This is a genomic window from Xenorhabdus sp. PR6a (genome assembly GCF_028599065.1).
GTDB lineage: Bacteria > Pseudomonadota > Gammaproteobacteria > Enterobacterales > Enterobacteriaceae > Xenorhabdus > Xenorhabdus doucetiae.
The window spans coordinates 1-43,151 of the sequence record NZ_JAQRFJ010000032.1 but is presented as its reverse complement, the minus strand read 5'-3'; the positions used below and the strand labels follow the sequence as shown (position 1 = coordinate 43,151).

The 43,151-nt window shown below is 45.6% G+C and carries 34 protein-coding genes, 1 tRNA gene and 1 pseudogene; 17 read left to right on the top strand and 19 right to left on the bottom strand.

Going from position 1 to position 43,151, the window contains the following annotated elements:
* Positions 1–159: 159 nt before the first annotated feature.
* The 8 genes from PSI15_RS10405 to dppA form a co-directional block, all read right to left on the bottom strand.
* Positions 160–2,307: a phosphocholine-specific phospholipase C gene (locus tag PSI15_RS10405; RefSeq protein ID WP_273583479.1), complete on the bottom strand. Its 2,148-nt coding sequence runs from the start codon at positions 2,305–2,307 to the stop codon at positions 160–162.
* A 121-nt stretch (positions 2,308–2,428) separates the two neighbouring features.
* Positions 2,429–3,898: an insulinase family protein gene (locus PSI15_RS10400; RefSeq protein ID WP_273583478.1), complete on the bottom strand. Its 1,470-nt coding sequence runs from the start codon at positions 3,896–3,898 to the stop codon at positions 2,429–2,431.
* A gap of 106 nt (positions 3,899–4,004) precedes the next feature.
* Positions 4,005–4,712 carry a HAMP domain-containing protein gene (locus tag PSI15_RS10395; protein WP_273583477.1) on the bottom strand — a complete coding sequence of 236 codons (708 nt, stop codon included), beginning with the start codon at positions 4,710–4,712 and terminating at the stop codon, positions 4,005–4,007.
* Positions 4,713–4,880: 168 nt separating this feature from the next.
* A complete protein-coding gene (gene dppF / locus PSI15_RS10390) occupies positions 4,881–5,918 on the bottom strand; it encodes a dipeptide ABC transporter ATP-binding subunit DppF (RefSeq protein WP_273583476.1) in 1,038 nt (345 codons plus the stop codon).
* Positions 5,915–6,895, bottom strand: coding sequence for a dipeptide ABC transporter ATP-binding protein (gene dppD / locus PSI15_RS10385; RefSeq protein WP_273583475.1), 981 nt, complete (start codon positions 6,893–6,895; stop codon positions 5,915–5,917). Before dppD ends, dppF begins: the two co-directional genes overlap by 4 nt.
* 12 nt (positions 6,896–6,907) lie before the next feature.
* Positions 6,908–7,810, bottom strand: a complete 903-nt coding sequence (dppC, locus tag PSI15_RS10380; RefSeq protein WP_273583482.1) for a dipeptide ABC transporter permease DppC — start codon at positions 7,808–7,810, stop codon at positions 6,908–6,910.
* Between the two features lie 10 nt (positions 7,811–7,820).
* Entirely contained in the window at positions 7,821–8,840 is a 1,020-nt protein-coding gene (dppB, locus tag PSI15_RS10375; RefSeq protein ID WP_045973124.1) for a dipeptide ABC transporter permease DppB, read from the bottom strand.
* A 144-nt stretch (positions 8,841–8,984) separates the two neighbouring features.
* Complete coding sequence (dppA, locus tag PSI15_RS10370) at positions 8,985–10,595, bottom strand: dipeptide ABC transporter periplasmic-binding protein DppA (RefSeq protein WP_273583474.1); 1,611 nt, start codon at positions 10,593–10,595, stop codon at positions 8,985–8,987.
* 843 nt (positions 10,596–11,438) lie between these two features.
* On the opposite strand from dppA, the gene PSI15_RS10365 reads away from it, so the two are divergent.
* The 6 genes from PSI15_RS10365 to PSI15_RS10340 are packed head-to-tail and all read left to right on the top strand — an operon-like array spanning position 11,439 to position 16,970.
* Positions 11,439–11,825, top strand: coding sequence for a hypothetical protein (locus PSI15_RS10365; protein ID WP_273583473.1), 387 nt, complete (start codon positions 11,439–11,441; stop codon positions 11,823–11,825).
* 58 nt (positions 11,826–11,883) lie between these two features.
* Complete coding sequence (locus tag PSI15_RS10360) at positions 11,884–12,357, top strand: fatty acid desaturase (protein ID WP_337928650.1); 474 nt, start codon at positions 11,884–11,886, stop codon at positions 12,355–12,357.
* A 29-nt stretch (positions 12,358–12,386) separates the two neighbouring features.
* The gene (locus PSI15_RS10355) at positions 12,387–13,358 is read left to right on the top strand and encodes a proline dehydrogenase family protein (RefSeq protein WP_273583472.1); all 972 of its coding nucleotides are present in this window, start codon (positions 12,387–12,389) and stop codon (positions 13,356–13,358) included.
* A 28-nt stretch (positions 13,359–13,386) separates the two neighbouring features.
* Positions 13,387–14,643 carry an ATP-grasp domain-containing protein gene (locus PSI15_RS10350; protein ID WP_273583471.1) on the top strand — a complete coding sequence of 419 codons (1,257 nt, stop codon included), beginning with the start codon at positions 13,387–13,389 and terminating at the stop codon, positions 14,641–14,643.
* Positions 14,636–15,856: an MFS transporter gene (locus PSI15_RS10345; RefSeq protein WP_273583470.1), complete on the top strand. Its 1,221-nt coding sequence runs from the start codon at positions 14,636–14,638 to the stop codon at positions 15,854–15,856. Before PSI15_RS10350 ends, PSI15_RS10345 begins: the two co-directional genes overlap by 8 nt.
* Positions 15,857–15,869: 13 nt before the next feature.
* Entirely contained in the window at positions 15,870–16,970 is a 1,101-nt protein-coding gene (locus PSI15_RS10340; protein WP_273583469.1) for an aminotransferase class V-fold PLP-dependent enzyme, read from the top strand.
* An 88-nt stretch (positions 16,971–17,058) separates the two neighbouring features.
* On the opposite strand, the gene PSI15_RS10335 is transcribed toward PSI15_RS10340, so the two are convergent.
* The 3 genes from PSI15_RS10335 to glyQ form a co-directional block, all read right to left on the bottom strand.
* Positions 17,059–17,135 (bottom strand) — tRNA-Pro (locus tag PSI15_RS10335).
* A gap of 168 nt (positions 17,136–17,303) precedes the next feature.
* Entirely contained in the window at positions 17,304–19,373 is a 2,070-nt protein-coding gene (gene glyS / locus PSI15_RS10330) for a glycine--tRNA ligase subunit beta (protein ID WP_273583468.1), read from the bottom strand.
* Between the two features lie 9 nt (positions 19,374–19,382).
* Complete coding sequence (gene glyQ / locus PSI15_RS10325; RefSeq protein ID WP_273583467.1) at positions 19,383–20,321, bottom strand: glycine--tRNA ligase subunit alpha; 939 nt, start codon at positions 20,319–20,321, stop codon at positions 19,383–19,385.
* Positions 20,322–20,516: 195 nt separating this feature from the next.
* Here glyQ and PSI15_RS10320 point away from each other — a divergent pair, with 195 nt between their 5' ends.
* The 3 genes from PSI15_RS10320 to PSI15_RS10310 all read left to right on the top strand — a co-directional run bounded on the left by PSI15_RS10320 (position 20,517) and on the right by PSI15_RS10310 (position 23,720).
* Complete coding sequence (locus tag PSI15_RS10320) at positions 20,517–21,080, top strand: DNA-3-methyladenine glycosylase I (RefSeq protein WP_273583466.1); 564 nt, start codon at positions 20,517–20,519, stop codon at positions 21,078–21,080.
* 115 nt (positions 21,081–21,195) lie between these two features.
* Entirely contained in the window at positions 21,196–22,452 is a 1,257-nt protein-coding gene (locus PSI15_RS10315) for a valine--pyruvate transaminase (RefSeq protein WP_273583465.1), read from the top strand.
* A gap of 917 nt (positions 22,453–23,369) precedes the next feature.
* Positions 23,370–23,720, top strand: coding sequence for a YceK/YidQ family lipoprotein (locus tag PSI15_RS10310; protein WP_273583480.1), 351 nt, complete (start codon positions 23,370–23,372; stop codon positions 23,718–23,720).
* 115 nt (positions 23,721–23,835) lie between these two features.
* Here PSI15_RS10310 and PSI15_RS10305 read toward each other — a convergent pair whose 3' ends face one another.
* The gene (locus PSI15_RS10305; protein ID WP_273583464.1) at positions 23,836–25,125 is read right to left on the bottom strand and encodes a DUF3748 domain-containing protein; all 1,290 of its coding nucleotides are present in this window, start codon (positions 25,123–25,125) and stop codon (positions 23,836–23,838) included.
* Between the two features lie 136 nt (positions 25,126–25,261).
* Here PSI15_RS10305 and PSI15_RS10300 point away from each other — a divergent pair, with 136 nt between their 5' ends.
* Entirely contained in the window at positions 25,262–25,879 is a 618-nt protein-coding gene (locus PSI15_RS10300; protein ID WP_273583463.1) for a trimeric intracellular cation channel family protein, read from the top strand.
* A gap of 66 nt (positions 25,880–25,945) precedes the next feature.
* On the opposite strand, the gene ligB is transcribed toward PSI15_RS10300, so the two are convergent.
* On the bottom strand, positions 25,946–27,658 hold the full coding sequence (gene ligB, locus PSI15_RS10295) for an NAD-dependent DNA ligase LigB (protein WP_273583462.1): 1,713 nt from the start codon (positions 27,656–27,658) through the stop codon (positions 25,946–25,948).
* A 339-nt stretch (positions 27,659–27,997) separates the two neighbouring features.
* Between ligB and gmk the strand changes: the two genes are divergently transcribed.
* Genes gmk through recG form a run of 4 tightly spaced genes read left to right on the top strand, consistent with a single transcriptional unit; the run spans position 27,998 to position 33,170 of the window.
* Entirely contained in the window at positions 27,998–28,621 is a 624-nt protein-coding gene (gene gmk, locus PSI15_RS10290) for a guanylate kinase (RefSeq protein WP_273583461.1), read from the top strand.
* Between the two features lie 54 nt (positions 28,622–28,675).
* On the top strand, positions 28,676–28,951 hold the full coding sequence (rpoZ, locus tag PSI15_RS10285; RefSeq protein WP_045973136.1) for a DNA-directed RNA polymerase subunit omega: 276 nt from the start codon (positions 28,676–28,678) through the stop codon (positions 28,949–28,951).
* Between the two features lie 18 nt (positions 28,952–28,969).
* Positions 28,970–31,084 (top strand): bifunctional GTP diphosphokinase/guanosine-3',5'-bis pyrophosphate 3'-pyrophosphohydrolase, encoded by a 2,115-nt coding sequence (gene spoT, locus PSI15_RS10280; RefSeq protein WP_273583460.1) that lies wholly within the window; start codon positions 28,970–28,972, stop codon positions 31,082–31,084.
* Positions 31,085–31,088: 4 nt separating this feature from the next.
* On the top strand, positions 31,089–33,170 hold the full coding sequence (gene recG, locus PSI15_RS10275) for an ATP-dependent DNA helicase RecG (RefSeq protein ID WP_273583459.1): 2,082 nt from the start codon (positions 31,089–31,091) through the stop codon (positions 33,168–33,170).
* A gap of 109 nt (positions 33,171–33,279) precedes the next feature.
* On the opposite strand, the gene gltS is transcribed toward recG, so the two are convergent.
* Positions 33,280–34,494 (bottom strand): sodium/glutamate symporter, encoded by a 1,215-nt coding sequence (gltS, locus tag PSI15_RS10270; RefSeq protein WP_273583458.1) that lies wholly within the window; start codon positions 34,492–34,494, stop codon positions 33,280–33,282.
* 241 nt (positions 34,495–34,735) lie between these two features.
* Here gltS and PSI15_RS10265 point away from each other — a divergent pair, with 241 nt between their 5' ends.
* Together PSI15_RS10265 and PSI15_RS10260 are read left to right on the top strand one after the other, a co-directional pair.
* A complete protein-coding gene (locus tag PSI15_RS10265; protein ID WP_273583457.1) occupies positions 34,736–36,121 on the top strand; it encodes a nucleobase:cation symporter-2 family protein in 1,386 nt (461 codons plus the stop codon).
* 142 nt (positions 36,122–36,263) lie between these two features.
* Positions 36,264–38,063, top strand: coding sequence for an AsmA family protein (locus PSI15_RS10260; protein ID WP_273583456.1), 1,800 nt, complete (start codon positions 36,264–36,266; stop codon positions 38,061–38,063).
* Here the strand turns inward: PSI15_RS10260 and fabY are convergent.
* The 3 genes from fabY to yihX form a co-directional block, all read right to left on the bottom strand.
* On the bottom strand, positions 38,053–38,970 hold the full coding sequence (gene fabY / locus PSI15_RS10255) for a fatty acid biosynthesis protein FabY (RefSeq protein ID WP_273583455.1): 918 nt from the start codon (positions 38,968–38,970) through the stop codon (positions 38,053–38,055). The genes PSI15_RS10260 and fabY overlap by 11 nt on opposite strands.
* A 39-nt stretch (positions 38,971–39,009) precedes the next feature.
* Positions 39,010–39,447: a D-aminoacyl-tRNA deacylase gene (gene dtd, locus PSI15_RS10250; protein ID WP_273583454.1), complete on the bottom strand. Its 438-nt coding sequence runs from the start codon at positions 39,445–39,447 to the stop codon at positions 39,010–39,012.
* 181 nt (positions 39,448–39,628) lie between these two features.
* Positions 39,629–40,246 carry a glucose-1-phosphatase gene (gene yihX / locus PSI15_RS10245; RefSeq protein ID WP_273583453.1) on the bottom strand — a complete coding sequence of 206 codons (618 nt, stop codon included), beginning with the start codon at positions 40,244–40,246 and terminating at the stop codon, positions 39,629–39,631.
* Positions 40,247–40,343: 97 nt separating this feature from the next.
* On the opposite strand from yihX, the pseudogene PSI15_RS10240 reads away from it, so the two are divergent.
* Positions 40,344–40,532 (top strand): annotated as a pseudogene (locus PSI15_RS10240) (type II toxin-antitoxin system RelB/DinJ family antitoxin); the annotation flags it as partial.
* Between the two features lie 44 nt (positions 40,533–40,576).
* On the opposite strand, the gene typA reads toward PSI15_RS10240, so the two are convergent.
* Both typA and PSI15_RS10230 read right to left on the bottom strand, forming a co-directional pair.
* A complete protein-coding gene (gene typA / locus PSI15_RS10235) occupies positions 40,577–42,400 on the bottom strand; it encodes a ribosome-dependent GTPase TypA (RefSeq protein ID WP_273583452.1) in 1,824 nt (607 codons plus the stop codon).
* Positions 42,401–42,651: 251 nt separating this feature from the next.
* A partial coding sequence (locus PSI15_RS10230) for a hypothetical protein (protein WP_273583451.1) occupies positions 42,652–43,151 on the bottom strand: 500 nt, incomplete at its 5' end.

The following is a 43,151-nucleotide window of genomic DNA, read 5'->3' as shown; positions in this document are numbered from 1 at the left end:
TAATAAATCATACATTTATTAACATCATAAAATAGGTATATTGGATAGGCACAAGCTTTATGGGCTAAAGAAGGGGTTATTCAGATTATTGACGATTGTGAATTACATGGTCAAAAAATCACGATAAAGCCCTCCGAAGTGAAGCAATAATCAATTTTCTCACACTTTCCCCATCAGCGGATCGCTGACGCTGTGCCCACCATTTTCCAGCCTGCCAGCTAAGCGGTGGTGCCAGCCGTGCGATCCTTTTAGTGAGATATCGTACCAGCCACCGCTGGGGCGGGTATCAAAAGTCTGGCTGTGATAGCTTCCCGCCGGCAGTTCAATGTGCCACGGCCCCCGCAACGTATAAGGACAGCGCGTTATGGTGATCTTCACCGTTCTGTCACCCGGATTGCTCACTACCAGTTGCAGACAGGTATCATTCATGATTTGTCTGACTTCGGGCTGCCACTGTGCCAGTGAACCGCTTAACGCTCGGTGAAAACCGTTGGGAGCCAGCAGCCAGAGGTCATAGTGATCTGCCGTCTGCCAGTCATCGCTGAGCGACTTACCTGCTTCGACAGTGTAACGCCGCGGGATCTGATCCAGATGCAGCTTGTCGTAAACGTGGAAGACCACACCCTGTTCACCCGTGTTATGAAAGCGCAGTGTCAACAAACGTTTATCGGGATGAGCCGAGGCTTCAACATTAAGCCGGTAAGGCAACGCGCGGGAAGGACGAGCCAGCCGCCGTTGATGCGGCAAGTGCTGGTGTCCGGTCTCCGGCAAGGGTACGGGAGGTAACTTTTCCTGACTCCGGCGCAAGCCGTCTGCTGTATGGCGCGTGATGGCAGGCAGGCGAGGAAGTATTTCATGGTTGGGATTGACAAAATTGAATGCTGAAGTGAGATCGCCACACACTGCACGCCGCCAGGCGCTAATGTTCGGTTCGCGTACCCGAAAGCGCTTTTCCAGAAATTGTAGCACCGAGGTGTGGTCGAACACCTGTGAGTTGACCCAACCTCCGCGGCTCCAGGGCGACAGAACCAGCATCGGTACTCGCGGTCCGGGACCATAAATGCGCCCGTCTGGTGACGGTTGATACTGCGATCCCTGTGGGGCAACGTGCTGGAAGATCTCGGTATCGAACGGTACTGTGGACTTGCCGGCAAAACTGCCATCTTCCCGTAGTGACGGCGCAGAGGGTGAAGGCATGTGATCGAAAAAGCCATCATTCTCGTCGTAATTCACCAGCAATACCGTCTTGCTCCACACTTGCGGGTCGTCTGTCAGCGCATTGAGGATCTCTTGGGTGAACCAGCCACCCTGTACCGGGCAGGAAGGTCCCGGATGCTCACTATAAGCCGCCGGCGCGACAATCCAGCTTACCTGCGGCAACTTGCCCTGCTGCACGTCGGCGCGAAAACCGGCCAGTATCGTCTCCAGATCGTCACCGCTGGCCGCCGGCAGTGTGTTGCCGTTGCCCTTATACAGCGGGATCTTCTCATTTAGTTCATCACTATAGGGCACAAAGTCGCTGAAACCTTCCGGCGGCTGTGCCGGATTACCGGCCATGACACTGGCAGCACGGTACTGGCGAAAACCCGCCAGCGGGTTATCGCCGAAGTTATCCGGCAGGTATTGATAAATTTTCCAGCTAATGCCGCTCTCTTCCAATCGTTCAGGATAGGTTTTCCACGTATATCCTACTTCCGCAGAGCCCGGGCCATCCCACTCATTGACCACGGCGGCAACATTAGCGGCGCTGGGACCATTGGTACCCGTCCAGAGAAACAGACGGTTGGGATCGGTGCCTGCATGAATCGAACAGTGGTATGCATCACATAGGGTAAAAGTGTTAGCCAGAGCAAATTGGTACGGCAGCTCGGTTTGGCGGTAATACCCCATTGAAGTCGTGGTCTTATAGGTTGGCCAGTCACTCATACGGCCACTGCCCCAGGCTAAGTGTTCATCAATCCAGGAGTGAGGCGTCCCCCCAGCCCGCTGTGCATTGCCGCGCCGGCTATCCAGATGATAAGGCAAGACCAGCCGTCCTTTTCCTTGTTGTTGCCAGATATTGCGACCATCAAGGAGTGGAAGAGTAATGCGGTCGCTGAAGCCACGTACGCCAGGCAACGTACCAAAATAATGGTCGAAGGAGCGGTTTTCCTGCATCAAAATGACCACATGTTCCACATCATCAAGGGTGCCGGTACGGTTGTTCGCGGGTATGGCCAGCGCCTTACGAATCGAAGCCGGCAGTAATGAATACGCAACGCCGATGGTGACAGCCCGCAACATTTCTCTTCGTGAAAAACCAGACATGCGTGATTAATTTCCTGAGACGAGTTCTGAAAATAACGCCAAGGGTAATACCTGAATATGACAGGGAGATTACACCAAGAGAAAATTGTTCACAAATTGGCCTCAGCCCCTGTCTGCTCTCTTACTCCCCACCGTTCACTGTTTCGGGTTCTTGCGACTTTTCCGGCAGTGGCCCTGGTCTCATAATCTGGTTAAAGCTATTTTTGATTTGATTAACATCAACCGCTGCCTCACCTTTTGGCTGCACCAGAATAAAAGAGATTTCTTGAGACAGTATCTCTTTTAGTTTTTTATCCAAAAGTTGTGGCGTCAGGGCGGACAAAAATGCCTGCCTTAGCCGCTGGAATTGCTCAGGCGCGATATCGATCACATTATTTTGCTGTGACAATAGACGTTGGTTAATCAAAACTTCGGTATCGGTGCGGGCATACATGGCAAATAGCTGCTGGAGTTGATTGCGCTTCTGAGCATAGAGTTCATCAAATTGTGCCTGCGGCAAGCCATTTTCCCGCAAGGATGACAGTTGAGAAGCCAGATACAACGTGGATTCCATCAGCTTATCCGTCGGCGCATCCAGATTTAATGAGCAGTTCGCCTGTTGGTATAGCACACGGCAATCCAGACCCAATTGCATGTCACCCTGCTTATCCTTAAGCCCCAATTGCAGGTAACGATAAAGCGCTTCACGCGTCAGGTCACTCAACCAATACTGGGTCAAGGCTTGTGAATTATTCATTGGCGACCAATTCAGGTTCCAGGTTAAGGACAGGCGATCTTGTTTGGCTTTATCACTCTCTACGCCAATCGTTGCTGCTTTCAGCGGCAGCAAAGTCGGGACAGGAGCTGGTGTCTGCCGTTTTCCCGCCAATGATGCAAATACCTGATTAACCCGCTCGGACAGCGATCGGTTGTCAACATGCCCCGCGATATACAGGGTCATCACATCCGGCGTGTACCATTGATGATAAAAATTTTCGACTTTTTTCGCATCCACAGGCACGGATACCGGCATCCCCGGATCATGATCGATAAGTGTCGAGCCTTGCAGCCACATACGCCACACCGGATCTTGAATATCGGATGGAAATGTTGTCACAGAATGTTCATCTGTTTTCATGGCCAGTGCCAGTGTTTGCGGGGTAAATACCGCGCCACCCGCAATGTCGGACAACCATATCAATGCATCTTGCAACAGTTCGGGACGATTATTCGGCAGGCTCAGGCTATACAGGGTGAAATCATAGGAAACAATGGCAGGGGGAAAAGGGTTTTTAGTCTCTATCGCATTGCGCCACAGGTTTTCCAATTGTTGTGATGATAAATCTTTACTGCTGGATAAGACGATTTTCGGAATAAGGTAGGTGTAGCCCCGTTGCAGGTTTTTCTCGGTCAATGAGCCAGTCTTGACCAGTAACCGCAACTGTATTCTGTCATTAGGCCGTTGTGGTGTTTGCAGGATTTGCCAGCTAAATCCATTTTCAAGTTTACCTTGTTGCCAGGCTGGATCAGGCTGCAAAGTCTCAGCCTGTGCCAGACAAGTCGTAGCGAGGATCGCACCACCAATAAGATACCCGATTTTGTTGCCCAGCATGCTCACTTACCCCTACCTGTTTAATTTTATCCGGCAAAACCTAAGATAATCAGCTATACCCAGAGATTATCATCCCGGATTAGACCGTTATTCATCTTGTAAGGTTTCATTTTGATGGTGTTTTCTGCTTATTAACCTGACGATTATAGCCTTTTACCAGCAATCCCAGTTCATCATCCTGATGGCTTTTAGGGCAAGACATCGGTTCTGGCGGCTGTTCTCCATTCAGTTCCCGCGCAACATCGCGCAATGGATGGATGATAATGCGATTTACGCACCAGCTTATCGACACCGTGAGAATAAGCGCAAGTAATAAATAAGTGGTTAACATTAATGCAAGTGTATTCAAGGCAAAACGATACACCCGATTGGAATCAACCTGCAAAATAAGGTGCCCCTGCGACTCTGCGGTTTTTGGCGCAACACCATAAACATAGAGAGGAATATTGACCTCAACGGGAATACCAAAAACCTGCTTTGCCAGTTCAGGTATGGGACGATGAGTGGCAAAATCCAAACTCATTACCCGCATGTTATTCGGTAATAGTACATCGGCTCGCCCCAGAATGCCGGAGGTCTTCAATCCAATCAACAGGGTTTTTGCTTTATTGAGATCTGAACTCAACAACGCTTCAGCCAAAGGCGTCTGGATCTGTACAGCTGCATTGTTAAGTTGACTGATATAATCCTCTTTCCGCTGCTGCAATAAGTGAAATAATTGGATGGTGATGAAAATGGCAATGGTAACCAAAGTGACACCTGTCACTGCGGCCATTTGTTTAATGGTTAACGAACGTTTGACACGCAATTTCATCTTATCCAAACCAATACCAAACCCATACCAAATCAATAATAGTGAAAATACTGACCTGCACATCTTAACAATGTGAGTGAGTATACTTGATTTTACTTGCGACCGTCTTATTTTGATGAATGCAATGGAGAAAAATGACCGGGCTATAACACCACGGTCAAGATAGGATTAGGCGGCTGAATTTTCATCCTGTTCGACCGCGAAGCACGCAATCTGTTGTCCGCCATATTGCTTCAATTTAGGTTGAAATTGAGTACATTGACTCAATGCCCGACGACAACGGGCAGCAAAAGCACACCCCGGAGGCGGATTCATCGGGCTTGGCAATTCTCCCGTTAGCTTAATGCGCTCACGACGCAGTTCAGGGTTCAAGCGAGGCGTCGCCGACAACAGCGCCTGGGTGTAAGGATGACGCGGATGGTTGAAAATCATCTCCCGACTGCCTTTTTCAACACAACGCCCCAGATACATCACCATCACTTCATCCGCAATATGCTCAACAACCGAAAGATCATGGGAGATAAAAACGTAAGATAATCCCAGATCCTGCTGCAAATCCATCATCAGGTTCAAAACCTGCGCTCGCACCGAAACATCCAATGCCGAAACGGGTTCATCGGCAATCACCACGTCTGGGTTTAACATCAACCCCCGAGCAATGGCGATACGCTGACGCTGTCCTCCCGAAAACATATGTGGATAACGTGAGTAATGTTCCGGCTTTAATCCCACTTTCGCCATCATCTGCAAGACCTTTTCCCTGCGTTCGGCCGCCGTCAATGACGTATTAATCAACAACGGCTCTTCCAAAATCTGCCCCACTTTTTTACGGGGATTTAAGGAAGCGTAAGGATTTTGAAATACGATCTGGATTTTCTGCCGACGCAATTTTTCTGCTTCTTTATTTGGCACCAAGAGATCTTGCCCCAGATAATAAAGTTCTCCATCCGTCGGTTTTTCAATCATGGTCAACAGGCGACCTAATGTGGATTTTCCACAACCCGATTCGCCAACAACCGCCAGCGTTTTGCCTTTTTCCAATTCAAATGAGACACCATCCAACGCCTTGACCATACGTTCAGGCGAGAATAAGCCGGTTTTTACCGGATAATATTTCTTCAATTCGGTGGCTTTTAGTAAAGGGGCGCTGCCCCTTAAAGAAGATGATGTGGACTTTTCCTGTTCTCTGTTTTGCTGAACACTCATACTGTTGGCCTCCCCTCATCATCCAGCGGCATATGACATTTAACCTGACGATCTCTCACCGTTTGCAAGGGTGGTTCTTCCTGACGGCAATGCGCATTGGCATAAGGGCAGCGAGGGTTAAGCAGACACCCTGCCGGGCGGTCATATTTTCCGGGAACGACACCGGACAACGATGCCAGACGGGATTTGTCTACCGCAAATTCCGGCAATGCCCGCAATAATGCCTGTGTATAAGGATGGCGTGGTGCGCGGAAGATTTCCGTCGCTTTACCCATTTCCACCACCTGCCCGGCATACATCACAATAATATGGTGAGCCGCCTCTGCCACCAACGCCAAGTCATGGGTTATCAAAAGTAATGCCATGTTTTCCTTCTGCTGCAATTCCAGCAACAGTTCGATGATTTGTGCCTGAATGGTGACATCCAGCGCCGTCGTCGGTTCATCGGCAATCAAAAGTTTCGGCCGACATGCGATCGCCATCGCAATCATGACGCGCTGACTCATCCCCCCCGATAATTGATGCGGATAAACCTCCAGGCGAGAGGCCGGATCGGGAATACCCACCAGAGTCAATAAGTCGATTGCCCGCTGGTGTCGCGTTTTCCGATTGCCACCCTGATGGACTTTTAAGGCTTCCATAATCTGATAACCGACGGTGTAGCACGGATTCAGACTGGTCATGGGATCTTGGAAAATCATCGCCACTTCCGCCCCCACCAACTGACGGCGCTGTTTTTCTGAAATTTTGGTCAGGTCACGACCATCAAACTCCAGTTTTTCGGCCATGACTTTGCCCGGATAATCAATCAGCCCCATAATCGCCAGTGAACTGACTGACTTACCTGAACCGGATTCCCCCACAATGCCGACAACCTCTCCCTGCTCAATACGATAGCTGATACGGTCAACGGCGCGGAATGGTGCACCTTCATCCCCGAAGTGCACCGATAATTGGTCTACATTCAATAATGCCATATCACAATACCCCTACTGCTTGAGCTTGGGATCAAGTGCATCGCGCAGCCCGTCCCCCATCAGGTTAAACGCCAATACGGTCAGCAGGATCGCCAGCCCTGGAAAGGTCACCACCCACCACGCACTCTGGGCAAATTGCAAAACATCGGCCAGCATGGTGCCCCATTCTGGGGTTGGTGGCTGTGCCCCCATGCCCAGAAACCCTAAGGCAGCCATATCGAGAATGGCGTTTGAAAACCCTAATGACGCCTGCACAATCAACGGCGCAAGGCAGTTTGGCAGGATATTGATAAACATCTGGCGTATGGCTCCCGCCCCCGCCACTTGGGAAGCCGTCACATAATCGCGGTTGACTTCCACCAGTACCGCCGCCCTTGTCAGGCGGATATAGTGCGGCAAGGCGACGAAAGTCAGTGCCAATGACGCATTGACAATTGACGGGCCAAAGATCGCCACCAGCACCAGTGCCAACAGCAGGCTTGGCAAAGCCAACATGATATCGACGATGCGCATGATCATGGTATCCACCACGCCGCCGAAATACCCCGCCAATAGCCCCAGAATGACGCCCATGATGAGTGACATCACCACCACCAGACAGCCCACCAGCAAGGAAAGACGAGCGCCATACATCAGGCGGGACAGAATATCGCGCCCCACATCGTCCGTGCCGAGGAGAAATTGCCAGCTTCCGCCTTCCTGCCATACCGGCGGCATCAGCAAGGAATCACGAAACTGTTCTGCCGGACCGTGCGGCGCCAATATCCCGGCCAATAATGCAATCAGCAGCATCAGGACAATATAGACAAGGCCAATGACAGCGCCTTTATTACGTTTAAAGTAGTGCCAAAATTCCTGTATCGGCGTCATTAATTTCGGCGCACCCGATACGACCGGCTCAGTTGTTTGAGTCATCATGTGTTCCTTATTTCTTATGACGAATGCGCGGATTGACGATGCCATACAACAAATCAACCACCAGATTGACCAGAATAATCATGGTTGCGACCAGTAATACGCCCCCCTGTACGACCGGATAGTCACGGCGTTGCAGGGCATCAATCAGCCAACGCCCCAATCCCGGCCATGAAAAAATCGTTTCGGTCAGAATGGCACCCGCCAACATGATGCCCACTTGCAGGCCAATCACCGTGACGACCGGTAACAACGCATTACGCAGCGCATGGACAATAATGACACGCAGGCGGCTCAGCCCTTTTGCACGGGCAGTCCGAATATAATCTTCGCCCAACACTTCCAGCATGGCGGAGCGAGTCATACGCACAATCACGGCTAACGGGATCGTTCCCAACACAATCGCGGGCAGGACCATGTGCATGACCGCATCAGTGAAATCCCCTTCCTCCCCCCAAATCAGCGTATCAATCAGCATAAAACCCGTCAGGGGATAGCTGTCATCAAGGAATACGCTATCGCTGATCCGGCCGGAAACGGGCGTTAAGTTCCACTGGACGGAAACCAGCATAATCAGCATGATCCCCCACCAGAAAATCGGCATGGAATAGCCGGTTAATGACAGGCCAATCGCGGTGTGATCGAAGACCGAACCCCGTTTGACGGCCGCCAATACCCCGACCGGGATCCCGACGGAGATGGCAAACAGCATGGCACAGATGCCCAATTCAAACGTTGCTTTAAAGCGCGGGACAAACTCATCCCAGACAGGGATGCGGCTTTTTAACGAGATCCCCAAATCCCCATGCAGTACGCCATTGATGTAATGAAGATATTGCTCCCAGAGAGGCTTATCCAGCCCCATTGCCGCCATTAACTCGGCATGACGCTCGGCAGAAATACCCCGTTCTCCCGCCATAATCAGTACGGGATCGCCGGGGATCATATGCACAAACGCAAAAGTCAGCAGCGTAATACCAATAAACGTTGGGATGACTAACCCCAGACGTCGGAGGATAAATTGCAGCATATCCTGATTTCTCTTTTTAGATACCAGTTACGGCTCTTTGGGCCGCTTGGTGTGATACAAAGTCGACTTGCCCATCAGAGAAGCGAAACCATCCCCACAGAAAAATCCGGGGGATGGTTAATCACAACAGTTCAATAGCAAGAATTATTTGAGATCAACTTGGTAGAAAAGGTGTCTGCCAAGGGGATCAACCAAATAGCCTTTTACTTCTTTACGGACGGGTTCATAAGCCGTGGAGTGAGCAATGATCAATGCGGGGACTTGTTCATGCATGACAACCTGTGCCTGTTTATACAGTTCCGTGCGCTTATTGACATCCGCAGTTTCACGTGCTGGCTGGATAATGTCCTCAAAGGGTTTGTAACACCATTTAGAATAGTTGGAGCCTCTTTCTTTGGCAGCACAGCTAAACAGGGTGCCGAAGAAGTTATCAGGATCGCCGTTATCCCCTGTCCATCCCATCATGACCGTTTTCGGTTCACCATCTTTGGCACGTTTCAGGTATTCACCCCACTCATAACTGACAATCTTGGCCTTCACGCCAATTTTCGCCCAATCAGCCTGAATCATTTCCGCCATGCGACGGGCATTCGGGTTATACGGGCGCTGTACCGGCATCGCCCACAGATCGGTTTCGAAACCATCCGATAAACCCGCTTCCTTCAACAGCGCCTTGGCCTTAGCGGGATCATAGCTGTAATCTTTGATATCGTCGTTATAACCCCACATGGTAGGAGGGATCAGGTTTTTCGCTTTCTGCCCTGCGCCCTGATACACCGCCTCAAGAATAGCGTCTTTGTTCACTGCCATTGCCAGTGCCTGACGCACTTTCACGTTATCCAGTGGCGGCTTGGTCACATTGAAAGAGAGGTAACCCACGTTCAAACCCGCCTCTTCCATCAAGACAATATTTTTATCTTGTTTCATCCGGGCGATATCCGCCGGGTTTGGATACGGCATCACCTGACATTCATTTTTCTGTAATTTGGCATAGCGGACAGAAGCATCAGGCGTAATGGAGAAGACTAAGCGGTCAATTTTCGCTGGCCCTTCCCAATAATCCTTAAATGCCTTATAGAGAATGCGGGAGTCTTTTTGGTATTGCACGAGCTGGAATGGGCCGGTACCAATCGGATTGAGGTCAACTTTCTCTGGTGTGCCCGCTTTCATCATCACATCGGCATACTCTTTGGACAGGATCGAAGCAAAATCCATCGCCAGATTGGCGATAAAAGGTGCCTCAGAGCGTGACAGTTCAAAGCGAACGGTATAGTCATCCACTTTTTCTATTTTGTTGATGATATTCCCCATATCCATGCCAATGAAATATTCGTAGCTGCCGCCTGAGACATTATGGTACGGATGATTTTTATCTTTCTGACGCATAAAAGTAAAAATCACATCATCCGCATTAAAATCACGGGTAGGTTTGAATTCCTTACTGCTGTGCCATTTCACCCCTTTGCGCAAATGGAAGGTATAAACCTTACCCTCATCACTCACATCCCAGCTTTCGGCCAGGCTTGGAATAATACTCGTTGTGCCTACTTTAAAATCCACCAGACGGTTATAGATCGGTCTGGAAGTGGCATCATAAGTTGTACCAGAAGTGAATAGCTGCGGGTTGAAGCCTTCAGGAGAACCTTCAGAGCAATAAACCAGCGTCTTGGCCTGAATACTGGCTGTCACAGCCAATGCAACAAGACCGACCCCCAGCTTTAACAAACTGGACTGTTTTTTCTTGAAAATCGTCATTACTTGCACCCCGTTTGTGATGTTGCTTGTTTTGTTATCTTTTCGCTTGTCAATTAATCAATTGTTATGCCTGCCGTCAACATGGTCACACATAAAGCGAGAAACATCAGAAGAACATAAAAGCAAAAAATTATTAACAAAATTGGTTGAAAAACATGACAAGAAGCACATGAAATAGACAAATCAACTAGAAATTAATCAAATAGGAAGAATTAAACGCTGGTAATGAGAATTTTTGAATTTGTGACCGATTGCTTAAATAATAATCAATATGATTTATGAAAAAATTAATTGGAATAGAACAATAACCCCGCTAAACGGAGGAAGCGGCTTAAATTTAGACGATTTAAATGAAACAAACCGCATAGCTGGAAAAAAATACTTTTCCATGCAAGATTAAAGCACTTTGGGATAACAAATTTTCATTATTTTAATCACCATATAATATTATATGCTTTTATCACTATAAATATTTTTATTATCTCCAATTTTCTCTTTTAAAGAGTATCGAAAAATGTTAAAAAAATTACAAATAAAGTTATTACATATCTCCTCTTGGCTGTTGCATTTATGTAACCCACTTGTTATTTATATGGGTGAATCATAAATTATATTGCTAAAATATTTAGATGATGACATAAAATTAATATTTCTTATAAAACTATTAATGTGGGGTAATGATCATATGAAATCTAAATAATACTTACTGGTAAAACTGTAACTCTGCGGGTAAGTTTATTGATTAAATTATATGTTTTAGTTAAAGAAGTAACTTTTTGATTTTATCTGATGAAAATACATTATAAATGTTGAGATGTAACTTTTAATTAATAAGGAAAAGTTATGACGCCAGAAAATTTGGAGTTATCTAATAACTATAAGATATCAAAAGATGTAATTAGAGGACTAAAGTCTTTATGTAAACAAGATAATTATCATTGGCTTATCGCTATCTTGAAAGACTATTCCCTCATAGCTATCTCAATATATTTAACACTTGGAGTGAGTTATTGGTTTTATCCCATATCATTGTTTATGATTGGATCAACACAAAGAGCTTTAGCTAATATATTACATGAATCATCTCATCATATATTAGCTAAAAACAAAACACTGAATTATATTGCAGGAACCTATTTATCTGGATATTTAATTTTTCATAAAAAACATCCTATTAATACTATCAGGCTACAGGACTTTAAAATATATACAATATATTATAAAAGATAGAGTAAAGATACAGGAAGGAAAGAAGAAAGAAGGAAAAAAAGAAATAATTCCATTTTTATTGTATTGGATTGTTATTGTATCTGCATGTATCTATTTTGAAATCATATTATATTTTATTGCTTTTTGGTTAGTTCCATTATTTACATTTGCTGTCGCAATAGGGTGGATAGCAGAGCTTTCTGAACATTATCCACTACCTGAATCTGAAGATGAGGTATTATTACTAACGAGAAATCGTAATGGAGCATGGTGGGAGAATTTCTTTTTTGGAAGACATGATGATAATTATCATTTAGTTCATCATTTGCACCCAGGCATCCCTCATTGGAATATGAAAAAAGCACACATGCATCTTATGAATGACCCTAATTATGCCAAGTGGGACAATTTATGGGGAGGAATATTTACACGCAAGAATAAAAATGAAGAAACGCTTCTTAGCTACGCAAAAAAATATAGGAAATATAAAGAATCAAATAATATAAATGATACTAATAAAAGTTTCGCAAAATATATTCTATCTAAAAATTAAACTATTTCATATCAAAAAAGAGGTTATTAATGAATAATTATGAACAGAAAAAAATGACAACCCGTGCACTTAAAATCCTTGCAGGGGACCATTTTTTCAGGGAACTTTTTATTTCATCAAAAATTTTTCAAGATTTTCTAAGGCCTGCGGCAAATAGATATATTGTAGGCGAAAACCATTTTGAACTATTTGAAAAATTAAAAAAATTAGAGTGTATTGGTTATAATACTGGAATAGAGTTTGCTGGAGAAGAAGCCTCCTCTATCTCTGAGATAAATACGGTAGTTAATGAATATATCAATCTAATTGATAATATAGAAGAAGGAGCTTATATCAAGCCCCAATTAGGATTTGACTTATCTAATCTTGGTTCAGGCATATCAAAAGAACTCGCTATTCTAAACTGTGAAAAAATTTGTGAAAAAGCAATAAAAAAAGACATATCAATAATTATCAGTATGGAAAGGTCTAAATGGACTGACATTATCCTTGACATTTTCTTTATCCTCAGAAAAAAATTTAGCAACTTAGGTATAACATTACAAGCGCAATTAAATAGAACTAGTGATGATTTAGCAGACGTTATTAAAACGGGATGCAAAATTAGATTAGTGAAGGGAGTATATGATGAATCTGAAAATATTTCTCTCCCTAGGGGGGAAATACTTGACAAAAGATATTTGACACTTTTAAGAAATATAGCTGATAATAATAATATATTTTCTTATGCTACCCAAGACCCAAAACTGGTAGAGATGATTCGAGAAGAAGGAATACATAAGAAAGGAGAACATGAAATGCTTCATGGTGTAAAGCCTGAACTGATAAAAAGCTCCAGAGAGTTGTTAACAATTAAACCACGGATTTCGTGCGTGTACGGTTACAATTGGTATTTGCATTTTATGCATCGTTTGGCGGAGCACCCAGAAAATATTTATCAAGCGTTTATAGATATTCATTTAAATAATAAAAACAGTGAGTTATATAATCATCAATACTAATATGTGAAAAAACAGATGGAAAGATGCTATGAAAGAATATGTTGCTTTAGTTGACGTTTATTCTAGTGGTAATTTTTTGCCCCGTTTCTTTAAAGAGAACGGGATATCGCTCATTCATATACAAAGTACTCCTGAACTGATGCCATCAATGTTAGGACCTAACTTATCTGAATATGAAATGAACTTAGTTTATATCGGCTCTAACTTAGATAACATTGTAAATTGCTTGAAAGAAAAAAAAGTGATTGCAGTTATTGCTGGGCAAGAACCTGGCGTAACTTTAGCTGATTTATTAAGTGAATCACTTAATTTAAAAAATTCGAATGGAACTAAACTGTCAAGTTCCAGGAGAAACAAATATGACATGATTGAAACACTTCGTAGAAGTGATATTAAAACAGCACATCAAATTAAATCATCCAATAAAGAAGATATTATTGATTGGATTAATAAAAAAAGTGGATATCCATGTGTAGTGAAACCATTAAGTTCAGCGTCAACTGACGGTGTAACTATTTGTTTTAATGAGAAGGATGTTAGCAAGGCATGTGATACTGTATTAAAAAACAATGATATCTTTGGTGTTAAGAATAAAGAAATATTGGCTCAATCGTTCCTTGATGGTGACGAATATATCGTTGACACTGTAAGTTGCCATGGAGAAGTTTATATTTGCGGAATCTGGAAGTATGTAAAGAAAATGGTTCCAGGGGGAAAGAAAATATATGATAGAGATGTATTAATTGATGAGGATTCTCATGAGGCAAAGCTGCTTATTGATTACATATATCAGGTATTACCTGCCCTAAACATAATGAATGGACCCGCTCATGCAGAGGTTATATTAACTAACGATGGGCCTGTATTGGTAGAAATAGGCGCTCGTCTAAATGGAAATATGGAGCCTGATTTTCATGATATAGCATTAGGTAATAATCAAGCCAGAATAACTTATATTGCTTATTGTTCACCTGATAGATTCTTAAAAAACTTCTCTGGTAAAAAATATAAAAAATCAAAAGAAGCATGCGTCTTAAATACATCAACAAAACTTCATGGAGTTATTTCAAATATTAATGAAGGTGCAGTAAATGAGATAAAAGACTTAAATACAGTTTTTAAATTAAGCGTAAAATATGGTATAGGTAAAAAGATAACACCTACCATAGATCTTTTATCGAGCCCATTAAGGATATTTGTTTTCTCTGACGATATAACTGCCATAGAAAATGATTATAAAAAAATTGATTCTATTAAAGATGGAGTATATGAATTAAATGTTTGATACAATAGCAACTATTCGTGGATTGAACATAAAGCTTCGATCTTTGTTTTTTGCAACTCTTTCATTCAGAATGGGGACCATGGGGTTCCCATTTTTTGCCGCTTATCTTATACAAGAAAAATCATTAAGTGCAATTCAGGCTGGTATATTAGTTGGTGTTTTTGGTGCTGGAGCCTTACTTTGTGATCTTATCATTGGATATTTCATTAAAAAATTCAGTTCCAGTAAAGTTATTATATCTTCATTATTATTTACATCAATTATATTATTTATGATTCCCTTTTTAGACTCTTATTACACTATAGTTATATTTTCTTTTCTATGGGGAATCAGTTACGAATCTTTCACTCCAGCGGCTTATTCAGAAACTGTTTCATATTCAGATCATGCCACAAGAAAGATTGCATTTTCATGTAATCGACTTGCTATAAATATTGGTATGGCTATTGGTCCACTTGCGGGTGGAGTTATATTCGCTGTCAATCCCATATTTATTTTTTTTATCAATTCAATATTCACTTTCTTTTCTCTTGTTTTTTATTCTCTATCCATTAAATCTAGAAAATACATTAACAATAATTATAATGAATTTGATGAAAATAGTTATGTGAAAAAAGAAAGTGAAATTATAGAGGATAGAAAATATCATTATCCAAGATTAGCTGTTATTCTTTCTTCAGTTTTGCCTGTGCATATAGCATATGCACTCCCGCCAACATTTCTTTCTGCATATATGATAAACTACACATCACTTCCAAGTTATTTTATCGGTGTTATTTTCTTTATTAATGCTTTTTTAGTTATTGCGTTTGAAATCCCTATTAATAAAAAAATGAATAATGTAAACAGTAGAATTTCATTAATTTTCGGACTCTTATTAGCTGGAGGAGGATTCTCGTTAATGATCGCTAACTATAGTATTATTATCCTTATAATCGCCACTATATTATGGTCTTTAGGTGAGATGATAATATTTCCTGCCATCACACACTATATTAGCGGAATATCTTCCATTGAAAATGTGGATAGAAACTTGGGATTCTATTCTGCAGGCGTTAATATAGGTATTATCATAACACCCTCCATTGCTTTTTATATGATGGAAAATAATTTTATTTCTCCATGGTTGTTTGCTGGGGGAATTTTAGTGTTCATTTCTATTTTTTTAATTTGTGTAAAGAAAAACAAACATTTATGGAAGGACAATGCTTAATATGATAGTTCATATGAATACTGCTGGATCAGGAATTATTCACCCCTCAACTCATGAGGTTATGAAAGATTATTTATTATCTGAATTTGAAATAGGAAGTTATGAAACCGAATTAAATAACGATGCTCTGCTAAATCATGAAGTTTATAATAATTGTTCTAAGTTGATAAATTGCGACCCAGAAGAGATAGCGTTATTTACTAGTGCAACAGATGCATGGATTAATCTAGTTAGGATGTTCCACATTCAAGAAAATTCAGAAATATGGATTAGTGATTCAGAATACGCAGCTAATGTAATATACTTCTCATCTTTATCCAGTAAGTACAATTTAAAATTGCGACGAATTCCGTCAACTTCAAATCTTACCCCTGACTTGGAATGGATAAAAAACAATCTGTCTGAAAATGTATCAATGGTTAGTATCACACATATGCCATCTTGTTGTGGTCTCATTAGTCCAATAGAAGAAATTGGAAACATATTAAAAAATAAAAATATTATCTATATAGTCGATGCATGCCAATCGATAGGACAAATACCTATTGATGTAAAAAAAATACAATGTGATCTTCTTACTGGTGCTAGCCGTAAATTTCTTTGCGGCCCCAGAGGGGTAGGATTTGCATTTGTTTCAAAAAAGTTATCCGCTAAACTTAGTAATGATTTTTTTGACCTTCATGCGGGGTATGTTGATAATTTCAACAGATTTTTAACTATAAATACAGCAAAGCGCTTTGAAAGAACAGAAAGGAATCTTGTTTCTATCTGTGGATTTAACAATTCATTAAAAATAAGAAATAATGATAAATGTTACGATAATGAAAACTTCACTTTTTTTCTTGAAGAGCTAAAAAAAATTAAGAGCATTGAAGTGTTGTTTCCTAATTTGGATATAAAAGGTATAGCAGCATTTCAGTTTAAAAACTATTCTGCTGATGATGGAGTGAGAAAATTAAGATCTCAAGGAGTAAATTTATGGACTGGAATTGCTCAACATACACCATTTTTAGCGCCTAACATATTAAATAAGAAATTTGTGCGGGCTTCTTTTGGTGAAAAACTGTCTATTTATGATATTGAAATTGCCTTGGATGCAATAAAGAAAATGTAGAGAACAAAAAACATACAACCTGACCGAATCACACATTATTCCACACATAAGAAAAAACCCTGCTTAAAAAAGCAGGGTTTCAGAATGCTGGTCGGCGAGAGAGGATTCGAACCTCCGACCCACTGGTCCCAAACCAGTTGCGCTACCAAGCTGCGCTACTCGCCGAAAACGAAGCGCATCTTACTGCCAGCGCCGCATACCGTCAATATCTTTTTAAAGATAAGTGCTTGTTTGATGATAAACCATCCAAAATTCACCCTGCGCAACGTATCGCAGGCAACAAAAAGCCCCACCCTAAAAGTGAGGCTTTGCCTTAAACCCATCAATCAGGGATTACTGGAGCAATGAAATATCCGCGACACGCAGGAACAGGTCACGCAGTTCACTTAACAGCGTCAGGCGGTTGATCCTGACTTGGCGGTCTTCATCCATCACCATCACGTTGTCGAAGAACGCATCCACCACTTCACGCAGGGAAGCCAATTCAACCAGTGCATCCTGATAGTTGCTTTCGGCAAACAGAGGCGCCAGTTTTTCTTTCAGCACCACCAGATGTGTCGCCAGTTGGATCTCTTCTGCCGCTTTCAATACCGCAGCCTGAACGCTGCCATTCAACGGCTCTTCGGATTTCGCCAGAATGTTGGAAACACGCTTATTCGCCGCCGCCAGAGATACCGCTGCATCCAGAGTACGGAAGTGAGTCACGGCTTTCATGCGGGCATCAAAGTCTGCGGGTTGGGTCGGACGACGCGCCAGTACCGCCTGAATCGTATCGACGCTATAACCCAGTTCCTGATACCACGCGCGGAAACGGCCGAGCATAAACTCAACCACATCATCCACCGCTTTTGCGTTGGTCAGCTTGTCACCGTACAGACGCACCGCTTCTTCTGCCAACGTCTGGAGGTCGAGCGGCAGTTTTTTCTCAACGATAATACGCAAAACACCCAGTGCCGCACGGCGCAGGGCAAACGGGTCTTTATCGCCTTTCGGATGCTGGCCAATCCCGAAGATCCCTGCCAGCGTATCCATTTTATCGGCTATGGCAACGGCACAGGAAACGCCGGTTGATGGCAGGGCATCGCCGGAGAAACGTGGCTGATATTGCTCGTTCAGTGCCAGTGCCACATCTTCCGCTTCACCATCATGGCGGGCATAGTGCATGCCCATCACGCCCTGCGTATCGGTGAATTCGAATACCATATTGGTCATCAGGTCACATTTGGACAATAACCCCGCGCGCGTCGCATGATTGACATCCGCACCGATTTTTTCCGCAATCCAGCCAGCCAGCGCCTGAATGCGATCGGTTTTGTCACGCAGTGTGCCCAATTGTTTCTGGAACAGGACAGTTTCCAAACGAGGCAGATTGTCTTCTAAGCGCTGTTTACGGTCAGTCTTGAAGAAGAATTCCGCATCCGCCAGACGCGGGCGAACCACTTTTTCGTTACCGGAAATAATTTGCTGAAGATCAGAAGACTCAATATTGGTGACAAAGATAAAGTTTGCCATTAATTTGCCGGATTTATCGTAAACCGGAAAATATTTCTGGTCGCCTTTCATGGTGTAAACCAGTGCTTCAGCAGGAACATCCAAGAATTTTTCTTCGAATTTCGCCGTCAGCACAACCGGCCATTCCACCAGCGAAGTCACTTCTTCCAACAGGCTATCGCTCAGATCCGCCACACCACCCAGTTGCGTCGCGGCGTGTTCGGCATCACGCTTAATGATCGCCTTACGCGCTGCGTAATCCGCGATAACCCGGCCACGCTCCTGCAAAATAGCGGGATACTGTTCTGCGTTCTCAATGTGAAATTCCGCTTCACCCATAAAACGGTGACCACGAATAATGCGATCGGATTGAATACCCAGAATGTTGCCGTCAACCACTTCACTGCCCAACAGCATGGTGACCGTATGCACCGGACGCACAAACTGGGTTTCTTTATCGCCCCAACGCATCAGTTTCGGGATCGGCAATTTGCCCAGAGCACTACTTACCATCTCTGCCAGCAAGGCTTTGGCTTCACGGCCTTTGACCTGAGCGCGATAGAGCAACCATTCCCCTTTGTCCGTGACCATGCGTTCAGCCTGATCAACGGTGATCCCGCAACCACGCGCCCAACCTTCGGCAGCTTTGGTCGGTTTACCTTCTGCATCAAATGCCTGAGCAATCGCCGGGCCACGCTTTTCAACTTCACGATCAGCCTGTGCTGCCGCCAGATTGGCGACTTTCAGTGCCAAACGACGAGGTGCCGCAAACCAGCTAATTTCACCATGACCCAGATTGGCATTATTCAGTTCTGCTGCAAAATTGGCCGCAAAGGATTCAGCTAACGAACGCAGCGCCTTTGGTGGCAGCTCTTCTGTGCCAATTTCCACAAGAAAAGTCTGTTGAATCATGATGGCCTCTTAGTTCTTGTTACAAATGGTCTTGTTAAAAGTAGTCTTATTACACATCGGGAAGCCAAGCGCCTCGCGGGAGGCATAATAGGCCTCCGCAACCGATTTGGTCAGGGTACGGATGCGCAGGATATAGCGCTGACGCTCAGTCACAGAAATCGCTTTGCGGGCATCCAGCAAATTGAACGTATGACCCGCTTTCAGAATGCGCTCATAGGCTGGCAATGGCAGCGGCGTTTCCAGTGCCAGTAATTCCTGCGCCTCTTTTTCGTATTGTTCAAAGCAGGTAAACAGGAAATCGACATCGGCGTGTTCGAAGTTGTAAGTCGATTGTTCAACCTCGTTTTGATGGTAAATATCACCATAGGTGGTTTTACCCAACGGGCCATCGCTCCAGACCAGATCGTAAACGCTGTCCACGCCCTGGATATACATCGCCAGACGTTCCAGACCGTAAGTAATCTCGCCGGTCACTGGCTTACACTCAAGGCCACCCACTTGCTGGAAATAGGTGAACTGGGTCACTTCCATGCCGTTCAGCCAGACTTCCCAGCCCAAGCCCCAAGCACCCAGGGTTGGGTTTTCCCAGTTATCTTCGACAAAGCGGATATCATGAACCGTCGGATCTAGCCCTAACGCTTTCAAGGAACCCAGATAAAGTTCCTGAATGTTATCGGGAGAGGGCTTGATAATCACCTGAAATTGGTAGTAGTGCTGGAGACGGTTTGGGTTTTCGCCGTAACGACCGTCAGTCGGACGACGGGAAGGTTGCACATAAGCTGCGGCAATCGGCTCTGGCCCCAAAGCACGCAAACAGGTAATCGGATGAGAGGTTCCTGCGCCGACTTCCATATCCAGTGGTTGGACAATGGTACAGCCTTGATTCGCCCAGTAATCCTGTAATGTCAGGATGAGCCCTTGAAAGGTTTTGGTATCAAACTTTTGCATATTGAATCCGCACGCGATACATATGAATTTAAACGAAAGAGGCCAGTATACCCTTCGAACGTAAGATATACAGTACCGATCACCTGTCAATTTTGCCGCAGTATAAAAAAATCTTATTCAAGCCGCTTTACTTGTATGTTTATACATCTAATATTGGTGTAATTATCAACCACTTCCTGAGGTGAAATTCGATTTATGAGCAAGGAAACGATTCGCTGCGGTTGGGTCACATCCGACCCTGATTATCTGGCCTACCACGATAATGAATGGGGAAACCCACTGAGAGATAGCCAGCAACTTTTCGAACTGATTTGTCTGGAAGGGCAACAAGCGGGTTTATCATGGCTGACGATCCTGAAAAAACGGCAAGGCTATCGGCAGTATTTCCATCAGTTTGATCCGGTCAAAATCGCCAAAATGGATGAAACCGATGTTGAGCAACTGATGGCAGAACCGGCTATCGTGCGTAATCGCGCCAAAATCAATGCGATTATTCACAATGCCCGCGCCTACCTGAAAATGGCTGAGCAAAGTGAAGATTTCAGCACGTTTATCTGGCATTTCGTTGACGATTCCCCGCAGATTAATCACTGGCAAAACTTGTCAGACGTTCCGGCTCAAACAGCCACTTCTGATGCACTTTCAAAAGCACTGAAACAACGGGGATTTAAATTTATCGGCAGCACCACTTGCTATGCGTTTATGCAGGCAGCGGGTTTGGTCAACGATCACCTCGTCAATTGTTTGTGTCGCAAATAAGCAATATAAAAACACAGTATAGCCGTTTTACTCCATTGCACCCTGATAGTGAGCAGGGTATGGTGTTTTCTTCTCATACAATCTTTTCATACAAAAAACAGACGCAAACGCCACTATGAAATTTTCGCAATTCGGAAACAAATTTACACAAGATTCGGGAATTACCCGTCTGATGACTGATCTCAACCAAGGTTTGAGAACCCCTGGTGCCATTATGTTGGGCGGCGGCAACCCCGCACATATCCCAGAAATGGATGATTATTTCCAGCAGATATTGACTGACATGGCGTTAGACGGTCAATTAAGCGAAACCCTGTGCAACTATGACGGGCCACAAGGAAAAAACACCTTGATAGCGGCTTTGGCCCAAGAGTTAAGGGAAAAGCTCGGCTGGGAAATTCATCCACAAAACATCGCCCTGACCAATGGCAGCCAGAGCGCCTTTTTCTATCTGTTTAATTTACTGGCGGGTCGCGCTGAAGACGGCTCAATGAAACGTGTTTTGTTTCCCCTTGCGCCAGAATATATTGGTTATTCGGATTCCGGTTTGGATGAAGGGTTATTTGTTGCCAATAAACCGAATATTGAATTGCTGCCCAACGGCCAATTCAAATATCACGTCGATTTCGATCACCTGAATATTACCGAAGACATCAACCTGATTTGCGTCTCTCGCCCGACCAATCCAACAGGCAACGTGATCACCGATGAAGAATTACTGCGTTTGGATGGTTTGGCCCAGCAGCACCAGATCCCCTTGCTGATAGACAATGCCTACGGCGTGCCATTCCCCGGTATTATTTTTAGCGAAGCAACCCCGTTGTGGAACCACAATATTATTCTGTGCATGAGCCTGTCCAAATTGGGTCTGCCGGGCTCCCGCTGCGGGATCATTATCGCTAATGAGAAAATCATCAGTGCAGTCAGTAACATGAATGGCATTATCAGCCTGTCCCCTGGGGGCGTTGGGCCGGCTATCGCGCTGGAAATGATTAAACGCAATGACCTGTTCCGCCTGTCACAGAATGTCATTCAGCCGTTTTACAAGCAGCGGGTAGACAACGTAATCGAAATCATTCGTCGCCACATCTCGGAAGAGCGCTGCCTGATCCATAAACCGGAAGGGGCGATATTCCTCTGGCTCTGGTTTAAAAACTTACCCATCACGACAGAAGTGCTTTATCAGCGGTTGAAAAAACGGAAGGTGCTGATGGTGCCGGGGCATTTCTTCTTTCCGGGGCTAGAGCATGATTGGCCGCACGCCCATCAATGTATGCGCATGAACTATGTGCCTGATATTGAAAAGATCGAAGAAGGCATTCGTATTCTGTCTGAAGAGATTGAGATAGCCCATAAAGAAACAGGATGCTGATCTGCATGGCAAGCTGTCTTTAATCAGTTGGCAAAAAATAAAAAAAAGCTCCCTCATTTAGGGGGAGGGAGCAAGATGATAACGAGGACTTTTACCTGCGAACAGGACAGTAGTTATTAGAATCCCAAAAGAATTCCTCACACACATAGGAAAGGAAAACGATCCTTGTTTTTATCCCTTCCCTGAACTACCTATATTTAACCAGAAAAATAATATTATAATGAATTGAATAAGCAGGGATTTTTAACTTTAAATTGCCTCTACTATCTCAAATTGCAGCCAAATTAAGGCAACTGAGCAACATTCTGTGATCTAAAGCACGTTTAATGAATCCCAAAGAATGCAATCCATCTCCTGTCTAATGCCAAAAGTTTGCTGCCTTTCACTTAGCACTCAGGAGAGAATTATGCAGAATGTGTTACGCCACTTATTGCATGCTTTGCATATTTTTATATAAGGCGTTTTATTCAGGGTAACTTTTTATTTTCTGGCAGAAATCTACAGATCAACATTCAACAAATACAAATATCTATACCCTCATCAACTTCAAGTTGCAGGTCGCAAGACGCTGATTATCACAGGCATATGAACCAAACTAATATTAACCTTAATGATCGATGGTTATTATCAATAAATTCAGTCAGGCTATTGCTCTGTTTATTGAGCCCAACTAAATGTTATCTCTATCAAAACAGTGAATCTGAAAAAGAAGTTTAAACTCCCATCACAAAAAAATGATAAAATTTAACGATAAGTGCTATAGCAAACTGAGTATAACATGACTATAGTAAATAGTATTAAAGAGTAAGAATATTAACGGGTGAAGTTTATCCCCGTCATGCATTGGAAAAATGGCGTTAAATAGCGAATACAGTATCTGAACATTGGCAAATTAACTCATTGAGATCACGGAAATGATAAAAAACATTAAAGTATTTCTATTACCAGGCATCGCATTAGGGTGGCTACTCGTAACGGGCTGTTCCAGCATCATGACCCATAACGGCCCCTATCAAGGTTACTATTCCGGAGCAAAGGCCAATATTAGCATGCTGCAAGATGATAAAACGGGGTGGATTATGAAGCCGCTGCTTGTGCTCGACTTGCCGTTTTCTGCCTTCCTGGACACGCTTCTGCTTCCCTACGATTATGCCCGATCCGATCAAAATAACGCAGAACAATCCCCCAAACATCGGATAGAGCAACTGGATAAAAATTCCACTGTTACGCAGCCTGCGCCAGATATCATCATTAATCATGATGCCTAGTTGTCATTCAGCGTCACAATAAACACGATCCAGCATGTCATCGGGCATCGCTAGCCGCGATGCCTGTGTCAACCATACCTATTTCAATTACTCCCTATTTCAACAACAACCTGTTTCAACAACGACCTGTTTCAACAACAAATAGTTGTCGGTAACCGTCAATATCTCGCATAAAAGCGACATAACGATCATCCGGTGATATCACGATGGCATCAGCGCAAGGTGCATCATCGGTACGCGCCGTTAAACGCTGCATTTTCCCAGTCTGGCTATCACAGAGCATAACGCTATTGTCACAGACACAAGCAATAAACCGCCCACGGCTATCCCAGCTAAATGCAGATTGTATGCTGTTTTTGCCGTAAGTTATCTGCATTGGTTCGCCACCATTGGGTGAGATAGACCATAGCTGGACAACCCCCTCTTCATCTCTCATCAGAAAACCGATCTTACAGCCATCTGGCGATGTTCTTAGCCAATGGCGTGGAACATTTACCACGCCCGGCCAGCGTTTATCATGGGTAAACGTTAAACGTTGCTGTTTCACTCCCGCAGGTGGTGCCGGCAACGTGGCTTCTGTACCCGCCAAAGGCTGACAGCTCGCAATGGCATACTCATTGTCGTTCTCAGGCAAATCAACACGGTAAATTTCCGGGATTTTTTCACCACTGACACCGCAGGTATCCCCAATAAAAGCCAGTGCCCAACGCTGCCATTGCCCATTACTTTTGCGATATCCCCGCAGCCCAACCCACCCTTCTTCATAGGCGCGATTGATGTCATCACTTCCGGAGCGCGGATATGCCGTCGTTTCGCTAACTACAACTGAAAAATAGCTGCCACCATATTCCCTCGGATGTTTTTTAACTGGCATCACAGCGCGTAAAGGCACAGCCACCGCGACATTACGTAAATCAAGCGCAGGATCTAACTCATGCATCACATGATCGTTGTAGGTAAAACTTAGACGACTGCCATCGGGGCTGAAAACATGGACATGGGTTCCACCCCGCAAAGCGCCAGCGGTATAAGGTGGAGTAATATCCATTGCATCAATGTTAATTGCTACATTTGGCTGACTATCGGAGACAATGACACCACGGCGATGATGAAAATCATATTGCCATTGTCCATCCGGTTTTTCTGGCCCGTGAATAAAGGCATAACGAACAGGTTCTTGTGGACTTACCGTCACAACACCGACATGAGCCCCCTCCTTTGCCTGATAGATAATTTTAGTTTGCCCATGATTAACATGAATTTTTTCTATCGTTAAACCGGTAAAAGAAGCACCATGAGGGCGAACGTCGTATATCAGCCATTGGCTATCTGGCGTCCAAACATTTATATTAGTTATCTGATGGCTACGGCTATCAAATGTAATCTGACGTTCCTTAAACACCATTTTTCACCCTTACTTTGCGATGTTTCGGATAAGAAAAACTAATTTTATTCAGATCCGGCTAAAAAATTTCAGTCGAGACGTTATTATTTCGACAGTACTCTATTACTTATCCGTTATATTCCATTTAATTAAACTTATGCTACTCAGTGTCCTTTATATCATTGGTATTACGGCTGAAGCCATGACAGGCGCCTTAGCCGCAGGTCGCCGAAAAATGGATGTCTTCGGCGTTATTATTATTGCTTCCGTGACAGCCATCGGTGGCGGCACCGTCCGGGATATTATTTTGGGGCACTACCCCCTCGGTTGGGTAAAAAATCCAGAATATATCGTGACTGTTGCCTGTGCCGCCGTAATCACTATCTGGGTTGCCCCCATGATGAAACACCTACGCCGTCTGTTTCTCATTCTTGATGCCATTGGTTTAATTGTCTTCTCTATTATTGGTGCGCAAATCGCGTTGGATATGCACTACAGCCCGATCATTGCCGCCATTGCAGCCGTTATTACCGGCGTTTTTGGCGGTGTATTGCGCGACATGTTTTGCAATACCATCCCGTTGGTATTCCAAAAAGAGATTTATGCCGGTGTCTCTTTCGCCGCCGCCTGGCTCTATATCGCCTTGCTGCATACACCATTACCGCCGAATAGCGTTATCCTGATTACCCTGGTTGCAGGACTGGCCGCACGACTGATTGCGATTCGTTACCGTCTTGGGCTGCCTATCTTCAATTATGATGGCACAGACCACTGAGACTATTTCCGCTAACACCACGCCGCTGACAGCATAATGATGAATATTCGGGGCAACCTGTTGCCCCTATTCACTCAATTCACTCATATCCCGGCTCTCTGGCTGATTCTTAATTCCCTGTAAAGATAAAACATGAATGACGGCCTTAATCTCAGGGTGCTGTAAAAAAGCTGAGATTTTTTCTCTTTTGGTATGAGGCAGGCCAATGGCTTCGTGCCATCGTGAAAGCGGCTGTAATTTTGCCTGCTGAAATTGGGAAAAGATCAATGCCGCGCGTTTAGTGCCAATCTGGGGCACGGCCTCAAGCTGCGGTTTGTCCAAATCCAACCAATCGGTTAAATTTGCCACCAGCCCATGTTTTACCAACGCTGACCAGGTTCCTTGCCCGACGCCTTTCATTTGCAATTTTTCCCCAAGCCATGTCAGGCGTGCGATGAACTGTTGCCGGCAATAATGTTCGTCGTTGTTCTCATTTTCAGGGTCGAGTGACAGACAGCTAAGGAAATGATAATCCGGCTCATTAGGGGGTTGAATATCAGGACGTTCCGCCATACGCCACACCACTTTATCGAGTTTAGGTATCCCATGCCCCGCCAGTGCCACTGTAATTTTATCGCCGGGATAAACGTTCCACTGCCTCCAACGTTTGATGGAACCGATATTGACCCGGCTCACGTGCCGATCATCCACCTTTACTTTTTCCAGATCTAATACAACGGATATTCTCCCTGTCCGGCCTACGGTGAAATTAACCCCTGTCACAGTGGTCATTTGCTGTCGCAGCGGATATTTCCATGCAATCGCCCAACTGTTTGATCCGCTTCGCCATTGCTGGCCTGTCGGTTCAAGCTCTTGGCGTAAAACCACACCATCCGTCGCAAAAGGGAGCGGCTGAACAAAATAATCTCGCCATCTTTTTTCGGCCTCTTCTGCCGTGGTAATGGGGTGGCTATATTGGCTTGTGAGCGGAAACCCCATGTCAGACAACCGCGCCAGTTTCACCGCCATTTCATTGGGTCCATCCGGCCAGCCCCAAATAAAAATGCCCACCTGTTTCAGTTCCGGGACGGGTGTTTTACGCATCATTAAGCCCGCCACTTTACTGCGCGCGCCCTGACTCCCCGCAATAGACTGTCGGTGATTTTCCTGCTGCCAGAAAAGTTCACCTTGTAACACCAAATGTTCAGGCGCATTTTTAATCCGCTGAGGAATAGTGGGAATAAATGCGCTCTTCTCCATCCAGTCTGTTCCTTCAATACCATCACCACGGCTGATTAACTGCACCAATTGACCTTTTTTATACACCAAGGTTACTGCAACGCCATCAATTTTAGGTTGCAGCCACACCCCGGTTCGCCCCTGTAACCACCGGCGAATTTCCTCTATTCCCTTCAACTTATGCAGACCGGTGTGCTGGACGGGATGGAACTGTTTCCCTTCCTGTCGCGCCGGAATCACAGACGTGTCGGTCGCAGAATTAATTGGATTAACAGAAGTACTAACCGAGGGAAAAGTGCGGTTTGACTGGTGAGTTAAACAACGTTGCCAAATCCCTAAGGTTTCCAATAATTGATCATAGATTTCATCCTCTATTTCACTCATACCTTGCTGACGATAAAGCTGATCCCACTTAGTGACCTGCTGTGTCAGTTGCTCAGTTTCATGCTGAAATTTTTCGGGTGACCACTCAGGGCAATGAGCTTGGTTGGCAAATGCCATGGGTATGCCAAATAGCAGTATCCAGACCGTAATTAAAAAACGAATGAGAAAATTAAGCATCCTTGCTCCATCGGTTCCTAAAAAAATGGGTTCCTAAGACACAGGCAAAGAATAAAAAGCAGAAGAGTTTTTACCAAGAGGCAAAAAGGAAGTTTGCGAGACGTTTCCAAAAATAAAAGTGCAATTTCTGCAAACAATTATTTTTCTTGAAAATGTTTCGCAAAATTTTGCATTAATGCCCGTTTGTTAAGAAAAAAATTTGGTTGAAACGCCCATTGGCATGTATTGTAACGCTGCATGGATTAACGTATCTGTGTATACTATGCAGTGCTCTATATTTGTGGGATTTTATCTTCCTGCGCTTGCATTTATTTATACCCAATCAGTCAAGAAATCATCATGAACCAAGGAACGTTATATATTGTTTCTGCGCCGAGTGGAGCAGGCAAATCAAGCCTTATTCAGGCTTTATTAAAAACTCAGCCTTTGTATGACACTCAGGTTTCTGTTTCGCACACAACGCGCCAAGCTCGTCCAGGCGAAAATCATGGTGAACATTATTTTTTCGTTACCGTGGATGAATTTCAAAATATGATCAGCAATGATGAATTTTTGGAATATGCCTGTGTTTTTGGTAATTATTACGGTACATCCCGAAAAGTCATCGAAGAGACACTCGCCAGTGGCGTTGATGTTTTTCTTGATATTGACTGGCAAGGTGCACAGCAAATCCGCCAGAAAATGCCCGCGGGGCGCAGCATTTTCATCCTGCCACCGTCCAGGGAAGAGTTGCTCCGCCGCCTGCGCGGACGCGGTCAGGATAGCGAAGAGGTCATTGCCAAACGCATGGCACAAGCCGTCGCGGAGATGGAACATTATAACGAATATGATTACGTCATTATCAATGACGATTTCAATACGGCATTGGCCGATTTACAATCTATTATTCGTTCAGAGCGTCTACGATTAGATCGTCAGACTCAGCGGCATGATGCCTTAATCAGCAAATTATTGGCAGACTGAACCAAGTTTCAGTATGATGCCCAGTCATTTATTTACCTGTGGAGTAGCACACATATGGCACGCGTAACTGTTCAAGACGCAGTAGAAAAAATTGGTAACCGTTTTGACCTGGTGTTGGTCGCTGCTCGCCGAGCACGCCAATTGCAAGCAGGTGGCAAAGATCCTCTCGTTCCAGAAGAAAACGATAAGACGACGGTTATCGCTCTGCGTGAAATCGAGCAAGGTCTTATCAACAATAAAATTCTCGATGTTCGTGAACGTCAAGAACAACAAGAGCAAGAAGCCGCAGAAATCAAAGCTGTTTCCGCCATCGCTGAAGGTCGTCGTTAATTTTACGGTAGGTCTGCCTTGTATCTGTTCGAAAGCCTGAAACAACTGGTTCTAAAATATTTGCCTGAAGATCAAATTGATCTGCTTAAACAGGCCTATGTCGTTGCGCGGGATGCCCACGAAGGGCAGACCCGTTCCAGCGGTGAGCCATACATTACTCACCCCGCCGCCGTTTCCTGTATTCTGGCTGAAATGCGCCTTGACCATGAGACACTGATGGCGGCACTTTTGCATGATGTCATTGAAGACACCCCCGCGACATTTCAGGATATAGAACAGCTATTTGGCACGGCCGTGGCCGGTTTGGTGGAAGGTGTATCCAAGCTGGATAAGCTGAACTTCCGGAACAAAAAGGAAGCTCAGGCTGAAAACTTCCGCAAAATGATCATGGCGATGGTGCAGGATATCCGCGTCATTTTGATCAAACTGGCAGACCGTACACACAATATGCGAACCCTTGGCTCCCTGCGCCCCGATAAACGGCGGCGCATTGCCAGGGAAACGCTGGAAATTTATAGTCCGCTGGCTCATCGTCTGGGTATTCATCACCTAAAAACGGAGCTGGAGGAACTTGGGTTTGAAGCCTTGTATCCAAACCGTTACCGCGTGATTAAAGAGGTTGTGAAAGCCGCTCGTGGTAATCGCAAAGAGATGATCCAGAAAATTCTGTCGGAGATTGAAGGCAGGTTAACGGATGCCGGCATCAAATGTACTGTCAGTGGCCGCGAAAAACATCTCTATTCGATCTATCGTAAGATGCGCCTGAAAGAACAGCGTTTCCATTCCATCATGGATATTTACGCCTTTCGGGTCATCGTCAATAATCTTGATACCTGCTACCGCGTATTGGGGCAAATGCACAGTTTGTACAAGCCACGCCCCGGCAGAGTGAAAGATTATATTGCCATCCCCAAAGCCAACGGCTACCAATCCCTCCATACCTCCCTGATAGGCCCGCATGGGGTGCCTGTTGAAGTGCAGATCCGTACCGAAGATATGGATCAAATGGCAGAGATGGGGGTTGCCGCACATTGGGCCTACAAAGAACAAGGGGAATCGGGTACGACTGCGCAAGTTCGTGCTCAACGCTGGATGCAGAGCTTACTGGAACTCCAGCAAAGTGCCGGCAGTTCTTTTGAGTTTATCGAGAGCGTTAAATCTGATTTGTTCCCTGATGAGATTTACGTTTTTACTCCTGAAGGACGCATTGTTGAGTTACCGGCTGGCGCGACGCCTGTCGATTTTGCCTATGCCGTCCATACGGATATCGGCCATGCCTGCGTCGGTGCGCGTGTTGATCGCCTACCTTATCCCCTCTCACAAACGCTCAGCAGTGGGCAAACTGTCGAAATTATCACGGCACCAGGAGCCCGCCCTAACGCGGCATGGCTGAACTTTGTCGTGAGTTCCAAAGCGCGTGCCAAAATTCGCCAGTTACTGAAAAACCTGAAACGGGATGATTCCATTAGTTTGGGGCGTCGTCTGCTTAATCATGCTCTGGGTAATGGCACGAAAATTGCCGATATTCCGCAAGAAAATATCAGCAAAGAGCTGGCAAGAATGAAGCTCGCCACGTTGGATGATTTGTTGGCGGAGATTGGATTAGGCAATGCCATGAGCGTGGTTGTCGCCCGCAATTTATTATTGGGTGCCGCAGAGAAAGTCGCAAACAACAACGGTAATCCATCCCGTAAGCTACCTATCAAGGGCGCTGACGGCATTTTAATTACCTTTGCCAAATGTTGTCGCCCAATTCCAGGTGACCCGATTATTGCCCATATCAGCCCAGGAAAAGGTTTAGTCATCCACCACGAATCCTGTCGCAACATCCGTGGATATCAGAAAGAACCGGAAAAATTCATGCCAGTTGAGTGGGATAAAGATATCAATAGTGATTTTATTGCTGAAATTAAAGTTGATATGTTCAACCATCAAGGGGCTCTGGCAAACCTGACGGCCGCCATTAACGATGTCAACTCCAGCATTCAAAGTATGAATACGGAGGAAAAAGATGGCCGCGTCTATTGTGCTTTCATCAGGCTAACGACCAAAGACCGTATCCAATTGGCGAATATCATGCGTAAGATACGTATCATGCCAGACGTGATGCGGGTCAGTCGTAACCGAAACTGATCACATGAAAGGCCAACTCCTTTCTGCCATCCCCTTAACCACTCTGAGCGGTGTTGGCGCCAGTCAGGTCACTAAACTCGCCAAGTTAGGGTTGGTCAATCTACAGGATTTGCTGTTGCATTTGCCGCTACGCTATGAGGATCAAACCCGCCTGTATGCCATCAATGAATTACTGCCCGGCATTTATGCGACGGTAACTGGTGAAATATTACGCACCACTGTGGTTTTTGGGCGGCGGCGCATCATGACTTGCCAAATCAGCGATGGGACAGGCGTATTGACTCTGCGTTTCTTCAATTTTACTGCCGCCATGAAAAATAATCTGGCCGAAGGAAAGCAGGTTATTGCCTATGGCGAAATCCGGCGCGGAACTCAAGGGGCAGAGATTATTCACCCTGAATATAAAGTCCACCAACATGCCAACCATGTGCAACTGCAAGAGACGTTAACGCCCATCTATCCCACCACCGAGGGGGTACGGCAAACAACGCTGCGCAAGTTAATCGAGCAAGTATTGGAAATCTTGGATACCTGTGCCATTAACGAATTGTTGCCGGAAGAATTCAGCCGCAATATCATCAGCTTGCCCAATGCACTGCATACATTACATCACCCCCCGCCAGAGACATCTCTGACCGATTTGGAAAATGGCAGCCATCCGGCTCAACGCAGGCTGATTCTGGAAGAGCTGCTGGCGCATCATTTAAGTATGTTGGCCGTCAGGGCTGGAGCTCAGCGTTTTCATGCCCATCCCCTCGCGGCAGATGATTCGCTGAAACAGCAACTCCTGGGTCAGTTGCCATTCTCTCCCACAGGCGCACAGGCTCGTGTCGTTGCAGAAATAGAACATGATTTGGAAAAAAATGTTCCCATGATGCGCCTGATACAAGGGGATGTCGGTTCGGGGAAAACACTGGTGGCTGCGCTGGCGGCCGTTCGTGCCATCGTTCACGGCAAGCAAGTGGCATTAATGGCTCCCACTGAATTGCTGGCGGAGCAACATGCCAATACCTTCCGTCAATGGCTTGAACCGCTTGGTATTCAAGTCGGTTGGTTGGCGGGTAAACAGAAAGGTAAGGCACGTCAGGCACAGCAAGAAGCGATCGCAAGCGGCCAAGTGAGCATGGTGGTCGGTACTCATGCCATGTTTCAGGAGCAGGTAAAATTTGCGGGATTGGCACTGGTTATCATTGATGAGCAGCATCGGTTTGGTGTTCATCAGCGTCTGGCCTTGTGGGAAAAGGGGCGTGAACAAGGCTTCCATCCCCATCAGTTGATCATGACAGCGACCCCGATCCCACGCACCCTGGCAATGACCGCTTATGCCGATCTGGATACGTCCATCATTGATGAATTGCCTCCCGGCCGAACGCCGGTTACCACGGTTGCCATTCCGGATATCCGCCGGAACGATATTATCCAGCGGATCAAAAGCGCCTGTCTGGATGAAGGCCGTCAGGCTTACTGGGTCTGTACGCTGATCGAAGATTCGGAAGTGTTGGAAGCGCAGGCCGCGCAAGCGACCAGCGAAGAACTGACACTGGCGTTGCCGGAATTGAAAGTTGGCTTAGTGCATGGGCGGATGAAGCCGGCAGAAAAACAAGCTGTCATGGCGGCGTTCAAACAGGGTGAAATACAGTTGCTGGTTGCCACGACGGTCATCGAAGTCGGGGTGGATGTCCCTAATGCCAGCCTGATGATCATCGACAACCCTGAGCGTCTCGGATTGGCGCAGTTGCATCAGCTTCGTGGGCGTGTCGGGCGTGGTGCGGTTGCTTCCCACTGTGTCCTGCTCTATAAAACCCCGCTGACCCATACGGCTAAAATTCGCCTGCAAGTTTTGCGCGACAGCAACGATGGCTTTGTGATTGCCCAAAAAGATTTGGAGATCCGTGGACCCGGTGAATTACTGGGTACTCGTCAAACGGGTAATGCGGAATTCAGGATCGCGGATTTATTGCGGGATCAAAGTATGCTGCCTGAGGTTCAACGTATTGCCCGCTATCTCCACCAGCACTATCCTGAACATGCCAAAGCGCTGATTGAACGCTGGTTGCCGGATAGCTCGCAGTATAGCAATGCGTAAGTTTCAACGGGGAAACCCTCAGTAAAAACAGGTAAAAAAATGCCGCTGAACAGTTCAGCTCAGCGGCATATTTCACCAAGATATCAGGCCAGGTCAAAAATAAATGAATTTAACTGGCTATAGAGGGAAATACAGGTAGTAACAGATACAGTTTAATAACGGCAGCGTTGACGATATCAATAAAGAATGCCCCCACCATTGGCACAAGTAAGAACGCCACATGTGATGGGCCAAAACGATCAGTGATCGCCTGCATATTCGCAATAGCCGTTGGCGTTGCGCCTAAGCCAAAACCACAGTGGCCGGCGGACAAGACCGCAGCGTCGAAATTCTTGCCCATTATGCGGTAAGTGACAAAAATAGCATACAGCGCCATCACCACGGCCTGTACGGCAAGAATGATTAACATTGGCAGTGCAAGGGATGCCAATTGCCACAGTTTCAGGCTCATCAATGCCATAGCCAAGAACAGCGATAAACTGACGTTACCCAATACCGAAACCGCCCGGTCAAATACCCGATAAAAACCAAGCAAAGACAAGCCATTACTGAGAACGACACCGACAAACAGGACACAGACAAATGTCGGTAATTCAAAGGCCGTGCCTTGCAGCAGTTTTTCAATAAAACGCCCCGCCAATAAGCAAATGGCAATCATGGCGATGGTTTCCAACATGACTAATGGCGTGATAAGCCGACCCGTATAAGGTTTCTCAAATGCGGTCGGAAGTTCAGTATCTTCCGTTTCCAATCCGGGTGTTTTGGCCTTTTTCACCAACACACGGGCAACCGGGCCACCAATCAAACCGCCTAAAACCAGGCCAAATGTTGCACAGGCCATGGCAACTTCCGTTGCATTTTCAAAGCCATAACGTTCTGCGAAGACTTTGCCCCATGCTGCACCCGTTCCGTGTCCGCCAGACAGGGTAATGGAACCCGCCAGCAATCCCATTAATGGGTCAAGGCCAAGCATTTTTGCCAATACGATACCTACGGTGTTTTGCACCAGTAACAGGCCAACCACCACGAAGACAAAAATGACCAGAAATTTTCCACCTGCTTTTAAGCTGGCAAGGTTAGCGTTCAGGCCGATTGTGGCAAAGAACGTCAACATGAGAGGCTCTGTGAGGGATGAATCAAAACTTATTTCCCAACCCGTGGATTGTTTAACCGCCAGCAGAACTAAAGCGACCAATAATCCACCTGCGACCGGTTCAGGGATGGTATATTTTTCGAGGAATGGAACCGATTTTACGAGCTTTCTTCCTAGTAGCAAAACAAGTGTGGCAGCAACGAGCGTGCCATAAATATCCAGATGATACATTTATGTACCTCATCCATTGTTAATATTATGTGAATTTAATGTGACGTTATAATCATCCTATAAAAACGCCAAGAGCAGGTAAGGATTGGATTAAAAAGAAAATTACTCATAAACACAAGTTAAAACATTTAAAAATGTGACGAAATTAAGCTGCATTTCATTATGAAAACTTTACGCAAACGATTGCTTTAATGATGAGAATCATTAAAATGCGTTTTTTGTCTATCTGAAATTTCACAACATGGTCAATTTACCCCGTGAATCCAATTCATCAGAAGTTCCCCATAAATCAAACAATGAACTTATCTATCATCTGGAAGATAAACCGCCTTTGCCACATGCCCTGTTTGCGGCAGGCCAACATTTACTGGCAATGTTTGTGGCGGTGATTACGCCAGCAATGTTGATTTGTCAGGCTCTGGGGCTTCCCGCACAGGATACTCAACGCATTATCAGCATGTCCCTGTTTGCCTCAGGTTTGGCATCACTGATTCAAATGCGCTCCTGGGGACCCGTTGGCTCTGGTTTGCTGTCAATTCAGGGCACCAGTTTTAATTTCGTGGCACCACTGATTATGGGGGGTCTGGCGTTGAAAAATGGCGGTGCGGATATCCCAACCATGATGTCCGCCCTGTTCGGTACACTGATGATCGCCTCAATGACGGAGGTGTTGCTTTCACGGGTGCTGCATTTAGCCAGTAAGATCATTACCCCGCTGGTCTCAGGCATTGTGGTCATGATCATCGGCTTGTCGTTAATTCAGGTCGGATTAACGTCGATTGGCGGCGGCTATGCCGCGATGCAAAACGGGACATTTGGTGCCCCTGATAATCTGCTGTTAGCGGGAGTTGTGCTTGCCGTTATTGTGTTGCTCAATCGGCAAAAGAATCCTTACTTGCGGGTGGCTTCTCTGGTCATTGCCATGACGGTCGGTTATCTGGTGGCGTGGTATAAGGATATGCTTCCCGTTGCAACGCCACAGGCCGATACCCCAATCATCACGGTTCCTTCACCGCTCTATTATGGTCTGTCTTTTGACTGGAATCTGTTGATCCCCCTGATTCTGATTTTTATGGTGACTTCACTGGAAACGATTGGCGATATCACCGCCACCTCCGATGTCTCCGAACAGCCGGTTAGCGGCCCGCTCTATATGAAACGCATCAAGGGTGGTGTGCTGGCAAACGGCCTTAATTCTGTGGTTTCCGCCGTGTTCAATACCTTTCCCAACTCCTGTTTTGGTCAGAACAATGGAGTGATCCAGTTGACCGGCGTCGCCAGCCGCCATGTCGGTTACCTTATCGCGTCCATGCTGGTACTGTTGGGGTTGTTTCCTGCTGTGGCCGGTTTTGTGCAGCATATCCCTGAACCTATTCTGGGTGGGGCGACGATTGTGATGTTTGGGACTATTGCCGCGTCGGGTGTCAGAATCGTTTCCCGTGAACCCCTGAATCGCCGTTCCATGATGATCATCGCACTGTCTCTGGCGGTCGGATTAGGTGTTTCTCAACAACCGCTGATTTTGCAATTTGCCCCTGATTGGGTGAAAAATTTACTTTCTTCAGGTATTGCCGCAGGTGGGCTAACTGCCATTTTGCTTAACCTGATTTTTCCCCAAGAAAAATAGTCAGGCAAGTTTATATAATATTTTGCTTATCTCCCGCCTGATCCGCGGGAGTTTTTGATGTTTTTATCTGTCATCTATTGAGTGGTTATCCATTTTACGGCATAAAAGGGCTTCTATTGGAAGGCTATGTTGAGGTGAAATAATGAGGTGGTTAGGGAAGTTTTTTGTCACTCTTCTATTAATGCTGATTTTGGCAATCATCGTTATCTATGTAGTTGCCCAGACGCATTGGGGAGCCAAACAGTTAAGCCAATGGCTCAACAGGCAAGGACATTATCAAGTCAGCATTGAAGGCATCAGCCATAGCTGGCTGCAACCGGCTACCTTAACGTTCAACCAGGTTGATATTCGCGACAAACAAAGTCCTTTCTCACTCAATGCTGATACCATTAATCTCGATTTCAAATGGCAGCATTTACTGTCCCCCCAAAACCTCCGTCGTCTGACATTGCAAAACGGGACACTAGTATTGTCTGGAAATTCTTTTCCTCTCCCCCTGCAAGCGGATATCTTACAACTGAACCAAATGAATATTCAGTTAAAAAATCCCAACACGCACATTCAGGGGGAAAATATCACGGGCGGTATTGCACCTTGGATTCCGGCTGTGAGTAATCCATTGGGGAATGGAAAGTATCAATTCAGTGCCAATACGCTCCGTTTAAATGACATACCAGTTGAAAATGTCATTATGCAAGGCAGTTTCCAGAATAAAGCGCTGACTATCGACTCTTTTGGCGCAACATTTCTGCACGGTGCCATTTCTGGCGACGGACAGCGATTGCCGGACGGCAGTTGGCATTGGAACAATGTCCTGATCAGTGACATTCGCTGGCAAACCCCGATGACATTGGGCGAGTTGACAGAAAAAATCAGCCACTTTCCTGCCAGTTATGTCAAAGATCTCAATATCACTAATGCCAAGCTGCAAGGGGCGGATTGGTCTGTCGATTATTTGGACAGCACCATCAAAAACTTAGGCCTGGTCAATGGCAGTTGGCGCACCGACGATGGATTGATTGATTTTAACGCGATGAACATGACATGGGATAATGCACAGTTCAACGACACACTTGGAAAATTGCGTTTTTCTGGTGATACCCTTACCATCGCAAACCTGACCACCCATTATCAAAAGGGATTGTTCAATATCCAGTCTCAATGGGATCGCAAAAACCGGCACCTCACCCTTCAAGCAAGCTCGGTCACAGGCCTGCTTTATGTGCTGCCATCAACATGGCTCGACTATTTCAAAAAACCGGCACCACAATGGATTTCAGGGCTAAAACTTAATGATATTACTATCAATAATACGTTGCTGATTGATACCAATCCCAACTTCCCGTTCCAGCTCACCACTTTTGCAGCGCATATCGATAATATGGACATCCTGAAAAATGGCAAGTGGGGATTGTGGAGTGGTCAGGCATCGCTGCAAGCTGCCGCCGGGACATTCAATAAAGTCGAAATAGCCCGTCCTTATCTGCAATTACACGCGACAGAGGGCAACATCATCATGGATAAATTGAACGGCTTTACCGGTGAAGGCCTGTTGCAACTGACCGGTTCGGCTGAACAACAAGCGGCTCACACGCCTTTTAACCTCAATTTCAAAGGCATGAATGCAGATTTGAACATCTTGCCACAATGGGGTTGGGTGCCGCTGAAGGTACAGGGAGAAGGAAATTTCTCGCTCGCCATCACGGGTGATCTCTCCGCAGACGATGTGAAGAGAACCATAAGCGGGACATTGGTTGCGCAAGATAAATCAGCAGACAAAGAGTCACAATCTATTGAGCAAGGATTGATCTCAACGAACCGCTGTACTCCAGCAGCCCCCTCTGCCGTAGAGAACCCCGAAGCCGATCACTCAACAACGGGCAATCCTCCTACGGAGAGTCAAGCCGTGGGCAGCCAAACCTGCGCTAAAATCAAGCTGTAGCAAAACGTTCGGGAGGCAGGACGATATAAGTACCGGTGAACACGCTGCCTATGCCATGTTCACCGCTAACCTGTACCTCTATTTTTACGCGTGCTTTGTTGCCGCGTGCGAGACGAGCAAGGTCACCGCTCAGATTATTAAAATCCGCAATAGCACAGGGACGCCCCGTAATCGGTTGATGATAACGAATATTGGCATCCACCAAAATGATGTCTCCCCCCAATTGGCGCTCCTGTAGCAACAACCAAATCAATCCCCATGCCGTTAACGTGGCCTGAGAAAATAAGCTGCCCGCGAAAATAGTATGATGTGGATTCTGGTTTCCGGCTTCAGGCATCGTCGTGACGAAGCGTTGTCCGGTATATTGCGTGATCCGCAGCCCCATCTTTTCACTCAAAGGGATGTGCTTATGCCAGGCCTGCTGCAATTCTGCGCACCAATCAGGACGGTGCAAAATATCATCAAGGCTCATGATAGGTTTGATCATGAGAAAATGGTTAATCGGTGATGTCCTGGCACCATTGATCAAACCACGATTTTGAAAACCCAATTTGTCGAAGAAATCAACCGCATCTTCCCGTGCGCTGCAAACAACGCGTTTCACCCCTTCCTGCCTGGCGACCGATTCCAGGGCCATCGCAATCAGGGTTCCCAATCCTTTTCGCTGCACATGGGGATTAACGGCCAGAAAACGAATGGCGCCTTCATTATCCGCGTTGATATATAAGCGCCCAACTGCAAGCGGTTTACCCTGTTCATCCACCACCATTTGATGATGAGCCATCGAATCGTAACCATCTTTCTCTGATCCAATGGGCTGGTGAAGCGGTTTACGCAACATCTCCCAACGAAATTGGTAATAAGTTTCCAACTCTTGCTCTGTTTGAGGTACTCTCAGATGGTACATAGAAACAGCCCCCTTCTTTTCTGCGATATTTCATCCACATCATACTTGCAACCAAAAAGTCACTGGTCCGTCATTGGTCAAACTGACTTTCATGTCTGCCGCAAATTTCCCCATTTCTGTTTTTACACCAGTTACGCGACACTGTTCAACAAAATAGCGATAAAGTTCATCTGCTTTTTGTGGATCAGCACCACCAGAAAAGCCAGGCCTTAAGCCTTTCTGCGTATCGGCTGCCAAGGTAAATTGCGATACAACCAACAAACTCCCGCCAGCCTGCTGGACGTTAAGGTTCATTTTTCCCTGTTCATCACTAAATACCCGATACCCCATGACCTTGTCGCATAAACGCTGCGCGTTCTGGGGCGTGTCGTCTTTTTCAACCCCCAACAGCACCAGCAACCCTTGTCCAATTTCGCCAATAGTCTCACCTTCAACAACAACTTTTGCCTGTGTGACACGCTGAATTAATGCGATCATTTCTCTTGCCTGTTATTTCGTATAGTGATTTAGATAGTGAACTCATCGTACTTCATGATGTTGAAGTGCAACGAGTATAGTCAGTCATATGGAGAGAGGATCGTAGCATGTTCTCCTTGCCCGCAAGGGTATACGGGCAAGAAAAAGGGTGGAAAATATCATCGGTAATCAGCTGACCAGGTTAATTTTTTGCGGGAAGCGAGAAATCATGCATCTTAAAATAATCAGGGATCACATGCCTGTCAGCCACATGAATGGCATTGATATTTAAGTTTTTTGCTGCTTCGACGTTTTCTAAAAGATCATCAAAGAAAATGGCTTGATCGGCGGTCACACCTTCTGCGACAAGCACATAGTTAAAAATATCGGGATTGGGTTTACGCATCCCCATATCTTGAGATAAGTAAAGGAAATCCGTTGCAGCTGCAATCTCAGGATAATGTGCTGACCAATAATCAAGATGCAGACGGTTTGTATTCGACAAAACAACAACACGATGCCCTTGGGCACGTAATTTATTCATTAACTCAGTGACGTCCTGCCTGATACCAACAAAAATGGCATTCCAGCCTTCGGCAAATTGCTCAAAACTGAGTGCGATCTCCATTTCATCACATATCCTTTCTGCAAATTCAGTGTCACTGATTTGCCCGCACTCATGTTTTTCAACCGTCTCTCCCAGTGAAAATTTTGCGGTCAATGTTGCCAGCGGTGTCCCACTCAGATTACTCCAGACAGCCAGTACCCTTTTAAAATCAATATCAATAATTACGTTACCCAAATCGAAAATATACAACATATCGCCCCCTGACTGACGCTTATTGTTGGGTACTTTTATCATAATTTTGTTAAGAGATGTGCACTCTGTTTAACAAAGAAACTCAGTATTTGAGACACGATCACAGTTTTTACCGTTCGATATGCGTATCCCTAACGAAACGACGGCTAAACCCATTGATAACAGTGAAAACAGAATCGATATCCATCAAGCGAAAGATGCCGATGATCTGTTTGGTCAATTTCAGAGAAGGATGAAGTTGGATCTATCCGGCGCCCCCACAAAAAAGGGCACCGAAGTGCCCTAATCTATTTATATTGAAGCAGTGACACGCAATGCGTAATCTGACAATTAAACGTCTTTGCTGCGGTTTGCACGGCGGCGATCGTTTTCAGTCAGATGGCGCTTACGCAGGCGAATTGACTCTGGCGTCACTTCAACCAATTCGTCGTCGTCAATAAACTCCAACGCCTGCTCCAGGGTTTTCTTGATATGTGGAGACAAGGTTGTTGCTTCATCTGTTCCCGATGCACGCACGTTAGTCAGTTTCTTACCCGTCAGACAGTTAACGGTCAGGTCATTTGAACGCGAGTGAATACCGATGATCTGGCCTTCATACACTTCAGTACCGTGACCCAGGAACAATTTACCGCGCTCCTGCAAGCCATACAGCGCGTAAGCCACGGCCTTGCCTTGTCCGTTGGAAATCAGTACGCCATTGAGGCGACGGCCAATTTCACCCGGACGAATATCGTCGTAATGGCTGAATGTGGCATACAGCAGGCCGGTACCCGACGTCATGGTCATGAATTCAGTACGGAAGCCGATCAAACCACGGCTTGGGATCACGTAATCAAGACGCACGCGGCCTTTTCCGTCCGGCAGCATGTCGCGCATTTCACCTTTACGCTCACCCAACGCCTGCATCACGTCACCCTGATGCTGTTCTTCGATATCCAGCGTCACCTGCTCGAAAGGTTCCTGCTTGCGGCCATCAATTTCACGGAAAATCACTTTTGGACGAGAAACGCCCAGCTCGAAACCTTCACGGCGCATGTTCTCGATCAGCACGGACAGGTGCAATTCACCACGGCCGGATACGCGGAATGCGTCCGGATCTTCCGTTTCCTCAACGCGCAGCGCAACGTTATGCACCAGCTCTTTTTTCAGGCGATCAAGGATCTGGCGGGAAGTCACGTATTTACCTTCACGGCCACAGAACGGGGAAGTATTGACGCAGAAATACATGCTGACGGTCGGTTCATCAACCGCCAGTGCCGGCAACGCTTCAACCGCGTTGACTTCACACAGGGTATCAGAAATATTCAGCTCGCCCAGACCGGTAATGGCGATGATATCGCCCGCTTCCGCCTTATCGGACTCGATACGCTCCAGCCCCAAATGGCTAAAGACTTTACCGACTTTACCGTTGCGGGTTTTTCCTTCGCTATCAATGATAGTAATGTTCTGGTTTGGTTTTACTGTACCGCGTTTAATACGGCCAATACCGATAACCCCGACATAGCTGTTGTAATCCAACTGCGAAATCTGCATCTGGAACGGGCCATCAAGGTCAACCTTCGGCGGTTCAACGTGATTGACGATAGCCTGATACAGCGGAGTCATGTCTTCCGCCATCTCGGTATGCTCGTTACCGGCAACGCCCATCAGTGCAGAAGCATAAATGATCGGGAAATCTAACTGTTCATCGGTAGCACCAAGGTTCACAAACAGGTCAAACACCTGATCCACTACCCAGTCAGGACGTGCGCCAGGGCGGTCAACTTTGTTGATCACCACGATAGGCTTCAGGCCATGAGCAAATGCTTTCTGGGTGACGAAACGGGTCTGTGGCATTGGGCCATCCATCGCATCCACCAACAGCAGAACACTGTCAACCATTGACATCACGCGCTCAACCTCACCACCAAAGTCGGCGTGGCCCGGGGTGTCTACGATATTGATACGGTAGTCATTCCATTTAATCGCGGTGTTTTTTGCCAGAATGGTGATACCACGTTCTTTTTCCAGATCATTGGAGTCCATCACACGTTCAGTGGTTGCAGCACGTTCACCGAAAGTACCGGACTGTTGCAGGAGTTTATCCACCAGCGTGGTTTTGCCGTGGTCGACGTGAGCGATGATGGCGATATTTCTTAAGTTATTAATTGACAAGTATTTTTACCGTTTAGCTATTTGAGAACATATTAGATAAGTGCAGCATGGCAGAACGCCGCGGCACGCATCTAACGAAAAATATGCTGCTATTTTACACGTTATAACCACAGAGTGAAATAAATGTGAGGTGTATCACCTTAGAAGTTGCGGTCATGTATTAGCGGGTTAGCAAAATGCAGGCTGCCTAAGCACGGGCGGCAGCCTGTAAAGCGGGAAACCTCGCCCTATCGGGCGAGGCCAGTCACTGGCTATTTTTTATTCTCTACACAGACAACGAATCCCTTAGGAGGATTTCCCCCAAGGGGGTCTTCAATCCCTGAGAAAGTGCTAAATAGTAAATAATTCCCTTGCGCTGGTCGAGTTTCTAACATCTTAATGTCAGATAGATATTGATTCGTTAATTTAAAATCATCCAGAAAACCAAAGTTATAAGGATTATTATATTCTTCAATTAATGCTGTACCTGATCCTGATGACATTAATTCAGCACGTATAGGAGTAATAGCACCAGTACTCTCACAATTCTCACTATTACCATTTGCGTCTGAAGCATTGGGATATTTGTTGTTCATGGCTATAAACTGTCTCTGAGGATCAGTTTTATAAGTATATTTATACTGTGTTTTATTGCTTTTTGTGACAACAGCAGTAATGTCGACGGACGCCAAGCTGAGAAATGTTATGTTATCATTATTTATAGCAATTGCTGGACTGTTTGGAGGGTTTTTCAGATACCCCACCTCTCCAA

Excerpts from the sequence above, each read along its gene's own strand:
- PSI15_RS10395 (WP_273583477.1), bottom strand. The coding sequence starts at position 4,712 with ATGAAATTGCGTGTCAAACGTTCGTTAACCATTAAACAAATGGCCGCA.
- PSI15_RS10355 (WP_273583472.1), top strand. The coding sequence starts at position 12,387 with ATGAATAATTATGAACAGAAAAAAATGACAACCCGTGCACTTAAAATC.
- gltS (WP_273583458.1), bottom strand. The coding sequence starts at position 34,494 with ATGTATCATCTGGATATTTATGGCACGCTCGTTGCTGCCACACTTGTT.
- PSI15_RS10265 (WP_273583457.1), top strand. The coding sequence starts at position 34,736 with ATGGTCAATTTACCCCGTGAATCCAATTCATCAGAAGTTCCCCATAAA.
- PSI15_RS10400 (WP_273583478.1), bottom strand. The coding sequence starts at position 3,898 with ATGCTGGGCAACAAAATCGGGTATCTTATTGGTGGTGCGATCCTCGCT.
- glyS (WP_273583468.1), bottom strand. The coding sequence starts at position 19,373 with ATGATTCAACAGACTTTTCTTGTGGAAATTGGCACAGAAGAGCTGCCA.
- PSI15_RS10340 (WP_273583469.1), top strand. The coding sequence starts at position 15,870 with ATGAATACTGCTGGATCAGGAATTATTCACCCCTCAACTCATGAGGTT.
- ligB (WP_273583462.1), bottom strand. The coding sequence starts at position 27,658 with ATGCTTAATTTTCTCATTCGTTTTTTAATTACGGTCTGGATACTGCTA.
- PSI15_RS10320 (WP_273583466.1), top strand. The coding sequence starts at position 20,517 with ATGAGCAAGGAAACGATTCGCTGCGGTTGGGTCACATCCGACCCTGAT.
- rpoZ (WP_045973136.1), top strand. The coding sequence starts at position 28,676 with ATGGCACGCGTAACTGTTCAAGACGCAGTAGAAAAAATTGGTAACCGT.
- dppD (WP_273583475.1), bottom strand. The coding sequence starts at position 6,895 with ATGGCATTATTGAATGTAGACCAATTATCGGTGCACTTCGGGGATGAA.
- PSI15_RS10365 (WP_273583473.1), top strand. The coding sequence starts at position 11,439 with ATGACGCCAGAAAATTTGGAGTTATCTAATAACTATAAGATATCAAAA.
- recG (WP_273583459.1), top strand. The coding sequence starts at position 31,089 with ATGAAAGGCCAACTCCTTTCTGCCATCCCCTTAACCACTCTGAGCGGT.
- PSI15_RS10300 (WP_273583463.1), top strand. The coding sequence starts at position 25,262 with ATGCTACTCAGTGTCCTTTATATCATTGGTATTACGGCTGAAGCCATG.
- PSI15_RS10350 (WP_273583471.1), top strand. The coding sequence starts at position 13,387 with ATGAAAGAATATGTTGCTTTAGTTGACGTTTATTCTAGTGGTAATTTT.
- PSI15_RS10260 (WP_273583456.1), top strand. The coding sequence starts at position 36,264 with ATGAGGTGGTTAGGGAAGTTTTTTGTCACTCTTCTATTAATGCTGATT.
- gmk (WP_273583461.1), top strand. The coding sequence starts at position 27,998 with ATGAACCAAGGAACGTTATATATTGTTTCTGCGCCGAGTGGAGCAGGC.
- yihX (WP_273583453.1), bottom strand. The coding sequence starts at position 40,246 with ATGTTGTATATTTTCGATTTGGGTAACGTAATTATTGATATTGATTTT.
- PSI15_RS10315 (WP_273583465.1), top strand. The coding sequence starts at position 21,196 with ATGAAATTTTCGCAATTCGGAAACAAATTTACACAAGATTCGGGAATT.
- dppF (WP_273583476.1), bottom strand. The coding sequence starts at position 5,918 with ATGAGTGTTCAGCAAAACAGAGAACAGGAAAAGTCCACATCATCTTCT.
- dtd (WP_273583454.1), bottom strand. The coding sequence starts at position 39,447 with ATGATCGCATTAATTCAGCGTGTCACACAGGCAAAAGTTGTTGTTGAA.
- PSI15_RS10305 (WP_273583464.1), bottom strand. The coding sequence starts at position 25,125 with ATGGTGTTTAAGGAACGTCAGATTACATTTGATAGCCGTAGCCATCAG.
- dppC (WP_273583482.1), bottom strand. The coding sequence starts at position 7,810 with ATGACTCAAACAACTGAGCCGGTCGTATCGGGTGCGCCGAAATTAATG.
- dppA (WP_273583474.1), bottom strand. The coding sequence starts at position 10,595 with ATGACGATTTTCAAGAAAAAACAGTCCAGTTTGTTAAAGCTGGGGGTC.
- PSI15_RS10405 (WP_273583479.1), bottom strand. The coding sequence starts at position 2,307 with ATGTCTGGTTTTTCACGAAGAGAAATGTTGCGGGCTGTCACCATCGGC.
- PSI15_RS10345 (WP_273583470.1), top strand. The coding sequence starts at position 14,636 with ATGTTTGATACAATAGCAACTATTCGTGGATTGAACATAAAGCTTCGA.
- dppB (WP_045973124.1), bottom strand. The coding sequence starts at position 8,840 with ATGCTGCAATTTATCCTCCGACGTCTGGGGTTAGTCATCCCAACGTTT.
- glyQ (WP_273583467.1), bottom strand. The coding sequence starts at position 20,321 with ATGCAAAAGTTTGATACCAAAACCTTTCAAGGGCTCATCCTGACATTA.
- fabY (WP_273583455.1), bottom strand. The coding sequence starts at position 38,970 with ATGTACCATCTGAGAGTACCTCAAACAGAGCAAGAGTTGGAAACTTAT.